A 57,671-nucleotide genomic window follows, 5' to 3' on the forward strand; every position below is an offset into this window, starting at 1 on the left:
TTTACTTCCATTTAAAGTGCCTCCTGTAAATGTAATATTAAATTGTGCGTTAATATATAAATAATATATCTTTCAATAATATTATACCCAACAGCTTGGAAATTAATCCTATATTGATTAACATTCAATATTTTCTGTATAAGTTAAATATATTAGCACTGGTCGCAATTTTAATCATTTTACGTTATAATAGTTTGATGAATTTTATTGAGGAGTTTATGTTATGGCCATAAAAAAATTAGTTCCATCTGCCCATCCTTTATTAACAACACAAGCACATAGAGTGACACAATTTGATAACTCATTGCAGCAGTTATTACAAGATATTGAAGATACTATGTATGCCAATGATGCTGCAGGTCTTTGTGCACCGCAAATTGGACAACCTTTACAAGTTGCGATGATAGATATGGAAGAGGAAGGTCTTTTACAATTAATTAATCCAACATTAATCAGTCAATCTGCGGAAACAGAAACAGATTTAGAAGGTTCAATTACGATTCCTGATACGTATGGCCGAGTAACTAGAAGTAAACTAATTGTCTTAGAAAGTTACGATATCAATGGTAATAAAGTAGAATTAACTGCACATGATGATGTAGCTCGAATGATTTTACACACTATAGATCAATTAAATGGTATACCTTTTATAGAACGTGCTGAACATATATTAACTGAAAAAGAATTGGAGGCATATTTTAATAATGACTAATATTATATTTATGGGGACGCCCGACTTTTCAACTACTATTTTAAAAATGCTAGTTGCTGAGTATAACGTTATAGCTGTAGTGACACAACCAGATCGTCCAGTAGGTCGTAAAAAGGTATTAACAGCGCCACCAGTGAAGGAAGTTGCGTTGGAATTTGACATTCCAGTATATCAACCTGAAAAATTAGCAGGATCTGAAGAATTAAAGCAATTAATACAGTTAAATGCAGATTTAATTGTTACAGCAGCATTTGGACAATTACTACCAGAGTCTTTATTACAATCTCCTAAACTAGGTGCAATAAATGTTCATGCTTCACTGCTACCTAAGTATAGAGGAGGTGCACCAATCCATCAGGCAATTATCGATGGGCAACAACAAACTGGTGTGACAATTATGTATATGGTTAAACAGTTAGATGCTGGCAACATTATTTCACAACAGGCCATTGATATTGAAGACCAAGATAACGTTGGCACGATGCACGAAAAACTTAGCTTTTTAGGTGCAGATTTATTAAAAGAGACATTACCTTCTATTATAAATGGAACCAATGATAGTATCCCTCAAAATAACGATTTGGCAACTTTTGCGTCTAATATTTCTAGAGAAGATGAACGTATTAATTGGGATCAAACTGGAAGAACAATATTTAACCATATAAGAGGTTTGTCACCTTGGCCAGTTGCTTATACAACTATGGATGATACGAATCTGAAAATTTATCAAGCTCATTTGGTCAGCGGTAAGCAAGGTGTTGCCGGAACGATTATTGAAACAACTAAAAAAGCGATTATTGTAGCAACTGCTGATGATAACGCAATTGCAATAACAGATATGCAACTTGCAGGTAAGAAACGCATGTTAGTAGCAAATTATTTAAGTGGTGTACAAGAATCACTGGTTGGGAAGAAATTAATATGACAGAAACAGTAAGAAGTCTCGCTTTTGATACGATTCAAGATATTATGAATGATGGTGCATATAGTAATATTCGCATTAATGAAGTATTATCAGCTAATGACTTAAATGCGATGGATAAAGGCTTATTCACAGAAATTGTCTATGGAACAGTCAAACGTAAATATACATTAGATTACTTTTTGAAGCCTTTTGTACAAACTAAAATAAAGGCTTGGGTTAGACAATTATTATGGATGAGTATATATCAATATGTATATTTAGATAAAGTACCTGATCATGCAATTATTAATGAAGCAGTTGAAATTGCTAAAGAACGTGGAGGATACCATAATGGCAATGTTGTAAATGGTATCTTAAGAACGATGATGCGCAGTGAGTTACCTCATTTTGAAGATATTACTGACCCTAAAAAGCGTATGGCTATAGAATATAGTATGCCAAAATGGATTATTGATCATTGGGTTACACATTATGGTTTAGAAGAAACAGAAGCAATTTTACAATCATTCATGGAACAAAATGACACAACTGTAAGAGCCAATATTACACGTGCATCTATTGAGGATATTATCGCTAAACTACAAGATGAGGGATATGAGGTTGAACAAGATCAAGACTTACCATATTGTCTACATGTTTCAGGACAACCAATTATCAATTCTCGCTCATTTAAAGATGGCTTTGTTTCTATTCAAGATAAAAGTTCAATGTTTGTTGGACATATTATAGGATTAGAGCGTCATGACTATGTTTTGGATGCTTGTAGTGCACCTGGAGGAAAAGCTTGTCATATAGCTGAATTATTAATGCCAGAAGGTCACGTTGATGCTACAGACATTCACGAGCATAAAATAGATTTGATTAATTATAATATTAAAAAATTACGCTTGAATAATATCAAAGCTTTTCAACATGATGCAACAAAACCATATCAACAAACCTATGATAAAGTTTTAGTCGATGCACCTTGTAGTGGGCTAGGGGTATTAAGACATAAACCTGAAATTAAATATACACAGAGTAAAGAACATATTGCGTCACTAGTTGATTTACAATTAGAAATATTAGAAAATGTAAAAAACAATGTCAAAATAGGTGGTACTTTAATCTATTCTACATGTACAATAGAACAATTAGAAAATGACAATGTCATTTATACATTCTTAAAAAATAATAAAAACTTTGAATTTGAACCTTTCCAACATCCTGTGACTGGAGAAATGGTTAAGACAATGCAAATAATGCCACAAGATTTTAATTCAGACGGATTCTTTATCACAAAGATAACAAGAAAGGAACAATAAGCATGATTACTACAGAAAAGAAAAAGAAAAATAAATTCCTCCCTGATTTTGACAAACAATCAATTTATTCATTAAGGTTCGATGAGATGCAACAATGGTTAGTAGAGCATGGCCAACAAAAATTTAGAGCTAAACAAATATTTGAATGGTTGTATCAAAAACGTGTTAATTCAATCGATGACATGACTAATTTATCAAAAGATTTACGTCAATTACTACAGGATAATTTTACTGTCACTACATTAACTACAGTAGTTAAACAAGAAAGTAGAGATGGAACAATTAAATTTTTATTTGAATTACAAGACGGTTATACTATTGAAACGGTATTAATGAGACATGATTACGGTAATTCTGTCTGCGTGACGACTCAAGTAGGATGTAGAATAGGTTGTACGTTTTGTGCCTCTACATTAGGTGGTTTAAAACGTAATTTAGAAGCCGGAGAGATCGTGTCACAAGTACTCACTGTACAAAAAGCTTTAGATGAGACAAATGAACGTGTATCTCAAATCGTTATTATGGGCATTGGTGAACCTTTTGAAAATTATGATGAAATGATGGATTTCCTTAAAATTGTTAATGATGATAATAGTTTGAATATTGGTGCACGTCATATAACTGTATCAACTTCAGGTATTATTCCGAGAATTTATGATTTTGCAGATGAAGATATTCAAATCAATTTTGCAGTAAGTTTACATGCAGCAAAAGATGAAGTTCGCTCACGGTTAATGCCTATTAATAGAGCATATAATGTAGAAAAATTAATTGAAGCAATAAAATATTATCAAGAGAAAACAAATCGTCGTGTAACTTTTGAATATGGCTTATTTGGTGGCGTAAATGATCAACTAGAACACGCACGTGAACTGGCACATCTAATAAAAGGTTTAAATTGTCATGTTAACTTAATTCCTGTTAACCATGTACCTGAGAGAAATTACGTTAAGACGCCAAAAGATGATATATTTAAATTTGAAAAAGAACTTAAACGACTTGGAGTTAATGCTACAATTCGTCGTGAACAAGGTTCTGATATTGACGCTGCATGTGGTCAATTAAGAGCAAAGGAACGACAAGTAGAAACGAGGTAAAGATAAATGCTAGAGGCACAATTTTTTACTGATACTGGACAACATCGAGAGAAAAATGAAGATGCTGGAGGTATTTTCTATAATCAAACACAACAACAATTATTAGTACTATGTGATGGAATGGGTGGTCACAAAGCTGGTGAAGTAGCTAGTTCATTTGTAACTTCTGAATTACAACAACGTTTTGAAAATGAAAATCTTATAGAACAACATCAAGCAGAAAATTGGTTACGTCAACAAATTAAAGATATCAATTTTCAACTATTTCACTATGCGCAAGAAAACCCAGAATATAATGGTATGGGAACGACTTGTGTCTGTGCACTTGTTTTCGATAAATCTGTAGTAGTAGCTAACGTTGGTGATTCAAGGGCATATGTTATTAATGGTAGACAAATTGATCAAATTACAAGTGATCATTCATTTGTTAATCATTTAGTACTTACTGGTCAAATTTCTAAAGAAGAAGCCTTTACGCATCCACAACGAAATATTATTACTAAAGTGATGGGTACAGATAAACGTGTAAGTCCAGATTTATTTATCAAACGATTAAACTTTTATGATTATTTGTTGCTTTGTTCTGATGGTTTAACTGATTATGTTAAAGACAATGACATACAACGTCAGTTGAAAAAAGATCAAACACTAGAAGAGCACGGTAATCATTTAATGCAATTAGCGATGGATCACCATTCGAAAGATAATATAACTTTCATAGTCGCAGCAATTGAAGGTGATAAAGTATGATAGGTAAAATAATAAACGAGCGATATAAAATTATAGATAAACTTGGTGGCGGCGGAATGAGTACGGTATATCTTGCTGAGGATACCGTCTTAGATATGAAAGTTGCCATTAAAGCTATATCTATTCCTCCAAGTGAGAAAGAAGCCACATTGAAGCGGTTTGAGCGTGAAGTACATAACTCTTCTCAACTATCACATGAAAATATCGTAAGTATGATTGATGTTGCCGAAGAAGATGATTGCTATTTTCTAGTTATGGAATATATAGAAGGACCAACATTATCGGAATATATTCATAATCATGGTCCTTTAAGTATTGATACTACCATCAATTTTACCAATCAAATTTTAAATGGAATTAAAGAAGCGCATGATATGCGTATTGTACATAGAGATATAAAACCTCAAAACATATTAATAGATAAACACAAAACGTTGAAAATATTTGATTTTGGTATTGCAAAAGCACTTAGTGAGACTTCTTTTACGCAAACAAACCATGTCTTAGGTACAGTGCAATACTTTTCTCCAGAACAGGCGAAAGGTGAATCGACTGATGAAGGAACAGATATATACTCAATAGGTATTGTGTTATATGAAATGCTAACAGGTGAACCACCATTTAATGGCGAAACAGCTGTTAGTATAGCAATTAAACATATTCAAGAATCTGTACCCAATGTAACAACAGCAGTACGACATGATGTGCCACAAGCATTAAGTAATGTCGTGTTACGAGCAACTGAAAAAGATAAAACAAATCGCTATAAAACGATTCAAGAAATGAAAGATGATTTAAGTAGTGTACTTCATGAAAATAGGGCACTAGAAGAAGTTTATGAATTAGATAAAATGAAGACTAAGGCAGTTAGTTACTCTAAAGAAGACATTGCCAATCATTTAAATAATAATCCAAAAGTTACAAAACAAACCATGCAAGTACCAATTGTTGAAGGTCCTGCACATCATCAACAATTTCAACAGTCAGAAGAAGCACTTTACACTGGACCAAAGAAGAAAAAATCTAAGAAAAAAATAATTTTATATTCATTGATTTTCGTATTATTGGTAGTCGCATTAATATCATTTGTCGGTATGGCAATGTTTGGTAATAAATATGAAGAAACACCTAATGTGTTAGGAAAGACAGTTAAAGAAGCTGAAACGATTTTCAATCAACATAAATTAAAATTAGGTAAAATTTCGCGTAGTTACAGTGATAAATACGCTGAAAATGAAATTATTAAAACTAACCCTAATGAAGGTGAACGCATTGAGCGTGGGAATAGTGTGGATGTAGTTATATCCAAAGGACCCGAACGTGTAACAATGCCAAATGTTATTGGCTTATCAAAAGACGAAGCCTTAGATAAACTTAAAGAAGTTGGTTTAAAAAATATTACAGTTGAACAAATGTATAGCCACAATGTTCCTGAAGGTAAAATTGCTGATCAAAGCGTTGCTGCTGACAATAAAGTTAAGAAAAATGATTCAGACATAAAAATTTATGAGTCACTTGGACCTAAACAAGTATATGTAGATGATTATGAAGGTAAGTCATTTTCAAAAGCAAAGAAAGATTTAGAAAATAAAGGCTTTAAAGTAGTAAGTAAAGAAGTGTATGATGATGATGTTGATAAAGGAGACGTTATTTCGCAGTCGCCTAAATCAAAATCCGTAGATGAAGGGTCAACGATTTCATTTGAAGTATCTAAAGGAGAAGAAAAAGATTCTTCATCAAAATCTGATTCTGACAATGATTCTAATAGTGATAAAGTTAAAAGTACTTCTGTATCAGTGGATGTGCCATTTAGTGGTAAGAAAAACAAATCACAAACCGTTAAAGTATATATTAGAGATAAAGATAATAATGGTACTTCAGCTAAAAGTGATTTTACTATAACAAGTGATCAAAAGATTGATATACCACTTAAAATTGAAAAAGGTAAAACTGCTGGTTATACAGTTAGAGTCGATGGTAAAATTGTAGCTGATAAAGATGTTAGCTACGATGATGCGTAAAATTAATTAAAGAACATAATTAAAATAAATTAAAACTATTTAAAACTAAGTAACGAAGTTGCTAATTTCAAGTAAAGTGACATTTTTAGTCATGCAATTTGATTTAAGATACACGAGTTACTTAGTTTTTTGTATTGCTGAGTGGTAATAATGAAACTCTCTTAATAATCATTTTAATCAATGACTTATTAAGAGAGTTTTTAAGGTTCTCTATTTATTAATTCATAATAAACTGCATAAGAGTCTCTAGCTATCAAGACAGCAGAAACTCTAACAATCGCATTGGGACCCGTCATAGAAAAATTTAAAGGATTACAGTTGGCACTATTAGTGCAACTGCATAAGAGCTAGTAAATAACTAGCTCTAAATGTGCAAGCTGGGCAAGGGACCCAACATAGAGAAACTGCGAAACAGTTTCAACAAGCAATGCAGGAACCCGTCATAGAAAAATTTTATAACTAAAATTTTTACTTTAATATGCAAGACGGGCAAGGTTGGGCAAGAGCTAGTAAAGATTAAAAATCAAAAATAAAGGATTACAATTGATATAAAAAAGGATTACAGTTTATTATTTCATAATAAACTGCATAAGAGTTTCTAGCTATCAAGATAGCAGAAACTCTAACAATTGCATTGGGACCCAACATAGAGAAACTGCTAAACAGTTTCTACAAGCAATGTAAGTTGGGCAAGAGCTAGTAAAGATTGTAAGTCTATAAGACAAGCAATTATAACTAACGGTTTAATTTGCTAGGGTATATATAACTTGAAAAGTAAGTATTAATTAATTTTAAAAAATGTGAATGATATATAAATATTCGATACTTTGATATAATAAACTAAGTTAATAAAAACGAGAGGTGTCATAGTGAAAACAGGTCGTATTGTAAAATTGATTAGTGGTGTATATCAAGTTGATGTTGAAGGTATTCGCTTTAATACTAAACCACGTGGTCTATTTAGAAAGAATAAATTTTCACCTATAGTAGGAGATATCGTTGATTTTGATGTTCAAAATGTTGATGAAGGTTATATACATCATGTCCATCCACGTAATAATGAATTAAAAAGACCACCTGTGAGTAATATAGATACACTAGTGGTGGTTATGAGTGCGGTTGAACCTAATTTTTCAACACAGTTATTAGATAGATTTCTGGTTATTGCTCACTCTTATGATTTAACTACAAGAATATTAGTAACAAAAAAAGATTTAGCTTCGCCTAAACAAGTAGAAGAAATTAATCAATTATTGGATATTTATAATAAAATTGGATATGAAACTGAATTTGTAGGTGATGGTGATGATAGAACGACATTAGTTGATCATTGGCCTCCAGGTTTGATTGTTTTAAGTGGGCAATCTGGAGTAGGTAAATCAACGTTGTTGAATCAATATATGCCTGAATTAAAGCTAGAAACTAACGACATTTCTAAATCTCTGAATCGCGGTAAACATACGACAAGACATGTAGAATTATTTGAACGTCATAATGGCTTTATCGCAGATACTCCAGGTTTTAGTGCCTTAGATTTTGATCATATCGATAAAGACGATGTGAAACATTACTTTTTAGATTTGAATTATTATGGTGAACAATGTAAGTTTAGAAATTGTAATCATATTAAAGAACCACATTGTAATGTGAAAAAAGCACTTGAAGATGGGGATATTGCACAATTTAGATATGATCATTATTTACAATTATTTAATGAAATTTCAAATAGAAAGGTAAGATATTAAATGACAAAACTATACCCTTCACTTTTATCAGCTGATTTTGCGAATTTAAAAGTTGAGCTTGATCACTTAGCGGATGCTGGCGTCGATGGTCTTCATTTTGATGTTATGGATGGTCAATTTGTACCTAATATTTCGATTGGTGTACCTATTTTAGATGCAGTGCGCCAACATTCATCATTACCAATTGATGTACATTTAATGATAGAAAACCCTGAGCAGTATATTGAATTATTTGCTGAACATGGAGCGGATTTAATTTCTGTCCATGTTGAAGCAACACCCCATATTCATAGAGCAATACAACTTATTAAACAACATAATAAAAAAGCTGGTGTAGTGATTAATCCTGGCACACCTGTATCTTTAATTAAACCTATTTTAGGGCTTGTTGATTACATCTTAGTTATGACTGTCAATCCAGGTTTTGGTGGACAGCAATTTATAACAAGCTGTGTTGATAAAATTGCTGAGTTAAGCCAATTGAAGCAACAACACGGTTTCACATATGATATTGAAGTTGACGGTGGAGTTAATTTGGAAACAGCAAAAGTATGTGTAGAGAATGGAGCGACTATGTTAGTAACAGGATCATTTTTCTTTAAGCAACAAAGTTATAAAGATGTCACTCAACAATTGAAAGGTGAATAGCTATGCATATCAATCTTTTATGCTCTGATCGATTTTTACCTAAGGACTTATTGTCGTCGAGACATGAAGATAAATGGGCTGGTGTAGATAGAGGTGCGTTAATATTATTGGAGCATGATATAACACCATTTTTTTCAGTTGGAGATTTCGATTCTGTAAATGAAGCAGAAAGAAAGTTGTTGCAAGAGCAATTGAACATTAAGCCTGTCAAAGCTGAAAAAGCAGATACTGATTTGGCTCTTGCTGTTGAAAAAGCAGTAGCATTAGGATTTAATCAAATTACGGTATATGGTGCAACAGGTGGCAGATTGGATCATTTTTTTGGTGCAGTGCAATTATTGTTGAAACAAGCGTATTATCAACATAACATTACGATTGAATTAGTTGATAGTCAAAATAAAATAAAGCTATTACCGACGGGTGAACATCATATTCAATTAATTAAGAAATATCCTTATATTTCGTTTATACCAATGTCTGATAATGTACTGTTATCATTAACTGGTTTTAAATATGATTTGCACCGACAATTATTAGATCTAGGTTCGACTTTAACTATTTCTAATGAAGTTGAACAAGATAATGCGATTATTAATGTACATCAAGGTTTGTTATTACAAATAAGAAGTACAGATTTAAATAATTAAAAGATTAATAAAGAAAAGTGGAACAGAAGGCGGTACAAATCAACGCACTTACTGTTCCACTTTTTAACTGTTACAGGAATAACTAATATAAATATTTTCTATTTTTAAAATGAATAATCGAATTTAGTAGAAAGTAAGAAAAATTTAAAGTAAGTTGAAATTGAGACTCCCGGATTAGCTAGTCAACTTGTAAAAAATGATTATAGTTTTATAATTAAGAGTTAGCCAACCAAGACTAATATAGTAATTGAAGTGCTTGGATACACAAATTATCAAGGTGTGCTATCAAATTGGACTAATATTCTTGACAGCTGAGCGTTTGTTAAAGAACGATATAAACAAAAAAAGAACTTAAAGGATAACCTTTAAGTTCTTATAAATGATTCCTCCACATAAGGATCATTTTTATGTGCAATATATTTATTAAACTCTAGTTACTTTACCAGATTTTAAAGCACGTGCAGAAACCCAAACTTTTTTAGGTTTACCGTCAACTAGAATTCTAACTTTTTGAAGGTTAGCGTTCCATCTACGTTTAGTAGAGTTTAAAGCGTGTGAACGTCTGTTACCAGTCGAAGCTTTACGACCTGTTACGAAACATTGTTTACCCATATGAGTACCTCCTTTAATAAATATAAATACACATAACTACTTATATACTTAAATAACATAGCATAATTATCTTAAAAAAACAAATAAATTTTTCGTGAAAAGTCAACTTTGGTTTATATTATGATATAATTGTAGACTGTGAAGTGATATAGTATGATATTTAAAAGTATTAATTAAATATTTTGTGTTAATGTTTATTGTTAACTTATAGACGTTTCATTATAAGTAACAGAAAAGTATAAAAGCATTTATCATAGTTTGACAAAGTTTACTTTTTATTATGCATCTTCAAATAATGTAGATATTAAAAAGATTAACGAAGTCACATGGATACAATTAACTATTAATATAAGTAATGTAAGATTCAAAAACTATGATTAGAACTAAATTTAAAAAATTGAAGAGACTATATGTTTATTTAATAGGGAAAGAATAACTTCGAAGTATAGGAGGAATATAGACGATGACATTAGAAATTTCAAATGATTACGGTAAAATCGACATATCAAATGAAGTAATAGCATCAGTAGTTGGTGGTAAAGCTGTTGAATGTTATGGTATCGTAGGTATGGCTTCAAGACAACAAGTAAGAGATGGTATTGCTGAAATTTTAGGCCATGAAAATTATGCTAAAGGCATTAAAGTTAATGAAAGTAACGGTGTAGTTGACATTGATATGTACATCATTGTAAGTTATGGTGTGAAAATATCAGAAGTTGCTAATAATGTTCAATCAACTGTGAAATATACTTTAGAAAAATCACTCAATGTATCAGTTAATTCTATTAATATATATGTACAAGGTGTACGTGTGAATAATACAGGTAAGAAAAACTAGGAGGACAACTGGAAATGATTAGCGAAGTTAATGGTAAATTATTTGCCGATATGATAATACAAGGGGCACAAAATTTATCTAATAATGCAGATTTAGTAGATTCATTAAATGTTTATCCTGTACCAGATGGAGATACAGGTACTAACATGAACCTTACAATGACTTCAGGTAGAGACGAAGTTGAAAATAATTTATCACAACACATTGGTGAATTAGGAAAGACATTTTCAAAAGGATTGTTGATGGGAGCTAGAGGTAACTCAGGTGTAATCTTATCTCAATTGTTTAGAGGTTTTTGTAAAAATATAGAAAATGAGACTGATATTAACGCACAACAATTGGCAGAAAGCTTTAATGCAGGCGTTGAAACTGCATATAAGGCAGTGATGAAACCAGTTGAAGGTACTATTCTTACAGTTGCTAAAGACGCAGCAAGTGCAGCGATGGATAAATGTCAACAAACAAATGATTGTATAGAATTAATGGAATATATCATTGTCAAAGCAGAAGAATCACTTGATAATACACCTAATTTATTGCCAGTATTAAAAGAAGTAGGCGTTGTAGATAGTGGTGGTAAAGGTCTATTATGTGTGTATGAAGGATTTTTAAAGGCGCTTAAAGGTGAAACAGTATCTGTAAAAGCTGTAACGCTAGATAAAGATGATTTAGTTCATGATGAACACGATTTTCATGGCGTTATTAATACTGAAGACATCGTTTATGGGTATTGTACAGAAATGATGGTTCGTTTTGGCAAAAATAAAAAAGAATTCAATGAACAAGAATTTAGACAAGACTTGAGCGAATATGGAGACTCATTATTAGTTATCAATGATGAAGAAATAGTTAAAGTTCATGTACATACCGAACATCCAGGTGATGTGTTTAACTATGGTCAACAATACGGTGAGTTAATTAAATTAAAAGTTGAAAATATGAGAGAACAACATCGCGAAGTTGTGCGTAAAGAAGAACGTTCTACAGAAGAAACAACGAAAACAGTAGACACAGCTATTATTACTATATCAATGGGTGATGGTATATCAGACATTTTCAAATCTATGGGTGCCACACATATTATAAGTGGTGGTCAAACGATGAATCCATCTACTGAAGATATTGTCAAAGTAATTGAACAATCACAATGTAAACGAGCAATCATTTTACCAAATAATAAAAACATTTTAATGGCTAGTGAGCAAGCTGCAAGTATTGTAGATGCTGATGCAGTCGTTGTACCAACTAAATCGATTCCTCAAGGTATTAATGCGTTATTCCAATATAATCCAGATGCCACAGTTGAGGATAATAAATTACAGATGGAACAAGCGCTTAGCTCAGTAACATCAGGGTCATTAACATATGCTGTTCGTGACACTAAAATTGACGGTGTTGAAATCAAAAAAGATGCCTATATGGGCTTGATTGAAGATAAAATTGTTAGCAGTAATAAAGATGAGTTTGTTACGTTAACAGAACTATTAAATGCAATGCTATCTGAAGAAACTGAAATTTTAACTATCATAGCTGGAGAAGATGCTAAGCAAGAACTGACAGATAAAACGATTTCTTGGATTGAAGAACACTATCCCGAAGTTGAAATTGAAGAGCATCAAGGTAATCAACCTATATATCAATATTTCTTTTCAGTTGAATAAGATTTAATGATAAAGTTTAACTAAATATAATTTACTTTAATCAAGACCTGCAATGTTGTGAGGGTCTTGATTTTTTTTATTCTTTAGTAAAGTTCTGAGCATGGGTATTCAGTAGTTTTCATGATAGAATAGAGCTATTACAAAAGCATCTTGTGAAATAAATAAGAATTAATAGGTGATCATAGTGACAAAGGTCAATTTAATAGAAAGTCCGTATTCGTTAGGACAAATTAAAGGAATAGGCCCTAAAAAGATAGAAGCTTTGCAACAACTAAATATTAACTCTGTTGAAGATTTAGTACTATATTTACCAACGAGATATGAAGACAATACAGTGATTGATTTAAATCAAGCCGATGATCAAGCGAATGTCACTGTAGAAGGACAAGTATATACTTCACCAGTTATTGCCTTTTTTGGACGAAATAAATCAAAACTTACTGTGCACTTAATGGTCAATGGTATCGCAGTTAAATGTATATTTTTTAATCAACCTTATTTAAAAAAGAAAATAGAGTTGAACCAAACAATTACCATTAAAGGTAAATGGAATAGATATAAACAAGAAATAACAGGCAATAGAGTCTTTTTTAATGCTACTACGCAAGTATCAAATGACCAAAATGAAGTACAATTAGAGCCAGTTTATCGAATCAAGGAAGGTATTAAACAAAAGCAATTAAGAGACCATATTAGACAAGCTATTCAAGATGTAACAATTCATGAATGGTTAACTGATGATTTAAGACAAAAATATAAATTAGAATCGTTGGAATTTACCTTAAACACACTACATAATCCTAAAAACAAAACAGAACTATTAAGAGCACGTAGGACGTATGCTTTTACTGAATTGTTTTTATTTGAATTACGTATGCAATGGTTAAATAGATTAGAAAAGACAACGGACGAAGCAATTGAAGTAAATTATAATATTGACTTAGTAAAAGATTTTATAGATCAGTTACCTTTTGAATTAACAGAAGCACAAAAAAATAGCGTGAACGAGATTTTTAGAGACTTAAAAGCACCTATTAGAATGCACAGATTATTACAAGGGGATGTTGGTTCTGGTAAGACGGTAGTTGCGGCGATATGTATGTATGCTTTAAAAACAGCAGGTTTTCAATCAGCATTAATGGTTCCTACTGAAATTTTAGCAGAGCAACATGCTGAAAGTTTAATACAATTATTCGGCGATAAAATGAATGTGGCATTATTGACTGGCTCTGTTAAAGGAAAAAAACGTCGTATACTTCTTGAACAATTAGAACAAGGAACCATTGATTGTTTAATAGGTACGCATGCGTTAATACAAGATGATGTAGTATTTAAGGATGTAGGCTTAGTTATTACAGATGAACAGCATCGTTTTGGTGTTAATCAACGTCAATTACTGAGAGAAAAAGGTGCCATGACAAATGTATTGTTTATGACTGCAACACCTATACCAAGAACACTTGCCATTTCGGTATTCGGTGAGATGGATGTATCGTCAATAAAACAACTTCCTAAAGGAAGAAAAGCAATTATTACGACTTGGGCTAAACATGAACAATATGATCAAGTATTAGCACAAATGACATCTGAACTAACAAAAGGTCGTCAAGCTTATGTCATATGTCCATTAATAGAAAGTTCTGAGCATTTAGAAGATGTACAAAATGTTGTTGCCTTATATGAATCTTTACAACAATATTATGGTGAGCAACGTGTAGGATTATTACACGGTAAGCTATCTTCTGAGGAAAAAGACGAAGTAATGCAAAAGTTTAGTGATCATGAAATTGATGTTCTAGTTTCAACAACAGTTGTTGAGGTTGGTGTTAATGTACCTAATGCAACATTCATGATGATTTATGATGCAGATCGCTTTGGATTATCTACGTTGCACCAATTACGTGGACGTGTTGGTAGAAGTGAGCATCAAAGTTATTGTGTATTAATTGCTTCTCCTAAGACGGAAACTGGTATTGAACGTATGACCATAATGACGCAAACAACTGATGGCTTTGAATTAAGTGAGCGGGATTTGGAAATGCGTGGTCCAGGTGATTTCTTTGGCGTTAAGCAAAGTGGATTACCCGACTTTCTAGTTGCAAATATTGTCGAAGATTATCGTATGTTAGAAGTGGCTCGAGATGAAGCTGCAGAACTTATCCAATCTGGAGCATTCTTTGATAATCAGTACCAACATTTAAGAAGTTTTGTTGAAAATCATTTGCTCTATCGAAGCTTTGATTAAAGAATTACTGGGAGTGGGACAGAAAAATTTTTTCTATAAATTTTATTTCATAATTCCATCCAGACAAGACTGACGAGGTTTTTAAAACGATGATTTATCAACAATTTAAAAGCCAAACAGTTACTGCCAAATAGTTAAATTTAAATGTAACATGCTTTTGTCACAGGTTCTTAGAAAATGTATTGAATAAAGAATTCTATGATGTAGTAAATATTGTATTTTTAATAGCTTATAGGTAACTGCTAACTTTCTTGAAATAATAATAATATAAAAAGTATAGATATTTCACAGTAAATTGTTGAGCAGTTTAAACAGAAAGTGTTATGATATGTGAGGAATGTTTAAGACTAGGTACTAAAAAATGAGGGGTGACGTTGTGAAATTAAAAAAAGATGAACGTAGACAAGCAATTAAACAACAAATAGAACGTAATCCCTTCATTACTGATAACGAATTAAGCGACAAATTTAATGTAAGTATTCAAACGATTCGCCTAGACAGAACGAATTTAAATATTCCTGAATTACGTAAAAGAATTCAATTAGTAGCTGAAGAGTATTATGAACAAATCAGTTCAATAGACAAACAAGAATTTATTGGAACATTAATTCAAGTGAAACCAAATGATACAGCACAATCTATTTTAGAAATTACACATGATTCTGTTTTCGCAAAGAATCAAATTGCTAGAGGACACGTACTGTTTGCACAAGCCAATTCTTTGTGTGTAGCATTAATTCAGTATCAAACAGTATTAACTTATGAAAGTAATATTCAATTTTTAGAAAAAGTAAAATTAAATGATACGGTTATTGCACAAGCCAAAGTAATAGATAAAACTTCAAGATTTTATATTGTTGAAGTTAATTCTTATGTTAAAGATAAATTAGTATTTAAAGGCAATTTTAAAATGTTTTATTATAAGTGAGGAATAATATAATGGTCAAAATAGCAATTGATATGATGGGTGGAGACAATGCACCTGATATTGTTTTGGAAGCAGTAAAACAAGCTGTCGAAGATTTTAAAGATTTAGAAATTATCCTTTTTGGTGATCAAGCAAAATATAATTTAAAGCATGAACGTATAGATTTTAGACATTGCAGTGAAAAAATTGAGATGGAAGATGAACCTGTTAGAGCTATTAAACGTAAAAAAGATAGTTCTATGGTTAAAATGGCCGAAGCGGTTAAATCTAAAGAAGCAGATGGATGCGTTTCAGCTGGTAATACAGGTGCATTAATGTCTGCTGGTTTATTTATTGTCGGACGTATTAAAGGTGTGGCTAGACCTGCTTTAGTTGTTACTTTACCGACCATTGATGGCAGAGGTTTCGTCTTTTTAGATGTGGGCGCTAATGCAGATGCTAAACCTGAACATTTACAACAATATGCTCAATTAGGTAACATTTACGCTCAAAAAATAAGAGGTATTAATCAACCTAAAGTATCATTATTAAATATTGGTACAGAACCAGCAAAAGGTAATGCACTAACTAAAAAAGCTTATCAATTATTGAACGAAGATCAACAATTAAATTTTGTTGGTAATATAGAAGCTAAAACATTGATGGATGGAGAAACTGATGTTGTTGTAACTGATGGTTATACCGGAAATATGGTACTTAAGAATTTAGAAGGTACTGCGAAGTCCATAGGTAAAATGTTAAAAGATACTATAATGAGTAGCACTAAAAATAAAATTGCAGGGGCAATTCTAAAGAAAGATTTAGATGCTTTTGCCAAAAAAATGGATTACTCTGAATATGGTGGCTCTGTGTTATTAGGTTTAGATGGCACAGTAGTAAAAGCACACGGTAGTTCTAATGCTAAAGCATTTTATTCTGCCATTAAACAAGCCAAAATTGCTGGCGAACAACAAATTGTACAAACAATGAAAGAAACTGTAGGTGAAACGAATGACTAAAACTGCAATTATTTTTCCAGGACAAGGTGCACAAAAAGTAGGTATGGCACAAGATTTATACAATCATAATGAAGCAGCAACACATATTTTAAATAGTGCAGCTGAACTAATGGATTTTGACATTTTAGAAACTATGTTTGTCGATTCTGAAGACAAATTAGGTCAAACTGAACATACACAACCAGCACTTTTAAGCCATAGTATAGCTTTATTCCATGCATTAGAAGGGTTAAACGCAGACTATACAATGGGACATAGTTTAGGTGAGTATTCGAGTTTAGTAGCAAGTGGAGTATTATCATTTGAAGATGCAGTTAAAATTGTTCGCAAACGTGGACAATTAATGGCCCAAGCATTTCCAAGTGGTGTTGGTAGTATGGCTGCTGTTTTAGGTTTAGATTTTGAACAAGTAGACAATATCTGTAAAGAATTATCTACAGATGACCAAGTTATCGAACCAGCAAACATTAACTGTCCAGGACAAATTGTTGTCTCAGGACACAAAGCACTGATAGACGAGTTAGTGGACAAAGGTAAATCGTTAGGTGCAAAACGTGTCATGCCTTTAGCAGTATCTGGACCATTCCATTCTTCTATGATGAAAGTGATTGAGCAGGATTTTTCTGATTATATTAATCAATTTGAATGGCATAATGCTAAGTTTCCAGTAGTACAAAATGTTAATGCACAGGGTGAAACAGATGGTGAAGTTATTAAAGCTCAAATGGTTAAACAATTATATTCACCAGTTCAGTTTATTGATTCTGTTGAATGGTTAATTGATAACGGTGTAGATCATTTTATAGAAATTGGCCCTGGAAAAGTACTATCAGGTTTAATTAAGAAAATTAATAGAGATGTCACATTAACATCAATACAAACTTTAGAAGATGTGAAAGGATGGAATCAAAATGACTAAAAGTGCATTAGTTACAGGAGCATCTAGAGGTATAGGTAAAAGTATTGCATTACAGTTAGCAGATGAAGGTTATAATGTTGCGGTCAATTATGCAGGAAGTAAAGATAAAGCAGAAGCAGTAGTTGAAGAAATCAAAGCTAAAGGTGTAGATAGCTTTGCAATTCAAGCAAATGTTGCTAATCCTGATGAAGTAAAAGCAATGATTAAAGAAGTTGTTAGTCAATTTGGCTCATTAGATGTCTTAGTAAATAATGCTGGTATAACTAGAGATAATTTATTAATGCGTATGAAAGAACAAGAGTGGGATGATGTTATTGATACTAACTTAAAAGGTGTATTCAATTGTATTCAAAAAGCAACGCCACAAATGTTAAGACAGCGTAGTGGAGCTATTATCAACTTATCAAGTGTTGTAGGTGCAGTAGGTAATCCTGGACAAGCAAATTATGTTGCAACTAAAGCTGGTGTGATTGGCTTGACTAAATCAGCAGCCCGTGAACTCGCTTCACGTGGTATTACGGTTAATGCTGTAGCTCCTGGTTTTATTGTATCTGATATGACAGATGCTTTGAGTGATGATTTGAAAGAACAAATGTTAACACAAATTCCATTATCTCGATTTGGTGAAGACACGGATATTGCAAATACTGTTGCTTTCTTAGCTTCAGATAAAGCGAAATATATCACTGGACAAACAATCCATGTTAATGGTGGTATGTTTATGGAATAAGTGACAAGCTTATGACATTGGTACAAAAAAACATTTTATACTTCTTATACTTAAGCATTTGGCAGTAACTGTCTGGGTTGTAAAATGTTAATAAATTAACGTTTTACAACCCTAGTCAGTTTTGCCGGGGTGGGATTAGGAAATGAATTTTATTGGAAATTCATTTCAGTCCCACTCCCAAGAAACACTAATCACTAAAAGTGATAAGTGTTTCTAAAATTTCTACTTGTTTTTTACAATTCAACATGTGAAAATATAATAGTCTATGTATAGGCATTTTTAAAGGAGGTGAATCGACGTGGAAAATTTCGACAAAGTAAAAGATATCATCGTTGACCGTTTAGGTGTTGATGCTGATAAAGTAACTGCAGATGCATCTTTCAAAGATGATTTAGGCGCTGACTCACTTGATATTGCTGAATTAGTAATGGAATTAGAAGACGAGTTTGGTACTGAAATTCCTGATGAAGAAGCTGAAAAAATCAACACTGTTGGTGATGCTGTTAACTTTATTAACAGTCTTGAAAAATAATAAATTAAACATCTGGGTCGATAGATTTGTCGGCTCAGTTTTTTTCTTTAATTATAGTTAAAGATGACGTAAAATTAATAATAATTAAAGATGATAAAATAAAGGAGTTTTGATGATGTCGAAACAAAAGAAAGACGATATTATACATCATTTTAGACTGAATTTTGAAGCTAAGATGACAGCGTTAGGATTTTCATATAATAATATTGAATTATATCAACAAGCTTTTTCTCATTCTAGTTTTATTAACGATTTTAATATGAACCGTTTAGATCATAATGAGCGATTAGAGTTTCTTGGAGATGCGGTATTAGAATTGACGGTTTCACGCTATTTATTTGATAAACACCCAGATTTACCAGAGGGTAACTTAACAAAAATGCGTGCGACAATAGTTTGTGAACCTTCACTTGTAATATTTGCAAATAAAATCGGCTTAAATGAAATAATTTTACTCGGTAAAGGCGAAGAAAAGACTGGTGGTCGAACAAGACCATCGTTAATTTCAGATGCTTTCGAAGCTTTTATTGGTGCTCTATATCTAGATCAAGGCTTAGATATCGTCTGGCAATTTGCTGAAAAAGTGATATTTCCACATGTTGAACATGATGAATTATTAGGTGTGGTAGATTTTAAGACACAATTCCAAGAATTGGTTCATCAACAGAATAAAGGTGATGTAACGTATAAGTTAATCAATGAAGAAGGCCCAGCTCATCATCGGCTATTCACATCTGAAGTGATATTAGAAGGACACGCTGTTGCTAGTGGTAAAGGAAAAACAAAAAAAGAATCTGAACAAAAAGCGGCTGAGCAAGCATATAAACAATTAAAGAATTTGCATTAAGTTAGAGGTAAACGTAAGTTAAAATTATAAAAAAATGGGGATTGGGACAGGAATAAAATTATTAACCTATTACTTCCTAATTCTGACTTAGTAAGATTGACTAGGATTGAAAGTTGTTGATTCATTGACATCATATAATTCAAGCAGTTATTACTAAATTTTTAAAAATCAAGAGATAAAGCTTTTTAGTTTTAAGTTCTGTCATGATGAGAAATAAGATAGAGCTTTTGAATAGTGAAATAGTGATAAGGAGTTAAGAATGGTTTACTTAAAATCAATTGACGCCATTGGATTTAAATCATTTGCAGATCAAACAAATGTGCAATTTGATAAAGGTGTAACAGCAATTGTTGGTCCAAATGGTAGTGGCAAGAGTAATATTACAGATGCAATAAAGTGGGTACTAGGTGAACAATCTGCTAAATCTCTACGTGGCTCAAAAATGGAAGATATTATTTTTTCTGGAGCTGAGCATCGTAAAGCACAAAATTACGCTGAAGTTCAATTAAGACTAGATAATCAAGATAACAAACTTAATGTAGATGCTTCAGAAGTAGTTGTAACAAGAAGATTGTATCGTAGTGGTGAAAGTGAATATTACTTAAATAATGATCGTGCTAGACTTAAAGATATTACTGATCTGTTTTTAGATTCAGGTTTAGGCAAAGAAGCATACAGCATTATTTCTCAAGGTCGTGTGGATGAAATTTTAAATGCTAAACCTGTCGATCGTCGTCAAATTATTGAAGAATCAGCAGGAGTATTAAAATATAAAAAAAGAAAAGCTGAATCATTAAATAAATTAGCTCAAACAGAAGATAATTTAACTCGTGTAGAAGATATTTTATATGATCTAGAAGGACGAGTAGAACCCTTAAAAGAAGAAGCAGCTATTGCTAAAGAGTATAAAACATTATCTGAACAAATGACACACAGTGATATTGTTGTTACGGTTAATGACATAACGAGTTATCATAATGATAACCAACAATTAGATGAGCGTTTGAATGACTTGAAAAGTAAAGAAGCTAGCAAAGAAGCTGAAAAAAGTGAACTATCACAACATATTCAGCAATTTAAAGGACAACGGCAACAAATTGATAATGATATTGAGACGCTTAATTATCAACTTGTTAAAGCAACCGAAGCATTTGAAAAATATTCAGGTCAATTAAATGTTCTTGAAGAGCGTAAAAAAAATCAATCAGAAACAAATGCAAGATATGAAGAAGAGCAACTAAATTTAAATGAACAATTAACTACTATAGAAGAAGAACGTCTAGAATGTTCAACGGCATTACAGGCATTACAAGATAAACAAAAAGCACTTAATAGTGAAATTAAAGTATTAGAAGAGCAACTGTATGTTTCAGATGAAGCACACGATGAAAAATTAGAACAAATTAAGAATGATTACTATACATTAATGTCACAACAATCTGATGTTAATAATGATATTCGTTTTTTAAAACATACTATAGAAGAAAATGAAGCTAAAAAGTCACGCTTAGATTCAAGATTAGTTGAAGTATATGAACAGCTTAAATCTATTCAACAACAAATCACATCAGTTGATAAGGAATATCAACAAGCGAAAAAAGCTATGGTACAAACTGATAAAGAAATTAAGTCGCTTGAGCAAAGTTTGTCGAAAACAAAGCAATCACAAAATGAATATGAAGAAAAGTTATATCAAGCTTATCGTTATACTGAAAAAATGAAAACGAGAATTGATAGTTTAGCTGCTCAAGAAGAAGATTATACATATTTCTTTAATGGCGTTAAACATATATTAAAGGCTAAGAATAAAGAATTGTCTGGCATACACGGAGCAGTAGCTGAAATTATAGAAGTTCCTTCAAAATTAACACAAGCAATTGAAACCGCGTTAGGTGCATCCTTACAACATGTCATAGTTGACACTGAAAAGGATGGGCGTAATGCCATTAAATTCTTGAAAGATAAAGGACTAGGAAGAGCGACATTTTTACCATTGAATGTCATACAAAGTCGAACGATAGCCTCTGATATTAGAGCGATTGCTCAACAAGCAATTGGTTTTATCAGTGTAGCTTCTGAAGCAGTGACAGTAACATCAACTTATCAACAAATCATTGGCAACTTATTAGGCAATACGATTATAGTTGATAATTTAAAAAATGCTAATGACTTAGCAAGAGCAATTAAATATCGTACACGCATTGTTACTTTAGAAGGTGACATTGTTAATCCAGGTGGTTCAATGACTGGTGGTGGTGCTAGAAAGACTAAGAGCATCCTGTCTCAAAAAGATGAATTAACAACGATGCGTAAGCAGTTACAAGACTATTTACGTCAAACTGAAACGTTTGAACAACAGTTTAAAGAAATAAAAGAACAAAGTGATGAATTAAGTGAACAATATTTTGATAAAAGTCAAACTTATAATGTACTTAAAGAGCAAGCTCATCAATATGAATTAGATTTAGACCGCTTGAAAACTCAAGAAACTCAGATTAAAAATGAGCATGAAGAATTTGAATTTGAGAAAAATGATGGCTATGCAAGTGAAAAAAGTAAGCAAACGTTAACTGACAAAGAACAACAACTTGCAAATATTCAGCAGCAGTTAAAATATCTTGAAGAAGAAATAGAGCGTTATACACAATTATCAAAAGAAGGTAAAGAGAATACGACTCAAACGCAGCAACAACTACATCAAAAGCAATCTGATTTGGCAGTAATTAAAGAGCGTATTAAATCTCAAAAAGAATCAATAGGGCGTTTAAATAATCAACAACAAGCAACTGAACAACAACTAGCTGAAGTGAAAGAGAAGATTGCTTTCTTTAACTCAGATGAAGTAATGGGTGAACAAGCATTTAATAATATTCAACAACAAATTACTAATGCGGAAGAAGAAAGACAGCAATTATCCTTAAAATTAGATGAATTAAAACAACATAGAATAGATATCAACCAGCAAGTTGAACAATTAGAAGATAAGTTACAAGAGTGTCATCAAGATATACTATCTATCGAAAATCATTATCAAGATGTTAAATCACAACAATCTAGATTAGATGTTCTAATTAGTCATGCTATCAATCATTTAAATGACGATTATAATTTAACTTTTGAAAAAGCAAAAGCCGACTATCACAGTGATGAAGATATTGAAAGTTTACGAAAAAAAGTTAAATTGACTAAAATGTCAATTGAAGAATTGGGTCCAGTTAATTTAAATGCAATTCAACAATATGATGAACTAAATGAACGATACACATTTTTAAATGAGCAAAGAATGGATTTACGACAAGCTAAAGAAACATTAGAACAAATTATTAATGAAATGGATCAAGAAGTTATCGGAAGATTTAAAGAAACATTTCATGCCATTGAAGGACATTTTACTACTGTGTTTAAACAATTATTTGGTGGCGGAGATGCTAAACTAACATTAACAGATGATAATTATTTAACTGCTGGTGTAGATATTAATGTACAACCGCCAGGCAAAAAATTACAACATTTATCTCTGTTAAGCGGTGGTGAACGTGCTTTAACAGCCATTGCATTATTATTTGCAATTTTAAAAGTGAGATCAGCGCCGTTTGTCATTTTAGACGAGGTTGAAGCGGCGTTAGATGAAGCAAATGTCATTCGTTATGCTAGATATTTAAATGATTTGTCAGAACAGACCCAATTTATCGTTATTACACATCGTAAAGGTACGATGGAATTTTCAGATCGACTATACGGTGTAACAATGCAAGAATCAGGGGTAACTAAATTAGTAAGTGTTAATTTAAATACTATAGACGATGTACTCAAGGAGGAACAGTAATGAGCTTTTTTAAACGTTTAAAGGATAAATTTGCTACAACAAAAAAAGATGAAGAACAATTACAAAGTAATTTACCTGAAACTGAGGACCAACAACCATCATCAGAACAGCAACAATCTAATGAAGCAGAAGTTGAAGTTCCAAAGAAAAAACCACGTAAATTGAGTGAAGCTGATTTTGATGATGACGGCTTAATATCTATTGAAGATTTTGAAGAGATCGAAGCCCAAAAAATGGGTGCTAAGTTTAAAGCTGGTTTAGAGAAATCTAGACAAAACTTCCAAGAACAATTAAATAATTTAATTGCGAGATATCGTAAAGTTGATGAAGACTTCTTCGAGGCACTAGAAGAGATGTTAATTACTGCCGATGTCGGTTTTAATACGGTAATGACATTAACAGAAGAACTACGCAGTGAAGCACAACGTCGTAATATTCAAGATACTGAGGATTTACGTGAGGTTATAGTAGAAAAAATTGTTGAAATTTATCATCAAGAAGACGATAAATCCGAAGTAATGAACTTAGAAGATGGACGATTAAACGTCATCCTTATGGTAGGAGTTAATGGTGTTGGTAAGACTACAACAATTGGCAAACTTGCTTATCGTTACAAGATGGAAGGTAAGAAAGTGATGTTAGCTGCTGGTGATACTTTTAGAGCTGGAGCAATCGAACAACTAAAAGTATGGGGAGAACGTGTTGGCGTTGAGGTAGTAAGCCAAAGTGAAGGTTCAGATCCAGCGGCTGTTATGTACGATGCTATTAATGCAGCTAAAAATAAAGGTGTAGATATTTTAATTTGTGATACAGCTGGGCGATTACAAAACAAAACCAATTTAATGCAAGAATTAGAAAAAGTTAAGCGTGTTATTGGTAGAGCTGTGCCAGAAGCACCTCATGAAGTATTACTTTGTTTAGATGCAACTACTGGTCAAAATGCATTATCACAAGCACGTAATTTTAAAGATGTTACAAATGTATCTGGCATTGTTTTAACAAAATTAGATGGAACTGCTAAGGGTGGTATTGTATTAGCTATTAGAAATGAATTGCATATACCAGTTAAATATGTTGGTTTAGGTGAACAACTTGATGACCTACAACCATTTAATCCTGAAAGTTATGTTTATGGTTTATTTGCAGACATGATTGAACAAAATGAAGAAATTGATAGTGTTGCCGGTAATACTGAGCAATTAGAGGATAATGATCATGAGTCAAAATGATTTAGTAAAAACATTACGCATGAATTATTTGTTTGATTTTTACCAATCATTGTTAACAAATAAACAACGTAACTATTTAGAGTTATTTTATCTTGAAGATTATTCTCTAAGTGAAATCGCTGATACTTTTGATGTGAGTAGGCAAGCAGTTTATGATAATATAAGAAGAACTGGCGATTTAGTTGAAGATTATGAAGCTAAATTGGCATTATATCAAAAGTTTGAACAACGACAAGAAATATATAAAGAAATGAAACGTCATTTAAATGATACGAAAAAAATAGCACAATATATTCAACAATTAGAAGAATTAGAATAGAGAGATAGGGGGCATATTTTATGGCATTTGAAGGCTTATCAGAGCGTTTACAAGCAACTATGCAGAAAATGCGTGGTAAAGGTAAGTTAACTGAAGCAGATATCAAAACAATGATGCGTGAAGTTAGATTAGCATTATTAGAAGCCGACGTTAACTTCAAAGTTGTGAAAGAATTTATTAAAACCGTTTCAGAGCGTGCCTTAGGCTCAGATGTAATGCAGTCATTAACACCTGGCCAACAAGTCGTAAAAATTGTACAGGACGAGTTGACTCAATTAATGGGTGGAGAAAATACATCCATCACAATGGCTAACAAACCACCAACTGTAGTAATGATGGTTGGTTTACAAGGTGCAGGTAAAACAACTACTGCCGGTAAATTAGCATTATTAATGCGCAAAAAATATAACAAAAAACCGATGCTAGTTGCGGCGGATATTTATCGTCCTGCAGCTATTGATCAACTTCAAACTGTAGGTAAACAAATTGATATTCCTGTATATAGTGAAGGAGATCAAGTTAAACCTCAACAAATTGTTACTAACGCTTTACAACATGCTAAAGAAGAACATTTAGATTTTGTTATTATTGATACAGCTGGGCGTTTGCATATCGATGAAGCGTTAATGAATGAATTACAAGAAGTGAAAGAAATTGCGCAACCAAACGAAATTATGTTAGTTGTTGACTCAATGACAGGTCAAGATGCAGTCAATGTTGCAGAATCATTTGATAACCAGTTAGATATAACGGGTGTAACATTAACTAAACTTGATGGTGATACACGTGGTGGTGCAGCATTATCAATTCGTTCTGTAACGCAAAAACCAATCAAATTTGTTGGTATGAGTGAAAAATTAGATGGCTTAGAATTATTCCATCCCGAACGTATGGCATCTCGTATTTTAGGTATGGGTGATGTCTTAAGTTTAATTGAAAAAGCACAGCAAGATGTTGACCAAGAAAAAGCTAAAGATTTAGAGAAAAAAATGCGTGAATCATCATTTACATTAGATGACTTTTTAGAGCAATTAGATCAAGTTAAAAATTTAGGTCCATTAGATGATATTATGAAAATGATTCCTGGCATGAATAAAATGAAAGGCTTGGATAAATTAAATATGAACGACAAACAAATCGATCATATTAAAGCTATTATTCAATCTATGACTAAAGAAGAACGAAATAATCCAGACACGTTAAATGTATCTCGCAAGAAAAGGATTGCTAAAGGTTCTGGACGATCATTACAAGAAGTAAACCGTCTAATGAAACAATTCAATGATATGAAGAAAATGATGAAACAATTTACTGGTGGCGGTAAAGGTAAAAAAGGTAAGCGTAATCAAATGCAAAATATGCTAAAAGGCATGAATTTGCCGTTTTAATTAGTGGTTTTGCTAAAAGTTACAATGTGCAAGTTAGGACTTAAATATTTGGTAAAGAAAAAACTCTTTACAAATTTGCTAGCACCTGTTAATATTATTTCTTGTAGAATATAAATAATAAAACAGATTTAAAGGAGATTTTATAAATGGCAGTTAAAATTCGTTTAACACGTTTAGGTTCAAAAAGAAATCCATTCTATCGTATCGTAGTTGCAGATGCACGTTCACCACGTGACGGTCGTATCATCGAACAAATCGGTACTTATAACCCAGCGAGCGTTAATGCTCCTGAAATTAAAGTTGATGAAGAGTTAGCTTTAAAATGGTTAAAAGATGGTGCGAAACCAACTGATACAGTTCACAATATCTTATCTAAAGAAGGTATTATGAAAAAATTCGACGAACAAAAGAAAGCTAAATAATTAGCTTAATCACTAGTCGAAATAATAATTTAAAACTTATCATTGAACACAATATATTGATGTAAACCAGACATGAATATATAAATGTTATCATAAGTGAAGGGTACCAGTATGGTGCCCTTTTTATTTGATTAAAAGTATTTTTATTTTATTAATAAAAAATGAATACTTTAAAACGAAAATTAATTTGAAGCCGAGACTCCTGAGACAGCACCCTAGGAAGGGACCCAACACAGAAAAACTGGTTGTCTGAAATAGGTTTACAGTTTATTAATTCATAATAAACTGCATAAGATTTTCTAGCTATCAAGATAGCAGAAACTCTAACATGCAATGCAGGGACCCAACATAGAAAAACTGGTTATCCAGTTTTTTCAAGCAATGCAAGTTGGGCAAGGGACCCGTCATAGAAAAATTTTAAAAATAAAATTTTTACTATAATGTGCAAGACGGGGTGAGAGGCTAAAAAATAATTATGTTATCAGTCCAATTTGGGAGAGAACCATTAAAAGTAAGTATATTGTCTTTAAAAAGTATGTAAAAAATTGTAATTGTTAAAAACAGATTTAATAAAATAAATGCTGATAAAATTTGGATGAATTTTAAGTCACTTTCAAAATTGACAACTGAAGTCAATCATGAGATTGTAAAATAAAAATATAATACTTTTTTATTCAATGCGACGTAGGATGTTATGTTTATTCTGAGATAGAATGTAATTTTGAAAAATTGTTGGAGGGTAAAATATATGAAAGTTGAAGTTGGTCAAATAGTAAATACACATGGAATTAAAGGTGAATTGAAAGTTAAATCCAATTCAGACTTTACAGATATTCGCTTTCAGCCCGGTGAAACTTTAACGATATCACATAACAATCAAGATATTGATTATGTGATAAAATCGCATCGTATCCATAAAGGGTTACATATGTTGACTTTTGAAGGTATCACTAATATTAATGATATTGAACATCTTAAAGGAGACGTTATTTATCAAGAACGAGACCATGATGATATTGAATTAGGGGAACATGAATTTTATTATTCAGATATTATTGGATGTACCGTTTTTGATGATCAAGAGACACCTATTGGTCGTGTTATCGATATTTTTGAAACAGGTGCTAATGACGTTTGGGTAGTTGAAGGAGCAAAAGAATATTTAATTCCTTATATTGCTGATGTTGTCAAAGATATTGATATTGATAATAAAAAAATCATTATTACTCCAATGGAAGGACTACTGGACTAATGAAAATTGATTATTTAACACTTTTTCCAGAAATGTTTGATGGTGTGCTGAATCATTCAATACTAAAAAGGGCTCAAGAAAGAGAATTGTTACAAGTCAATACGGTTAATTTTAGAGATTATTCAATTAATAAACATAATCAAGTAGATGACTATCCTTATGGTGGAGGTCAAGGTATGGTACTTAAACCAGAACCAGTATTTAATGCTATGGAAGATTTAGCAGTTAGTGACAATACACGTGTCATTTTAATGTGTCCACAAGGTGAACCGTTTACGCAACGTAAAGCAGAAGAATTAAGTCATGCCGAGCATATCGTATTCATTTGTGGTCACTATGAAGGTTATGACGAGCGCATAAGAACGAATTTAGTAACTGATGAAATTTCTATCGGAGATTATGTCTTAACTGGTGGAGAATTGCCTGCGATGACAATGACTGATGCAATTGTAAGGCTTATTCCTGGTGTGCTAGGGAACGAACAATCTCATCAAGATGATTCATTTTCAGATGGCTTGTTAGAATTTCCACAATACACTAGACCACGCGAATTTAAGGGATTAACAGTACCAGATGTTTTATTATCAGGAAATCATGCTCATATTGAACAATGGAGACATGAGCAAAAATTAATTCGTACTTATCATAAAAGACCTGATTTACTTGAAAGTTATCCGTTAACTAAACCAGACAAAGATTTTTTAGAAAAATATAAAATAGAATTGAAAAAAGAATAGTGTTATGCTAACATTATTTAAGTGTGAAAACACGAAAAATCACTATGCTCCGCTGCTATATATTTGTCGAGGCAAGAACATAGGGTGAAGAGGAGAATTTATAATGACAAACCATAAGTTAATTGAAGCAGTAACAAAATCACAATTACGTACGGATTTACCAAACTTCCGTCCAGGTGACACTTTACGTGTACACGTACGTATCATCGAAGGTACTCGTGAACGTATCCAAGTATTCGAAGGTGTTGTAATCAAACGTCGTGGTGGCGGAGTTTCTGAAACGTTTACAGTTCGTAAAATTTCATCAGGTGTTGGTGTGGAACGTACATTCCCATTACACACTCCAAAAATTGAAAAAATCGAAGTTAAACGTCGTGGTAAAGTACGTCGTGCTAAATTATATTACCTACGTAGTTTACGTGGTAAAGCTGCTAGAATTCAAGAAATTCGTTAATCAGCGATTATCCGAAACTATTATTGAGTTTGATATGACTCAAATCAAAAAGCCATCTAGGTCACTTTTAACAAGTGATTTAGATGGCTTTTTTGGTGTTTTAATTTATAGTGTGTCTCATTCCCATAAGTGATTAATATTTGATTAACTTATTAATCACTTTTCTAGGCCAGTTGGTTTATGCAGTGGAACTTTGAAATTGGTATGCTAAATAATTTAATTATCTTTACGTTGTAACAACTTTGGTACGAATAATGTCGCTACAAAGCTTAAAAAGATTCCAACTAAACTAATAAAAATTAATAGTTTAATATGAGGTGATTGATAACTTAAATTAATATGTGTCGCTCCTTTTGATACTTTTATTCCTGTCATGATGCCATTGACAGCTTCAACTTTTAACTTGTGACCATGTTCGTCTTGTGCTCTCATCCCTTTTGCATAAGTCATAGGTAAGACAATGTAACCTTCATCCTTTTGATTTTTTGTAATCGTAAAGCTGTGATGATTTTTAGTTACCTTTACAGGTGTAGTATGTTTAGTTGCCTCTTTTAAAGTATGATAATCTTCTCCATAAATTCCTTTTAAATTTAAGCGATATTGTCCTTTTGGTAATGAAATGTGAATATTGCTATCTGATTTAATACGCATAGTAACAGGTGTAACGAATCGACGGTATTGATATGTTAAAAGGTTACGATTTTGAACATAGTGATTTACTTTGACATTGTAAGCTTTATCAGGAGACAATAATTCGATATCCATTTCTACGTATAAGTCCTGATAGCGTTGTGATAATGCTTTTGGTAACGTGATAGTCAAACCACCATTATCTTTAATCACTTGTAAATGATGTTTAGATTGCCAATGTGCATTTTTTGTATTAGTGTGAGCTTTCGATAATAGATTCGTATTTGCTTTGAAATGTCTATTGCTTGTTGTTTTATCAGATAATACAACACCTTGTAGCATAGCTTGTTCTTTATCAAGAGGTGATTTTAACTCACTGTTATTAAAAATGTTATTCGTAATATGTGCACTTGGATAATTAATTGTATTTTTTGAATGAACCCATGTTGTATCATTATCAGCAATAGTTTGGTTTATTTTAAAGCCATATGGTATTGTTTTGTCATGTTGCTTACGTAGTCGATCTTGTACATTCCATAAAGCCATTAGATTAGCTCGATCACCTAATAATCTATACGTACTATTTTTATCAGTAGGCATATTGATTTGTAGTTGATTATCGTAATAATTCAATATTTTACCATCGAAAATACTTGAATATAAGGAAATGCCATTATAGTGATAAATGAAAGGTGAGTTAAGTGCATAATTAGACATGTAATCAATTCTATTAAGCGTGTCATCATTGGTATTATTGATATTGCTTATCGTTTTATCTAATATAGGACTTCGATATTTACTTGAATTAACAGTATCTTTACTTTGTAAATAAGGATCGATAGCTCTTACTTTATTTTCTTGTAAAATCAACATTTGTTGACCTAATATCAGTAACACAAGTGATGTATATAATATAGCTTTCAATTTAGAATGATGATATTGAATTAATAATGCAATCACCACCATGACAATAATAGCTACTAACAAAGATTTAGGTTTAGTGTGAAAAATAACATAATAGGCTAACCAAAATAAGGCTGTAGGTATAGCAATCATTAAATAGCGTTTTAATTTTAGTTCGCTTATATATTGTATAAATAATCCAATAAGTATACTACTTGATAAAGCTAATGCATAGACCCATCGTCTTTGAGGCATAGAAAAACCATTAAAGGCACTATCGAAATATTGAGAAGATGAACCTAAAATTAATATCCATGTAATAATCGCAAACAAACGATAGAAATAATGATGATAAAGTTTAAATGATAATAATGCAACGATTGTAATAATTGAAATTGTAATATAAAAACCGTCTGAAAATAGTAAAAAACGACTTTCTATTGGTGTTAATAACGGTATCTCTAAATTGGGATTTTGCTTACGATCATTGTGTAAAAAAGCAGAAATACCAGTGTATAAGCCGAAGCTACTGGATAATATACTTAAAACAGTAGCAATAACTAATATGTAAAACTTTTGCCAACGTGACACAATGTCATTTTTATATTGAAATATGAGGCGATAAATAAAATAAAAACCGAGTATAATACCTTGATAATAACTAAAGTAAAAACTGCTAAATAGCGTTATAGTAATACTGATAATAAATATGCCAATTTTTCGTTGTTGATAAAAACGCTCGAAACCTAAAATAGTTAAGGGTAATAAATATAAAATGTTACCGTAAAATGACCAAGTAAAATTAAAATAAATGATTACTGTCGACATACCATACAAGATTAATGCCACTATGATACTTAGTGGTTTCAATTTTAAATATTTAAATAAATAATACGAACACATAAACGTTAAAATAGTTCTAACCATTGCCATAATAAGTTGATTATTTAGCCAGAAGCTAATATCAGATGGATTAATATGTTTAAATAATCCAAACACCCATATTGCAAAGAAATTTAACCACATCAAAGGTGACAATGAATAATAATATGATAAGCCATTAACATAATCTCCGCCTAATCCAAATGAAGGATCATAAAAACTACTTAACGATGTAAAATGCTCATAAAGATACATTTGAAAAGGCATCATTTGTCGAAAGCCATCACCAGAACCACTAAACACAAGGTCGTGAACAAAATAACCGTAAAGGTATGGAGCAAATAAAATGATCGTCATACCAATACTAAGTAAAACAACTAGCACAAAATGCCAGATTTTATTAGAAATTAAATTTTTAATCACAACATATCCTCATCTTTCTCTATAATAAATTGGTTATTAACTATATAACTACCTAACTTTGAAATTGATTTAATCTTTATTATTTTATCATTAAAATATAGTGATAGATATTAAAAGTATAGCTATATAAAATTAAGTTACATACGCCAAATAGTCAAAGTGAATAATACAAAAAAGAACATGCGTGGTTAAGTTAGTTATTAAATGTAAAATTATAAAAAGTTAACTTAAAATGTTAATTTTAAAGTGACATAGCTAAGGAGTAAGTCATAAAACTGACTTAAAAATACAATAATTTTAAAAATTAATCGTCCTTTAAGCATTTTTAAAGTAAATGTTACTATAAATATAGTTGAATGTAGAAAAGTGTTCTATAATAGATAAGTTGACAAGATCTAAAGAAAGCAAGGTGAATCATATGGTAATTCAATGGTATCCAGGACATATGGCGAAAGCAAAAAGAGAAGTAAGTGAACAATTAAAAAAAGTAGATGTTGTATTTGAATTAGTAGATGCACGCATCCCTTATAGTTCTAGAAATCCAATGATAGATGATGTTATTAAGCAAAAACCTCGCGTCGTTATTTTAAATAAAAAAGACATGTCTAATTTAAAAGAAATGGAAAAATGGGAAAATTTCTTTGTTGAAAAAGGCTATTATCCAGTAGCCGTTGATGCTAAACATGGTAAGAATTTAAAACAAGTTGAAGCAGCAGCTATCAAAGCAACAAAAGAAAAATTTGAGCGAGAAAAAGCAAAAGGATTAAAGCCTAGAGCAATTAGAGCAATGATTGTTGGAATACCTAATGTTGGTAAATCTACTTTAATTAATAAATTAGCTAATCGCAGTATTGCTCAAACAGGTAACAAACCAGGTGTAACAAAACAGCAACAGTGGATTAAAGTTGGTAAGTCGTTACAACTACTAGACACACCTGGAATATTATGGCCTAAATTTGAAGATGAAGAAGTAGGAAAAAAATTAAGTCTAACAGGCGCAATTAAAGATAGTATTGTACATTTAGATGAAGTAGCAATTTATGGACTTAATTTCTTGATTGCGCATGATTTAGAGAGATTGCAACAACATTATAAAATTGATGTAAATGCGGATGCTGAAGTTTTAGAATGGTTCGATGCAATTGGACGTAAACGAGGATTATTGAGAAAAGGTAATGAAGTAGATTATGAAGCAGTTATTGAATTATTAATTAATGATATGAGAAATGCCAAAATTGGTACTTACTGTTTTGATATAGTACAAGAAATGTCTGAGGAATTATCGCATGACTCAAACAATTAAAGACTTGACAGCAATCATTAATGATATTAATTCATTAGAAGAATTAGCAACTCATACCGTTAATGCTGATGGACGAAAAGGTGTCCAGTTAGCAATTAGTAGACGTCGTAAGCAACTTTTAGCTAAAGAACAATTACAACAAAAATATATAACTATGTCGAAGTACGAACAAAGTATTTTAAACCAGCAACCAAATGCATTAATTTGTGGCATTGATGAAGTAGGACGCGGACCATTAGCAGGTCCTGTAGTTGCATGTGCGACGATATTAAATTCTGGACATCATTATTTAGGACTAGATGATTCTAAAAAAATGACTGCAGCTAAGCGTGAACAACTTAATGAAGCATTAAAATCAAATGTTAGAGACTATGCTTTTGGGATTGCTACAGCGCAAGAGATTGATGAATTGAATATTTATCAAGCGACAAAAGTGGCAATGCAACGTGCAATTGATAATTTGACAGTTAAACCCACACATTTATTAATAGATGCTATGGAATTAAACAATAACATTCCTCAACAAGCTATTATAAAAGGAGATGCTAAAAGTGTCTCGATTGCTGCAGCAAGTGTAATGGCGAAAGTATATCGAGATCACTATATGACAGATTTAGCACAACAATATCCTGATTACGGTTTTGATAAAAATGCTGGCTATGGTACTAAACAACATCTTACTGCGATAGATACAGTAGGTATTATGGCTGAGCATAGGAAAAGTTTTGAACCAATTAAATCAATAGTCTCTAATGAAAAAGTAGAATAATATTGTATTTGTATTTTTTGTAACTTCAAAATAGTTGTTTTATTAAATAATTTGTAAAAATAGCATGAAAATATACCTTTTAAGTTTACAATAGCGCTTACATTTTTTATAATTGTAAGGGAACTTAACCTAAGAAACAGGAGGATGGAAGATGAATATCCACGAGTATCAAGGTAAAGAAATATTTCGTTCTATGGGCGTACCAGTACCAGAAGGACGAGTAGCATTTACTGCTGAAGAAGCGGTGGAGAAAGCGAAAGAATTAAATTCAGATGTATATGTAGTTAAGGCACAAATACATGCTGGTGGTAGAGGTAAAGCAGGCGGTGTTAAGATTGCTAAGTCTTTATCAGAAGTTGAAACATATGCAAATGAATTGTTAGGTAAAACTTTGGTGACACACCAGACAGGTCCGGAAGGTAAAGAAGTTAAACGTTTATATATCGAAGAAGGATGCGATATTCAAAAAGAATATTATGTTGGCTTTGTTATTGATCGTGCAACTGATCAAGTTACTTTGATGGCATCTGAAGAAGGGGGTACTGAGATCGAGGAAGTTGCAGCAAAAACACCTGAAAAGATTTTCAAAGAATCAATCGATCCAGTAGTTGGTTTATCACCATATCAAGCGCGTAGAATTGCGTTTAATATTAATATTCCAAAAGAATCTGTCAATAAAGCAGCTAAATTTTTAATAGCACTTTATAACGTCTTTATCGAAAAAGATTGTTCTATTGTTGAAATTAATCCATTAGTTACTACTGGTGACGGTGAAGTATTGGCATTAGATGCTAAAATTAATTTTGATGATAATGCTTTATTTAGACATAAAGATGTTGTTGAAATGAGAGATTTAGAAGAGGAAGATCCAAAAGAAATCGAAGCATCAAAACATGATTTATCATATATTGCTTTAGACGGAGACATTGGTTGTATGGTAAATGGTGCAGGTTTAGCTATGGCAACTATGGATACTATTAATCACTTCGGTGGCAACCCAGCTAACTTCTTAGACGCAGGTGGTAGTGCTACAAGAGAAAAAGTTACTGAAGCATTTAAAATCATCTTAGGTGATGAAAATGTTAAAGGTATTTTTGTTAACATTTTCGGCGGTATTATGAAATGTGATGTTATTGCGGAAGGTATCGTTGAAGCAGTTAAAGAAGTAGACTTAACATTACCACTTGTAGTTCGTTTAGAAGGTACTAACGTTGAACTTGGTAAACAAATCTTAAAAGATTCAGGTTTAGCAATTGAACCAGCAGCTACAATGGCTGAAGGCGCACAAAAAATTGTTAAGCTTGTAAAAGAAGCGTAAGGAAAGGATGGGAGCACTAAGATGAGTGTATTTATAGATAAGAATACTAAAGTAATGGTACAAGGTATTACAGGGTCTACTGCCCTTTTCCATACAAAACAAATGCTTGACTATGGAACTCAAATTGTTGCTGGTGTAACACCAGGTAAAGGCGGTCAAGTAGTTGAAGGCGTTCCAGTTTTCAATACAGTTGAAGAAGCTAAAAACGAAACTGGAGCAACAGTTTCTGTTATTTATGTTCCTGCACCATTTGCAGCCGATTCAATTTTAGAAGCAGCTGATGCAGATTTAGATATGGTAATTTGTATTACTGAACATATTCCTGTATTGGATATGGTTAAAGTTAAACGTTATTTAGAAGGTAGAAAAACACGTTTAGTTGGACCAAACTGTCCAGGTGTTATCACTGCTGATGAATGTAAAATTGGTATTATGCCAGGATATATTCATAAAAAAGGACACGTAGGTGTAGTGTCTCGTTCAGGTACATTGACTTATGAAGCAGTGCATCAGCTAACTGAAGAAGGCATTGGTCAAACTACTGCAGTAGGTATCGGTGGAGACCCAGTTAATGGAACTAACTTTATTGACGTATTAAAAGCATTTAATGAAGATGATGACACTAAAGCTGTTGTAATGATTGGTGAAATCGGTGGTACTGCAGAAGAAGAAGCTGCTGAATGGATTAAAGCAAATATGACTAAACCTGTAGTTGGATTTATTGGTGGTCAAACTGCTCCTCCAGGAAAACGTATGGGACATGCGGGTGCTATCATTTCTGGTGGTAAAGGTACAGCAGAAGAGAAGATTAAAACACTGAATAGTTGTGGTGTAAAAACTGCTGCAACACCTTCGGAAATTGGTACTACTTTAATTGAAGCTGCCAAAGAAGCAGGTATATACGAAGAATTATTAACAATTAATAAATAAAATTTAAAAAATTATTCATAGCCCAAACTGTGTTTTTAATAATGCAGTATTGGGCTATTTGTCGTTAAAAAATATTGTTATATCGTCTAAAGTTAAATATAAAGGTCCACTATTTTCAGGGCCGATTAATAAAATGTAAACTAAAATCATTAAAAAAATAGTAAATGCTGCGTCGAAATAGGGTTCTAACATAGAGCAATCCTGAGCAAAGAATTTTTTCTATAATTTTGAAGATACATTATAAAACTAATAAAACTATGAGTCTAATTTGATGATAGAGGACCAATATAAAATTCTAAGTCTCGATAATATTATTTTATAATAGAAGAAATAATTTTATAACTACTAACATAAAATTGACGTAGTAATGCTCCTTAAAATATTATTACAATTTTAATTGCAGATGTTACTTAAATGATAAATACATAAACCTGTTTTAAAGTTATAATAATTAAAAGGAGCTGTTTTAATGAAAGATTTAGAACAAAGTCTGCTGAAATTAGTATGGCAACAATTTTCTACTACTCAAATTCACCATTTACTTCGACAATTCCCCACATTTTTAACTGCAGATCATTATGAACAATGTTATATGCTAGAACAATTTAAATATATATCAACTAAAAGCAATTTACAGTTTAAATTTCAAATGTACAAAAAGACCTCAATAGATGAAATTATGACATATTTTCAACAATTGAATATCAATTACCTCTCCGTGTTTAATGATGCCTATCCTCATTTTTTAAAACAAATTTATGATTTTCCATTTGTACTTTTTTATCAAGGACAACTTCAAATATTGCAACACTATAATACATTGGCAATTATAGGTTCCAGACAAGCTAGTTCGTATACGAAAAATGTTTTAAATCACTTTTTTCCAGAATTCGCTAATCATCAACTAACTATTGTTTCTGGCTTAGCAATCGGTGCTGATAGTTTTGCGCACCAATTTGCGCTTAAGTATCATATGTCAACAGTAGCAGTTTTAGCGTTTGGCCATGAACATCATTACCCCAAAGAAACTTTGTTATTAAGACAACAAATTGCTGAACAAGGTATTGTAATAAGTGAATACATGCCCAAAAGTTCAATTGCAAAATATAGGTTTCCAGAACGTAATCGTCTAATTAGTGGATTATCAAAAGGTATTTTTATTACAGAAGCGAAAGAGCGTAGTGGAAGTCACATCACTATAGATTGTGCGCTTGAACAAAATAGAAATGTTTATGTTTTACCTGGTTCTATTTTTAATCCTTTAACTAAAGGCAATTTATTAAGGATTCAAGAAGGAGCGAAAGTAGTTATAGACGCACAAGACATCATTGAAGATTATCTATAATTTTGATGAGCTAAAGAACATTGTTTAGGAGTGGGACAGAAGTAAATTTTATATAAAATTTATTTCGTAGATACCCGTCCTGCACATTTAAAGCTACTTAGATTTTAATCTTTAGTAGCTTTTGCCCAACCTGCATTGTTTGTAGAAACTGTAAGTACAGTTTCTCTGTGTTGGGTCCCTATGCAATTGTTGCGTTAGCAACCAATTGTAATCCCTATATTTCTCTATGACGGGTCCCTTGCCCAACTTGCATTGTCTGAAAAAACTGACTAACCAGTTTTTTTGTGTTGGGTCCCTTCCACCCCGGCAAGACTGACTAGGTTTTTAAAATGGTGATTTATCAACGCTTTGAAAACCAGACAGTTACTGCCAAATGCTTAAATTTAAGTGTAAAATACATTTTGTCCCAGGCTCTATTTTACAATTAATTTATAAATTAAATACACATAAATAAAACGGAAGAAATTCCAATTTAAAATATTAAAACGTTGACAAATACAAAATTAACCGTTTATCATTTATCTTTAGTAATTAGATTAGCAAGGGGGAAATCACTTTGGCAGATAATTTAGTCATTGTTGAATCGCCTGCAAAAGCTAAAACCATTGAAAAATATTTAGGTAAAAAATATAAAGTTATAGCTTCAATGGGACATGTGAGAGACTTACCTAGAAGTCAAATGGGTGTCGACACTGAAGATAACTATGAACCAAAATATATAACAATACGTGGCAAAGGTCCTGTCGTTAAAGAATTAAAGAAACATGCAAAGAAAGCTAAAAAAGTTTTCTTAGCTAGTGACCCCGACCGCGAAGGTGAAGCAATTGCTTGGCATTTATCGAAAATATTAGAATTAGAAGATTCAAAAGAAAATCGTGTAGTATTTAATGAAATAACAAAAGATGCAGTTAAAGAAAGCTTTAAACACCCAAGAGAAATTGAAATGGACTTAGTTGATGCACAACAAGCACGTCGTATTTTAGATAGATTAGTAGGTTACAATATTTCACCAGTACTTTGGAAAAAAGTGAAAAAAGGCTTATCTGCAGGACGTGTTCAATCAGTTGCATTAAGATTGGTTATAGATAGAGAAAATGAAATAAGAAATTTCAAACCAGAAGAATATTGGACAATTGAAGGAGAATTTAGATATAAAAAGTCTAAGTTCACAGCTAAATTTCTTCATTATAAAAATAAACCATTTAAACTAAATACTAAAAAAGATGTTGACAAGATTACAACGGTACTCGATGGAGATCAATTTGAAATCACAAATGTTAATAAAAAAGAAAAAACACGTAATCCTGCCAATCCATTTACAACATCAACATTACAACAAGAAGCAGCGCGTAAATTAAACTTTAAAGCTAGAAAAACGATGATGGTAGCACAACAATTATATGAAGGTATAGACTTAAAAAAACAGGGGACTGTTGGTTTGATTACGTATATGCGTACAGATTCAACTAGAATTTCTGATACCGCAAAAGCTGAAGCAAAGGATTATATCATTGATAAATATGGTAATGAATATGTTTCTAAACGTAAAGCTAGTGGTAAACAAGGTGATCAAGATGCCCACGAAGCAATAAGACCTTCTAGTACATTGCGTACACCTGATGATATGAAATCATTTCTTACTAGAGATCAATATCGTCTGTACAAACTGATTTGGGAAAGATTTGTCGCAAGTCAAATGGCACCAGCTATATTAGATACAGTTGCTCTTGATGTGACACAAGGCGATATTAAGTTCAGAGCAAATGGACAAACAATCAAATTTAAAGGCTTTATGACTTTATATGTGGAAGCTAAAGATGATAAAGATAGCGATAAAGAAAATAAATTACCTAATTTAGAACAAGGTGATCAAGTTACAGCTACAAATATAGAACCGGCACAACACTTTACTCAACCACCTCCACGATATACAGAGGCACGTTTAGTAAAAACATTAGAAGAATTGAAAATTGGTAGACCATCAACTTATGCACCTACAATTGATACGATTCAAAAGAGAAATTATGTCAAATTAGATAATAAACGTTTTGTACCAACAGAACTTGGTGAAATCGTCCATGAACAAGTTAAAGAATATTTTCCAGAAATTATTGATGTAGAGTTTACGGTTAACATGGAAACTTTGCTTGATAAAATTGCTGACGGTGATACAAATTGGCGTAAAGTCATCGGAGGATTTTATAGTAGTTTCAAACAAGATGTTGAACGTGCTGAAGAAGAAATGGAAAAGATTGAAATTAAAGATGAGCCTGCTGGTGAAGATTGTGAAATCTGTGGTTCACCAATGGTAATCAAAATGGGTCGTTATGGTAAATTTATGGCTTGTTCAAATTTCCCGGATTGCCGTAATACTAAAGCGATTGTTAAATCAATCGGAGTAACTTGTCCAAAATGTAAAGAGGGAGAAGTTGTCGAAAGAAAATCTAAAAAGAATCGTATTTTTTATGGTTGTTCTAAATATCCAGAATGTGACTTTATATCATGGGATAAACCAATTGGAAGAGACTGTCCAAAATGTGATCACTATTTAGTTGAAAATAAAAAAGGTAAAACAACACAAGTTGTTTGTTCAAATTGTGATTATAAAGAAGAAGCACAAAAATAATCATTTTATGAGCTTTAAATTTAATAAATCATTAACTAAGAGATTGAAACTGTGTTAAAGTTTCAATCTCTATTATTGTGCGCCCGGCATGGGTAATTACTAGACGGTGAAAGTCCGTTACAGGCTTGGTAGTAGGAACTGTTAGCGAAAGACAAGGGTGTCCATTGTGAAATGGAATCTGAAGGAAGTCGGACGCAAACACTCGCACTGACGAACAGAAATATCATACAAGGCTATGTGGAATGGATGAATCTGCAATACAAGATAAAGTCCGATACTACCCGAGTTCTATATAGTAAATGATGCAGTGGAATGAGTGGAAAGTGGTTACTCTTACCCGGGGAGGTCTCATCAGCGATAAAAAAAATCGTAGTAATAACGAATGATGAGAAGTCAGCAGAGGTCATAGTAGGTAGAAATACTGAAGGACTGAACAATATTCATACAAAGTAAAGAATGGAGGTTAGAGATTTACAACGTACAGAATACAATTAATGATTGGCAACTCATAGAAAGATAAGTAGTGGAACGAAAAAGGATATATGAGTGCGTACAGTAAATCTTAGGTGAAATGAAAGAAATGTATCGTGAGTCTCCATCTATGATGGAGCTTGTTGTAAGAGAGAATAATATACAAAAAGCAATTAAGAAAGTGAAGAAAAACAACGGTGCACCTGGCATCGATGGCATGCGAGTAAGTGAATTAACATCACATTTCGCAAAATACTTTCCACAAATTAAACAAAAACTGCTTGATGGCACGTATAAGCCACAAGCAGTAAGAAAGGTTGAAATACCTAAATCAAATGGGAAAAAGCGCGTGCTTGGAATCCCTGTCGCAAGAGACAGAGTTATCCAACAAGCCATTAAACAAGTCATTGAACCTAGTATCGACCGTACTTTCTCAAAACACAGTCATGGCTTTAGACCGAATCGTAGTACAGGAACTGCACTTAAAGAATGTGCAACATACTATGAAGAAGGTTACTTAGTTGCAGTTGATTGTGATTTAAAACAGTGCTTTGATATGTTGAACCATGATAAATTAATGTATCTATTTGAACGACATGTTCAAGATAAAGCCATTTCTAAATTTATTCGTAGAAGCCTACAGGTTGGTGCAATCGACCTCAATGGTAATTATCGAAGTAGAGAAATAGGTGCACCGCAAGGTGGTGTTATTTCCCCGTTACTTTGTAATATTTATCTTCACGAATTAGATAATGAATTGGAGAAACGTGGTCATCGCTTTGTTCGTTATGCAGATGACTTCGTCATCTTTGTACGTACAAAACGAGCGGGTCAACGTGTCATGGAAAGTGTGACAAAGTTTATCGAAAAAGACCTTAAACTTATTGTAAATAGTGAAAAGAGCAAGGTAGGTTCTATCACACGTTTAAAGTTCTTGAGTTGTCTAATGACCAAAGTAAATGGCACTTATCGTTTCAGACCGACTATGGAAGCAAGAAGAAATTTAAAACGCACCTTAAGACGTCTAACGAAACGAAATAGACCAGGTACCTTTAAAGAGATTATATCAGAAATTAATCAAGTAACACGAGGGTGGATAAATTACTTTGGTAAAGGATTTATTACAGGTTTTGTAACGAAGTTACAATCATGGTTAAACCGACGCATTAGACAACTAATCCTCAAAAGATGGAAAAGAATAAAAACCAAATATAAGATGTTACGTAAGTATGGACTTGACCATAAGAGTGCAATGAAAATTGCCAATTCAAGAAAGAAATACTGGCGCTTATCATCAACGCATGAAGTTCATCGTGCACTTACAACAAAACGTCTCTACAAGTGGGGGTTAGAACCATTAACCCAACTCGCAGAGACGGCTTACGCAAGATATTGAACCGCCGAGTACGGAACCGTACGCTCGGTGGTGTGAGAGGACGGATAATCAAATAATGGTTATCCTCCTACTCGATTTTGGGATTTATGTCCCAGGGTTTTTAAGTTTATTTAAATATATTGCTAATATTTTTAACTTGTTGTTCATCAAGAGGGTGTTTAGATAATTCAATAGCGTCATTAATGATGCTACTTAAAGAAGATTTAGTTGACACAGTATCCACATATTTATCACGTTCTTGTGAACCTTGGATAATATTAACAGTTCCATCGCTAAAATAAATAACACCAGTACTTTGTATTTTGAAGTTTAGTTGTTGTTCTAATTGATCTTTTAATAATTTAGCATTATTAGCGGCTAATTGGTATGGATCATAATCATAGAAATCGTAAACTACTCGGTTGGGTTGTACAGTTTCAGTAAATGTATAAACAGCACTGTTAGGAGAGTTAAATTGATTATGATATGCTTCACTAATATAGTGGCCCGCAATTTTTTCAACATCATTGGAATTTGTATCAGTTGCATGTTCATCTGGAACATCAAAATGGTAAAATGTTTTTTCACCCCAACTTTTCACATCGACATTAATTAAGCCTATATCAGATATGATAATAAAATCAAATGATCTCGCAAAATCGAATAATGTGTGTTTGATAGCAAGGTTACTCGTTTCAACGATTTCGTAATATTTTAATTTACCATCTTCGATATATTGGTCTAAAATATGACGTAAGTCGCGTTTAGCATTTTTATATGCATGATGGCCAACATCTTGGTTTGAACTTAACATTTGATTACGTAATTCTTCATTCTCGTTACTCAAAGTCTTGTTTTTCTTAATTAATTGTTTTCTGGCATATTCTTCTGTTTCAATTTTGCTGTTATTATAACGTTGATTTAAGATAATAATGATTATTAAAGCAACTATGATAACAAGCAGTACGACATATAGCGACATTTGCCTTCACCAGTCCTTTTGTTCGCAGTTTTAAAAAGATAATGAACAATTTTATCGATGTTGTTGATTAAATTATTTTACAAATACCAACAATATCTATTAATCTGATTATGATAATAATTGTTATATTTAAATTATAAACGCATGGTATTTGATGTTCAATGATTATGACGTGAAATCTTCGTGACAGCATATGATTTATTAAATTTTTTGTTTATAATGAAGAAAAAGTGTCACTTTTTGAATTATATTGTTTATTGAAATAGTACTACCTAAAAGGTATAATTAAATTTGTGAAAGCGCTTGCTTAGGAGGTGTTTATAAATGGAAGATAATAGAGCAACAGAACAACTAGTAAACAAATTAATCACAACATCATCGCAATTGTTTATGTTCCATGGTGAAGTAGCGATGCAACTTTTCTTGAATGACGAATTTGAATTGCCTTCTATAGTAGAGATATGTGTGGAACGCAAGCGTTTAAGTGACATCATTAAAGTAATATCCTCAGATTATAAATTAATATACATAGATAAAATGAATCAGCCTATTTCAACAGATGAAATTGCATTATCTAAAATAACTCAAGTAGATGTTGTATTTAATGAAAATGTCATTATGCATATATATATTTATGATGTTATTAAAAATGATTGGATTTTTAGATTAAATTCAGATATTCGTCTACCTAAGAAAACCATTTATTTTCATAGTTTGAAATGGAATATTGATTATTTAAAACCTGAAATAGTATTAATGTATGATTTGATGCAACAACAAAAATATCTTCATTTTTCAAATTATAAGAAAGTTATTGATGCGTTAAGTTATTATCAATTTTTCACTTTGAAATTTGTAGTAGGTGAGCAACGTATTAAAGATGCCATTCAAAAAACATTAAATAACTAATTAAAATGAAAAATATTATTAAAATCCCCTTATAAGGTGTGTATTAATATAATATAACGATGTTATATTAAGTGTTCTCACTTTATAAGGGGATGTTTTTATGAATTCTAAATAAATTTATACAAAGATTTAGAATAGTAGTTATAACTCATTTATGCAGGGTCACATAAATTTTTTAATTCTATACCGTGATAGCAAAATTCATATGTTGATAGCACAGCTTTTTCAGCATCATCAACTGAAATCCCGAACATCATTGATATTTCTGAAGCGCCTTGGTTAATCATTTTTAAGTTGATGCCGGATTCTGCAAGGGCGTGTGTAATTTTATTAGCTGTACCAACAACTTGGTTCATACCTTCACCGACAATCATTAGTATAGCCAAATCATTTTCGATACTTAATTCATCTACATCACATTGTTTTCTAATTTCATTCAATACTTTTCTTTCTTTGTTTTTAATTTGTTTTGAACGCATGACAATACTGATAGAGTCTATCCCTGAAGGCATATGATCGAAAGAAATATTATTGTCTTCTAAGACACCAAGAATTTTCCTAGTGAAACCAACTTGTCTATTCATTAAATACTTTTTAATGTTGATAACTGTGAAATCTTTATCGCAGCTAATACCACTAATGATGTTTTTGGAATTAACTTGTCTATCGTGAACAATATAAGTCCCTTTATCTTGAGGACGATTTGTATTTTTGATTACTACTGGAATGCGATCCTTATATAACGGTTGTAAAGCTTCATCATGAAACACACTAAAACCAGCATATGATAATTCTCGCATTTCTCGATACGTAATTTCATCGATTAATTCTGGATTTTTAATGATATTCGGGTTCGCTTTATAAATTCCAGAGACATCTGTAAAATTTTCATATAGCTTAGCCTTGACACCACTTGAAATAATGGCACCAGTTATATCTGAGCCACCCCTTGGGAAGGTAACAATGTAATCTTTTTCTGAAACACCAAAAAAACCTGGAATAATTAATTTTTCTTTATAGTCTTTTAATGTGCTAATTTTGTCATAAGATGAATTTAAAATTTGAGCTTGCTGTGGAATATCTGTAACGATAATTCCAGCTTCTTTAGGTGATAAATATTTTGTCGGAATACCTTGACTATTATTATATTGTGCAATTAATTGAGCATTAAAATCTTCACCACAAGATAGCAAAGCATCTAATAGTCTTTCAGGTTGCTCTTTTAAAGTAGCAATATATTGTTCTAATGTATTATCGATAATCGATAATAAATCTTTAGACATATGTAGTTCTTTAATAATATCATCGTACCTTTGAATGATTTCTCTTTTCTTATCAATATAATCTAAGTTGTTGATTACCTTTTCATATAGTCTAATTAAGAGATCAGTAGTTTTAACATCGTTATCATATCTTTTTCCGGGTGCTGAAACAATAATAATTTGTCTTTCAGGATCTGAGTTAACGATGTTTAATACCTTTTTAATTTGACTAGCATTAGATACTGAACTTCCGCCAAATTTTGAAACTTTCATAGTGCATGCCAACCTTTCTAAAAAATCAGAAAATTTTATTCAGTTTTGTAAGTAAGAATGATATTATATATTTATATTTTAAATATTGCGAACTTTACAAAAATAAAGAATAATTCTATACTATACTATCATCTAGTATTTTTCAATAATACAATTGTTTTTCTCAAAAGCACAAATGGAGGTACATATTTATGAAACAATTAAATATTGCATTATTAGGATTAGGTACAGTAGGGTCTGGTGTTGTTAAAATCATCGAAGAAAATAGGCAACAAATCCAAGATACTTTAAATAAAGATATTCATATTAAACATATTTTAGTTCGTAATAAATCTAAGAAACGACCGTTAAATATTAGTCAATATCATTTGACTGAAGATGTTAATGATATTTTAAATGATGAGTCAATCGATATTATTGTTGAAGTAATGGGCGGCATAGAACCAACTGTTGATTGGTTGAGAACTGCACTGAAAAATAAAAAGCATGTGATTACTGCTAATAAAGATTTGTTAGCAATTCATTTAAAATTACTGGAAGATTTGGCAGAACAAAATGGCGTTGCCTTGAAATTTGAAGCAAGTGTTGCAGGTGGAATTCCAATTGTAAATGCTATTAACAACGGACTAAATGCCAATAATATTTCAAAATTTATGGGGATTTTGAATGGTACTTCGAATTTCATTTTGTCTAAGATGACTAATGAACAAACGACATTTGAAGATGCTTTGGATGAAGCACAAAGACTTGGTTTTGCAGAAGCTGATCCTACTGATGATGTTGAAGGGGTAGACGCAGCACGTAAAGTAGTGATCACGTCATATTTATCATTTAACCAAGTTATTAAATTGCACGACGTTAAACGAAGAGGGATTAGTCAAGTTGCATTAAAAGATATCAATGCAGCTGATCAATTAGGATATAAGATTAAACTTATTGGTAAAGGTACTTACGAAAACGGAAAAGTTAATGCGTCGGTTGAACCTACACTCATCGATAAGAGACATCAGTTAGCAGCAGTAGAAAATGAATATAATGCCATTTATGTTGTTGGTGATGCAGTAGGCGATACAATGTTTTATGGTAAAGGCGCAGGAAGTTTAGCGACTGGTAGCGCTGTTGTTAGTGATTTACTAAATGTAGCACTTTTCTTTGAATCTAATTTACATACACTACCTCCTCATTTTGAGCTTAAGACTGATGAAACTAGAGAAATGATGGATGCTGATAATGAGGTGAATATAAAAGATAGAAGTAGTTATTATATTGTTATAAATAATGATAATAAGTCAATTGACAAGTTTGAAAAAGAATTAAAATCAATATTGCCATTGCATAAGTCATTATCAACTGTACATTATGATGAAGGGACAGTTGCAACAATTATTGTAGGTTTAGATGAGTCACCTGAACAATTATTACAACAAAATGGTTATGAAATTGAAAAAATTTATCCAGTAGAAGGAGTTTAATACAATATGAAAAGATGGCAAGGATTAGTAGAAGAATTTAAAGAACAATTACCAGTAGATCAAAATACACCTAAACTAACTTTAAATGAAGGTAATACACCATTAATATACTGTCACAATTTATCACAAATGTTAGGTATAGAACTTTATGTTAAATATGAAGGTGCAAATCCAACGGGTTCTTTTAAAGATAGAGGAATGGTAATGGCAGTGACAAAGGCTAAGGAACAAGGTAAAAAGATTGTCATCTGTGCATCAACAGGAAATACGTCAGCATCAGCTGCTGCATATGCTGCGAGAGCTGGTTTGAAAGCGATTGTTGTTATACCAGAAGGAAAAATCGCTTTAGGCAAACTATCTCAAGCTGTAATGTATGGTGCTGAAATTGTCTCAATTGAAGGTAATTTTGATGAAGCATTAGAAATAGTTAAAGAAATCGCTAAGAACGGTGATATTGAATTGGTAAATTCTGTTAATCCATATCGTATTGAAGGGCAAAAAACAAGCTCTTTTGAAATTATAGAACAACTAGATGGACAAGCACCAGATATTTTAGCGATTCCAGTTGGTAACGCAGGTAATATCACTGCATATTGGAAAGGCTTTAAAGAGTATCATGAAGCTAAAAATACGCAGTTACCACAAATGTTTGGGTTCCAAGCAGAAGGTGCTTCACCAATTGTTCAAAATAGAATATTTAAAAATCCAGAAACGATAGCCACAGCTATTAGAATTGGAAATCCTGCAAGTTGGAAGAAAGCTACAACTGCATTAGAAGAGTCTAATGGATTAATTGATAGTGTTACTGATGAAGAAATTTTAGAAGCTTATCAATTAATGACTACTAAAGAGGGCGTGTTTAGTGAGCCAGCAAGTAATGCGTCTATTGCAGGTTTGATCAAATTACATCGTAACGGAAAATTACCTAAAGGTAAGAAAGTAGTGGCAGTATTGACAGGTAATGGCTTAAAAGATCCAGATACTGCTATATCTCTATTGGATAATCCAATCCAAGCTTTACCAAATGATAAAGATAGTATTATTAACTATATTAAAGGAGCATTATAATATGTCTGACATACTAGAGTTAACTATACCAGCATCTACTGCAAATTTAGGTGTTGGTTTTGATTCAATAGGTATGGCTTTAGATAAATTTCTTTTTTTATCCGTACAAAAAAGCAATAGTGCTGACTGGACATATGATTTTTTAGATGAAGCATCAAAAGATTTGCCAGCTGACGAAACCAATTTTATATATCAAGTAGCGCAGCAAGTAGCACAAAAATATAATGTTACTTTACCGGCACTTCATATAACAATGAGAAGTGAGATTCCTTTGGCTAGGGGACTTGGCTCATCCGCTTCGGCATTAGTAGGGGCAATTTATATTGCTAATTATTTTGCTAATATTCAATTATCTAAATATGAAATATTACAGTTAGCGACTGAAATTGAAGGACATCCAGATAATGTAGCTCCAACTATTTATGGGGGATTAATATCAGGATATTATAATGATATAACTAAGAAGACATCAGTCGCACATATCGATATTCCAGATATCGATATAGTGGTAACAACTCCATTTTATGAGTTAAGAACAGTAGAGTCTAGAAAAGCTTTACCCAGTCATTTAAGTCACAATGAAGCGGTTAAAAGCAGTGCTATAAGTAATACTATGATTTGTGCCTTAGCACAACATAACTATGACTTAGCAGGGGAACTAATGCAACAAGATGGCTTTCATGAACCATATAGACAACCATTAATTAAAGAATTTGCAGATATAAAGAAAATTGCACAAGAATTTCAAGCATATGCCACGGTCATAAGTGGAGCAGGGCCATCCGTTTTAACTTTTAGTAGAAAAGAAAAGAGCGGTGCATTAGTTCGACATTTGAATAATAACTTTAGTACTTGTCATTCTGAGTTAGTTGATATTAATAAAACTGGTGTTTTAGAACGAATTATATACGAATAACCTTAATATATTGTAATATAGTATGTAATAGATATAGAGAGGAGCTATAGAATCAATGGCAAATTATAAATTAATTGCATTAGATATGGATGACACGTTATTAACATCTGATAATGTAATCTCACAGTCAACGCTGCAATATTTAAAGGATATTCAAGATCGTGGATATTACGTAGTTTTAGCATCAGGTAGACCCACAGAAGGAATGATACCTGCAGCGAAAGAATTAGCCTTACCTGAACATAATAGTTACATTATTAGTTATAATGGTGGAAGAACAATAAACATGGCTAATGAAAAGGTTGAACATAGTCAAAGTATATCTAAAGAAGATTTTGATGAGATTGTAGATTATTGTCGAGAAAGACAATTCTTCATTTTAACGTATCAAGATGGTCACATTATCTATGAAGGTGAACATGAGTATATGAATATTGAGTCAGAATTAACTGGCTTACCGATGAAAAAAGTACAAGATTTAAAAGAATATATTCGAGGCGAAGTACCAAAAGTAATGGGTGTTGATTATGTTGCAAATATAACAGAGGCTAGAATTGACCTAAATGGTATTTTTAATGACAACGTAGATGCAACGATTAGTAAACCATTCTTTTTAGAATTTATGGCAAGAAACGTATCTAAAGGTAATGCTGTTATCGCGTTATGCGACAAATTAAATATTACAATTGATCAAGTTATAGCATTTGGTGATAGCATGAATGATAAATCTTTATTTGACGTGGCTGGTTTAGCAGTTGCAATGGGTAACGCTGCAGATGAGTTGAAAAAATACGCTGATAAAGAAACACTTGATAACGATTCAGACGGAATCCCTGTTGCTTTGAAAGAGATTTTAGCAATTAAATAATATTTTTACATTAAAAAAGAACGCTTCAAAGATTTTTCGAAGCGTTCTTTTTTGCGACAGTATTATTTAGATGGTTAATTTCGTTACTACTTAATAGTAAAAGCTATTTTGCAGTTTGTGTCCACTCATGTTTCCCTCTGAAACGCTTGACATGTGCATAGATTTGATCAGCTGCATAGTCTAAATTAGTATAGACAGTAATGCTAAAAGCTGATTGTTCTTGTTCAAATTCTTCTTCTTGAAATACTTCTTTAAGATGAGTGAAAAGGTTTGTCATTTGTTCATGATTTAACCCTGGATACTCCCTTAACGTTCTTTTTAATAATTGGCCTTGTTTTTCTTCTAATGCTTGAACTACAATGACAAATCTTTCTTCTTGTTTGATGACATCATCAAATAAATTTGTTTGCCCAATCATTGTTTTCACCCCTGAAACCATTTTCTTACTTTTATTATACACAATATACAAAATAACTAAAATAAAGAATATTATAAATCAAAACAAAATAATTAATTCTTTTGATGTAAATCCATTTTAAATTATGCCAATAAAAAACCCTAAAAAAGGTTCTCTATTTCCTACGATTAGTCAAGTACTTATAAATAAAAAAAGAATAATTATGTATCAGTCCAATTTGGGAGAGAACCTAAAAAACTGGCAAAGATGGACTTTACCAGTGTTGTTTCGTTATTTTTGATTGTCATAATCATGAGGTGTTAAATCAATCGTCTCTAATTTCACAAATTTTGTCTTATGAATGAGTTTATGCACAAAATAGATAATTGCTAATATTATAAGTGGTATGAAGTTTCTAAATACGCTTATCCAATCACCATGGAGCATACTTTCAAAAGAACTACCCACTAATAAGAATATTAACGTTACAATTACTATAATTGGACCTAATGGATAAAATGGTGCTTTATATGGTAAAACATCATTTGGATTTTGACCTTGTTTTTTAATTGCTTGACGTAAACGAATTTGTGACCAAATACTTGAACCCCATACAACTATAACCATTGATCCAATAATATTTAGAAGATTGAAAACAGCATTAGCATTAAAGTTTGCGTATATAATAACTAATACAATAACGATGTAAGTTGTTAAAATTGCTCTTAAAGGCAACTTAGTCGTTTTGTTTAATTTACTTAAAAATTTTGGTGCTTTTTTATCATCACTTAATGAGAATAACATTCTACTAGTTGTATATATTCCTGAATTTGCAGCAGAGAGTAAGGAAGTTAAGATAACAGCATTGATAACTGATGCTGCAAAGGCAATACCAACTCTATCAAAGACAATTGTAAATGGACTTTGACTAACTGATTCGTTCTTATTTAATAATAACGGGTCTGTATATGGAATAATAGCAGCTATAACAGCAATTGATAGGACGTAAAATAATAATATTCTCCAAAATACAGATTTAATTGCTCTAGGCATAGATTTTTTAGGGTCATTCGATTCACCAGCTGTAACAGCCACAACTTCAGTTCCTCCTACAGAGAAACCAGCGACTAATAACACTCCTAAGAAACCTGATACACCACCAACAAATGGTGCTTCACCGTGTGTATAATTTTCGAAACCATATGTATGGCCTCCTAAAATACCAAATATCATTAAAATACCTAAAACAATAAAGGCAATAATAGTGATAACTTTAATTAATGATAACCAAAATTCTGTTTCGCCAAATGATTTAACAGAGAAAATATTTAATAAAAGTAATAAAGTAATAAATATTAAACTCCATGTAATGGGATTGAAAAACTTAAAAGCATCCCAAAAATATAATACATTTGATGCAACAATAACATCTACACTTGTTACGAGCGTCCACAATGCCCAATAAAGCCAACCCATAGTAAAGCCTAGTGAAGAATCAACAAATCTTGTTGAATATGAGCTGAATGATCCTGATACTGGATAAAATGTTGCTAATTCACCAATAGATGACATTAAAAAATATAGCATGATTCCTATAATAAGGTAGGCTAATATTGCACCACCAGGTCCAGCTTGTGAAATTATATTACCTGTAGCCACAAATAGACCAGTTCCAATTGCGCCACCAATAGCTATCATTGAAATATGTCTAGAGTTAAGACTACGATTCATTTTATTATCTTCCATATCTTCTCTCCCATCAATTTTTAAATATACCAACTATTTTAATCTTTTTAGATACACTATTCAATGATTTTTTAACACTTTAAAGTGAAAATGTTTAAATTTTCTGATTTTTGACATTTTTTTAATGATGTTTAGTTGTTATTAAAAAGGGGATAAATTATAATAGATATTACATTGTAATAATTATAAAATAGCGGAGGTAATTACATATGTCTAAACAAGATAAAAAATTAACTGGAGTATTTGGACACCCTGTTTCTGATAGAGAGAATAGTATGACGGCTGGACCAAGAGGTCCATTACTAATGCAAGATATTTATTTTTTAGAGCAAATGTCACAGTTTGATAGAGAAGTCATACCAGAAAGAAGAATGCATGCTAAAGGATCAGGTGCATTCGGTACATTTACTGTAACTAAAGATATTACACAATATACTAATGCAAAGATTTTTTCTGAAGTCGGTAAACAAACTGAAATGTTTGCACGTTTTTCTACTGTTGCTGGTGAAAGAGGCGCAGCTGATGCTGAAAGGGATATTCGTGGATTTGCTCTTAAATTCTACACAGAAGAAGGTAACTGGGACTTAGTAGGAAATAACACACCAGTTTTCTTCTTTAGAGACCCTAAATTATTTGTAAGTTTAAACCGTGCAGTTAAACGTGATCCACAAACAAATATGCGTAGTGCACAAAATAATTGGGATTTTTGGACTGGTTTACCAGAAGCTTTACACCAAGTCACTATATTAATGTCTGACAGAGGTATTCCGAAAGATTTAAGACACATGCATGGTTTTGGATCACACACATATTCAATGTATAATGATGAAGGAGAACGAGTATGGGTTAAATTCCATTTCAGAACACAACAAGGTATTGAAAATTTAACAGATGAAGAAGCTGCAGAAGTCATTTCTAAGGATTTAGATTCATCACAACGCGACTTATTTAATGCTATAGACCAAGGTAACTATCCTAAATGGACTATGTATATTCAAGTGATGACTGAAGAACAAGCTAAGAATCATAAAGATAATCCGTTTGACTTAACAAAAGTTTGGTACCATGATGAATATCCATTAATAGAAGTTGGTGAATTTGAATTAAATCGTAATCCAGATAATTATTTCATGGATGTTGAACAAGCTGCTTTTGCACCGACAAATATTATTCCTGGTATTGATTTTTCACCTGATAAAATGCTTCAAGGACGCTTATTCTCATATGGAGATGCACAACGTTATCGTTTAGGTGTCAACCACTGGCAAATACCTGTTAACCAACCTAAAGGAGTAGGTGTTGAAAATTTATGCCCATTTAGTAGAGATGGTCAAATGAGAGTTATTGATAACAATCAAGGTGGCGGACCACATTACTATCCAAATGATAAAGGTGTTTATGGTTCTCAACCAGAATATAAAAAACCTGCTTTCCCTACAGATGGAGATGGTTATGAATATAATCAACGTCAAGATGATGACAACTATTTTGAACAACCAGGTAAATTGTTTAGATTACAATCTGACGAAGCAAAAGAAAGAATGTTCCAAAATACGGCTAATGCCATGGAAGGCGTTACTGAAGATGTTAAACGACGTCACATTCGTCATTGTTATAAAGCAGATCCAGATTATGGTAAAGGTGTAGCTAAGGCACTGGGAATTGATATTAATACGATTGACTTAGAAACGACTGCAGACGAAACATACGAAAATTTTAATAACTAAGATTTTTGATATTATTATATTGCATGCAGATAAAACTTGTGATATTATTATAAATCGTAAAGATTCCTATACAAGAGAGGGTGTTTAACGTGCGCGTAAACGTAACATTAGCATGCACAGAATGCGGAGATCGTAACTATATCACAACAAAAAATAAACGTAACAATCCTGAGCGTATTGAAATGAAAAAATATTGCCCAAGATTAAACAAATATACGTTACATCGTGAAACTAAATAATTCTTACTATTCAAATACGACGATTTGATAATGAACAGGCTGTTCCAGTTGGAACGCCTGTTTTTTTATATTTTGGTGAAAATGGTCATTGTGTTAATAAATTTTATTAATGTAAGTTATTTCTGTTGAAAATATAAAAGAATATGGTATTATATAAAACGTAATAATTACGATTTATAAAAAAAAGAGGTATTTATATATGGCTAAAAAGTCTAAAATTGCTAAAGAAAGAAAAAGAGAAGCATTAGTTAATCAATATTATGAGTTAAGACAAGAATTGAAAGCTAAAGGTGATTATGAAGCTTTAAGAAAATTACCGAGAGATTCTTCACCAACTCGATTAACAAGAAGATGTAAAGTAACTGGTAGACCTAGAGGTGTGTTACGTAAGTTCGAAATGTCTAGAATTGCATTTAGAGAACATGCCCATAAAGGACAAATTCCAGGAGTAAAAAAATCAAGTTGGTAATTTCTAAATATCGTACTTTAGTCCATTTACATTATGAATAAAACCAGTTAAAGTATATAAGGATAGTATAAACTGAATGTTTTGAACGTTTGATTTAAAAACATTCGGTTTTTATTGTGCGCCCGGCATGGGTAATTACTAGACGGTGAAAGTCCGTTACAGGCTTGGTAGTAGGAACTGTTAGCGAAAGACAAGGGTGTCCATTGTGAAATGGAATCTGAAGGAAGTCGGACGCAAACACTCGCACTGACGAACAGAAATATCATACAAGGCTATGTGGAATGGATGAATCTGCAATACAAGATAAAGTCCGATACTACCCGAGTTCTATATAGTAAATGATGCAGTGGAATGAGTGGAAAGTGGTTACTCTTACCCGGGGAGGTCTCATCAGCGATAAAAAAAATCGTAGTAATAACGAATGATGAGAAGTCAGCAGAGGTCATAGTAGGTAGAAATACTGAAGGACTGAACAATATTCATACAAAGTAAAGAATGGAGGTTAGAGATTTACAACGTACAGAATACAATTAATGATTGGCAACTCATAGAAAGATAAGTAGTGGAACGAAAAAGGATATATGAGTGCGTACAGTAAATCTTAGGTGAAATGAAAGAAATGTATCGTGAGTCTCCATCTATGATGGAGCTTGTTGTAAGAGAGAATAATATACAAAAAGCAATTAAGAAAGTGAAGAAAAACAACGGTGCACCTGGCATCGATGGCATGCGAGTAAGTGAATTAACATCACATTTCGCAAAATACTTTCCACAAATTAAACAAAAACTGCTTGATGGCACGTATAAGCCACAAGCAGTAAGAAAGGTTGAAATACCTAAATCAAATGGGAAAAAGCGCGTGCTTGGAATCCCTGTCGCAAGAGACAGAGTTATCCAACAAGCCATTAAACAAGTCATTGAACCTAGTATCGACCGTACTTTCTCAAAACACAGTCATGGCTTTAGACCGAATCGTAGTACAGGAACTGCACTTAAAGAATGTGCAACATACTATGAAGAAGGTTACTTAGTTGCAGTTGATTGTGATTTAAAACAGTGCTTTGATATGTTGAACCATGATAAATTAATGTATCTATTTGAACGACATGTTCAAGATAAAGCCATTTCTAAATTTATTCGTAGAAGCCTACAGGTTGGTGCAATCGACCTCAATGGTAATTATCGAAGTAGAGAAATAGGTGCACCGCAAGGTGGTGTTATTTCCCCGTTACTTTGTAATATTTATCTTCACGAATTAGATAATGAATTGGAGAAACGTGGTCATCGCTTTGTTCGTTATGCAGATGACTTCGTCATCTTTGTACGTACAAAACGAGCGGGTCAACGTGTCATGGAAAGTGTGACAAAGTTTATCGAAAAAGACCTTAAACTTATTGTAAATAGTGAAAAGAGCAAGGTAGGTTCTATCACACGTTTAAAGTTCTTGAGTTGTCTAATGACCAAAGTAAATGGGACTTATCGTTTCAGACCGACTATGGAAGCAAGAAGAAATTTAAAACGCACCTTAAGACGTCTAACGAAACGAAATAGACCAGGTACCTTTAAAGAGATTATATCAGAAATTAATCAAGTAACACGAGGGTGGATAAATTACTTTGGTAAAGGATTTATTACAGGTTTTGTAACGAAGTTACAATCATGGTTAAACCGACGCATTAGACAACTAATCCTCAAAAGATGGAAAAGAATAAAAACCAAATATAAGATGTTACGTAAGTATGGACTTGACCATAAGAGTGCAATGAAAATTGCCAATTCAAGAAAGAAATACTGGCGCTTATCATCAACGCATGAAGTTCATCGTGCACTTACAACAAAACGTCTCTACAAGTGGGGGTTAGAACCATTAACCCAACTCGCAGAGACGGCTTACGCAAGATATTGAACCGCCGAGTACGGAACCGTACGCTCGGTGGTGTGAGAGGACGGATAATCAAATAATGGTTATCCTCCTACTCGATTTGTATCCATATTTTGAAAACTGTCAAAAGGGGCTAATTAAAATGAAAATATTTGATTATGAAGACATTCAATTAATACCTAATAAATGTATTGTTAAAAGTCGTTCAGAGTGTGATACATCAGTTAAGTTTGGACCAAAGACGTTTAAACTACCTGTTGTTCCAGCTAATATGCAAACAGTGATGAACGAAGAATTAGCACAATGGTTTGCTGAAAATGATTATTTCTATATCATGCATCGTTTTGATGAACAAGCAAGAATCCCTTTTATTAAAAAAATGCAACAAAATAATTTATTTGCTTCAATTTCTGTTGGTGTCAAAGAAACAGAGTTTAACTTTATTGAAAAATTAGCGGCTGATAACTTGATTCCAGAGTATATTACAATAGATATTGCACATGGCCATTCAGATTCTGTAATTAATATGATTAAGCATATTAAAATACATTTACCTGATAGTTTTGTAATTGCTGGTAATGTTGGTACGCCAGAAGGTGTTAGGGAATTAGAAAATGCAGGTGCAGATGCAACAAAAGTTGGTATAGGTCCCGGAAGAGTTTGCATAACTAAAATTAAAACTGGCTTTGGAACTGGTGGT

The 57,671-nt window shown here is 32.1% G+C and carries 50 protein-coding genes (2 of these 50 cut by a window edge); 43 read left to right on the forward strand and 7 right to left on the reverse strand.

What is annotated here, in order from left to right:
* A protein-coding gene (locus tag J3R86_RS04975; protein WP_002462588.1) for a TM2 domain-containing protein crosses the window boundary here: on the reverse strand, window positions 1-11 show its 5' portion. It extends 193 nt beyond the left edge of the window; the window shows 11 of its 204 coding nt (coding positions 1-11); the start codon lies at window positions 9-11; its stop codon lies beyond the left edge, outside the window.
* 212 nt (window positions 12-223) lie between these two features.
* Between J3R86_RS04975 and J3R86_RS04980 the strand changes: the two genes are divergently transcribed.
* The 9 genes from J3R86_RS04980 to J3R86_RS05020 all read left to right on the forward strand — a co-directional run bounded on the left by J3R86_RS04980 (window position 224) and on the right by J3R86_RS05020 (window position 9,849).
* On the forward strand, window positions 224-712 hold the full coding sequence (locus J3R86_RS04980) for a peptide deformylase (RefSeq protein ID WP_207518314.1): 489 nt from the start codon (window positions 224-226) through the stop codon (window positions 710-712).
* Window positions 705-1,637, forward strand: a complete 933-nt coding sequence (fmt, locus tag J3R86_RS04985; protein WP_207518315.1) for a methionyl-tRNA formyltransferase — start codon at window positions 705-707, stop codon at window positions 1,635-1,637. Before J3R86_RS04980 ends, fmt begins: the two co-directional genes overlap by 8 nt.
* Entirely contained in the window at window positions 1,634-2,941 is a 1,308-nt protein-coding gene (gene rsmB / locus J3R86_RS04990) for a 16S rRNA (cytosine(967)-C(5))-methyltransferase RsmB (RefSeq protein ID WP_207518316.1), read from the forward strand. The genes fmt and rsmB overlap by 4 nt, the downstream gene beginning before the upstream one ends.
* Before the next feature lie 2 nt (window positions 2,942-2,943).
* Window positions 2,944-4,038 carry a dual-specificity RNA methyltransferase RlmN gene (gene rlmN / locus J3R86_RS04995; protein WP_207518317.1) on the forward strand — a complete coding sequence of 365 codons (1,095 nt, stop codon included), beginning with the start codon at window positions 2,944-2,946 and terminating at the stop codon, window positions 4,036-4,038.
* Between the two features lie 6 nt (window positions 4,039-4,044).
* Complete coding sequence (locus J3R86_RS05000) at window positions 4,045-4,788, forward strand: Stp1/IreP family PP2C-type Ser/Thr phosphatase (RefSeq protein WP_207518318.1); 744 nt, start codon at window positions 4,045-4,047, stop codon at window positions 4,786-4,788.
* Window positions 4,785-6,809, forward strand: coding sequence for a Stk1 family PASTA domain-containing Ser/Thr kinase (gene pknB, locus J3R86_RS05005; RefSeq protein WP_207518319.1), 2,025 nt, complete (start codon window positions 4,785-4,787; stop codon window positions 6,807-6,809). Before J3R86_RS05000 ends, pknB begins: the two co-directional genes overlap by 4 nt.
* An 869-nt stretch (window positions 6,810-7,678) precedes the next feature.
* Complete coding sequence (rsgA, locus tag J3R86_RS05010; protein WP_207518320.1) at window positions 7,679-8,554, forward strand: ribosome small subunit-dependent GTPase A; 876 nt, start codon at window positions 7,679-7,681, stop codon at window positions 8,552-8,554.
* Entirely contained in the window at window positions 8,555-9,202 is a 648-nt protein-coding gene (gene rpe, locus J3R86_RS05015) for a ribulose-phosphate 3-epimerase (RefSeq protein ID WP_207518321.1), read from the forward strand.
* A 2-nt stretch (window positions 9,203-9,204) separates the two neighbouring features.
* Window positions 9,205-9,849 carry a thiamine diphosphokinase gene (locus tag J3R86_RS05020; protein ID WP_207518322.1) on the forward strand — a complete coding sequence of 215 codons (645 nt, stop codon included), beginning with the start codon at window positions 9,205-9,207 and terminating at the stop codon, window positions 9,847-9,849.
* A 423-nt stretch (window positions 9,850-10,272) separates the two neighbouring features.
* On the opposite strand, the gene rpmB is transcribed toward J3R86_RS05020, so the two are convergent.
* Window positions 10,273-10,461 carry a 50S ribosomal protein L28 gene (gene rpmB, locus J3R86_RS05025; RefSeq protein WP_000517908.1) on the reverse strand — a complete coding sequence of 63 codons (189 nt, stop codon included), beginning with the start codon at window positions 10,459-10,461 and terminating at the stop codon, window positions 10,273-10,275.
* 463 nt (window positions 10,462-10,924) lie between these two features.
* On the opposite strand from rpmB, the gene J3R86_RS05030 reads away from it, so the two are divergent.
* From J3R86_RS05030 to rplS, 17 genes are all read left to right on the forward strand, one after another.
* The gene (locus J3R86_RS05030) at window positions 10,925-11,299 is read left to right on the forward strand and encodes an Asp23/Gls24 family envelope stress response protein (RefSeq protein ID WP_207518323.1); all 375 of its coding nucleotides are present in this window, start codon (window positions 10,925-10,927) and stop codon (window positions 11,297-11,299) included.
* A gap of 14 nt (window positions 11,300-11,313) precedes the next feature.
* On the forward strand, window positions 11,314-12,960 hold the full coding sequence (fakA, locus tag J3R86_RS05035; protein WP_207518324.1) for a fatty acid kinase catalytic subunit FakA: 1,647 nt from the start codon (window positions 11,314-11,316) through the stop codon (window positions 12,958-12,960).
* A gap of 184 nt (window positions 12,961-13,144) precedes the next feature.
* Window positions 13,145-15,205: an ATP-dependent DNA helicase RecG gene (gene recG, locus J3R86_RS05040; RefSeq protein ID WP_207518325.1), complete on the forward strand. Its 2,061-nt coding sequence runs from the start codon at window positions 13,145-13,147 to the stop codon at window positions 15,203-15,205.
* A gap of 361 nt (window positions 15,206-15,566) precedes the next feature.
* Window positions 15,567-16,133, forward strand: coding sequence for a transcription factor FapR (fapR, locus tag J3R86_RS05045; protein WP_207518326.1), 567 nt, complete (start codon window positions 15,567-15,569; stop codon window positions 16,131-16,133).
* 11 nt (window positions 16,134-16,144) lie between these two features.
* Window positions 16,145-17,131 carry a phosphate acyltransferase PlsX gene (plsX, locus tag J3R86_RS05050; RefSeq protein WP_207518327.1) on the forward strand — a complete coding sequence of 329 codons (987 nt, stop codon included), beginning with the start codon at window positions 16,145-16,147 and terminating at the stop codon, window positions 17,129-17,131.
* A complete protein-coding gene (gene fabD, locus J3R86_RS05055; protein WP_207518328.1) occupies window positions 17,124-18,050 on the forward strand; it encodes an ACP S-malonyltransferase in 927 nt (308 codons plus the stop codon). Before plsX ends, fabD begins: the two co-directional genes overlap by 8 nt.
* Complete coding sequence (gene fabG / locus J3R86_RS05060; RefSeq protein WP_207518329.1) at window positions 18,043-18,780, forward strand: 3-oxoacyl-[acyl-carrier-protein] reductase; 738 nt, start codon at window positions 18,043-18,045, stop codon at window positions 18,778-18,780. The genes fabD and fabG overlap by 8 nt, the downstream gene beginning before the upstream one ends.
* A 298-nt stretch (window positions 18,781-19,078) precedes the next feature.
* Window positions 19,079-19,312, forward strand: a complete 234-nt coding sequence (locus tag J3R86_RS05065; protein WP_002462381.1) for an acyl carrier protein — start codon at window positions 19,079-19,081, stop codon at window positions 19,310-19,312.
* Between the two features lie 115 nt (window positions 19,313-19,427).
* Window positions 19,428-20,159 (forward strand): ribonuclease III, encoded by a 732-nt coding sequence (rnc, locus tag J3R86_RS05070; RefSeq protein ID WP_207518330.1) that lies wholly within the window; start codon window positions 19,428-19,430, stop codon window positions 20,157-20,159.
* 259 nt (window positions 20,160-20,418) lie between these two features.
* Window positions 20,419-23,985, forward strand: a complete 3,567-nt coding sequence (gene smc, locus J3R86_RS05075; RefSeq protein ID WP_207518332.1) for a chromosome segregation protein SMC — start codon at window positions 20,419-20,421, stop codon at window positions 23,983-23,985.
* Window positions 23,985-25,214 carry a signal recognition particle-docking protein FtsY gene (gene ftsY / locus J3R86_RS05080; RefSeq protein ID WP_207518333.1) on the forward strand — a complete coding sequence of 410 codons (1,230 nt, stop codon included), beginning with the start codon at window positions 23,985-23,987 and terminating at the stop codon, window positions 25,212-25,214. Before smc ends, ftsY begins: the two co-directional genes overlap by 1 nt.
* A complete protein-coding gene (locus J3R86_RS05085) occupies window positions 25,201-25,533 on the forward strand; it encodes a putative DNA-binding protein (RefSeq protein ID WP_207518335.1) in 333 nt (110 codons plus the stop codon). Before ftsY ends, J3R86_RS05085 begins: the two co-directional genes overlap by 14 nt.
* 20 nt (window positions 25,534-25,553) lie before the next feature.
* Window positions 25,554-26,921, forward strand: coding sequence for a signal recognition particle protein (ffh, locus tag J3R86_RS05090; protein ID WP_207518336.1), 1,368 nt, complete (start codon window positions 25,554-25,556; stop codon window positions 26,919-26,921).
* 146 nt (window positions 26,922-27,067) lie between these two features.
* Window positions 27,068-27,343 carry a 30S ribosomal protein S16 gene (gene rpsP, locus J3R86_RS05095; protein WP_207518337.1) on the forward strand — a complete coding sequence of 92 codons (276 nt, stop codon included), beginning with the start codon at window positions 27,068-27,070 and terminating at the stop codon, window positions 27,341-27,343.
* 748 nt (window positions 27,344-28,091) lie between these two features.
* Window positions 28,092-28,595 carry a ribosome maturation factor RimM gene (gene rimM / locus J3R86_RS05100; RefSeq protein WP_207518339.1) on the forward strand — a complete coding sequence of 168 codons (504 nt, stop codon included), beginning with the start codon at window positions 28,092-28,094 and terminating at the stop codon, window positions 28,593-28,595.
* Window positions 28,595-29,332 carry a tRNA (guanosine(37)-N1)-methyltransferase TrmD gene (gene trmD / locus J3R86_RS05105; RefSeq protein ID WP_207518341.1) on the forward strand — a complete coding sequence of 246 codons (738 nt, stop codon included), beginning with the start codon at window positions 28,595-28,597 and terminating at the stop codon, window positions 29,330-29,332. Before rimM ends, trmD begins: the two co-directional genes overlap by 1 nt.
* A 103-nt stretch (window positions 29,333-29,435) precedes the next feature.
* Window positions 29,436-29,786 carry a 50S ribosomal protein L19 gene (gene rplS / locus J3R86_RS05110; RefSeq protein WP_002465082.1) on the forward strand — a complete coding sequence of 117 codons (351 nt, stop codon included), beginning with the start codon at window positions 29,436-29,438 and terminating at the stop codon, window positions 29,784-29,786.
* A gap of 216 nt (window positions 29,787-30,002) precedes the next feature.
* Here rplS and J3R86_RS05115 read toward each other — a convergent pair whose 3' ends face one another.
* The gene (locus J3R86_RS05115; protein WP_207518342.1) at window positions 30,003-32,624 is read right to left on the reverse strand and encodes a YfhO family protein; all 2,622 of its coding nucleotides are present in this window, start codon (window positions 32,622-32,624) and stop codon (window positions 30,003-30,005) included.
* 418 nt (window positions 32,625-33,042) lie between these two features.
* Here J3R86_RS05115 and ylqF point away from each other — a divergent pair, with 418 nt between their 5' ends.
* The 7 genes from ylqF to ltrA (J3R86_RS05150) all read left to right on the forward strand — a co-directional run bounded on the left by ylqF (window position 33,043) and on the right by ltrA (J3R86_RS05150) (window position 42,782).
* Entirely contained in the window at window positions 33,043-33,927 is an 885-nt protein-coding gene (ylqF, locus tag J3R86_RS05120; protein ID WP_207518343.1) for a ribosome biogenesis GTPase YlqF, read from the forward strand.
* Window positions 33,911-34,696 (forward strand): ribonuclease HII, encoded by a 786-nt coding sequence (locus tag J3R86_RS05125; RefSeq protein WP_207518345.1) that lies wholly within the window; start codon window positions 33,911-33,913, stop codon window positions 34,694-34,696. Before ylqF ends, J3R86_RS05125 begins: the two co-directional genes overlap by 17 nt.
* Before the next feature lie 151 nt (window positions 34,697-34,847).
* Entirely contained in the window at window positions 34,848-36,014 is a 1,167-nt protein-coding gene (sucC, locus tag J3R86_RS05130; RefSeq protein WP_207518346.1) for an ADP-forming succinate--CoA ligase subunit beta, read from the forward strand.
* Window positions 36,015-36,035: 21 nt separating this feature from the next.
* Window positions 36,036-36,944, forward strand: a complete 909-nt coding sequence (gene sucD, locus J3R86_RS05135) for a succinate--CoA ligase subunit alpha (protein ID WP_002465077.1) — start codon at window positions 36,036-36,038, stop codon at window positions 36,942-36,944.
* A gap of 469 nt (window positions 36,945-37,413) precedes the next feature.
* On the forward strand, window positions 37,414-38,289 hold the full coding sequence (gene dprA / locus J3R86_RS05140; RefSeq protein WP_207518348.1) for a DNA-processing protein DprA: 876 nt from the start codon (window positions 37,414-37,416) through the stop codon (window positions 38,287-38,289).
* A gap of 550 nt (window positions 38,290-38,839) precedes the next feature.
* Complete coding sequence (gene topA / locus J3R86_RS05145; protein ID WP_207518518.1) at window positions 38,840-40,915, forward strand: type I DNA topoisomerase; 2,076 nt, start codon at window positions 38,840-38,842, stop codon at window positions 40,913-40,915.
* A gap of 580 nt (window positions 40,916-41,495) precedes the next feature.
* On the forward strand, window positions 41,496-42,782 hold the full coding sequence (ltrA, locus tag J3R86_RS05150) for a group II intron reverse transcriptase/maturase (RefSeq protein WP_207518488.1): 1,287 nt from the start codon (window positions 41,496-41,498) through the stop codon (window positions 42,780-42,782).
* 106 nt (window positions 42,783-42,888) lie between these two features.
* Here the strand turns inward: ltrA (J3R86_RS05150) and J3R86_RS05155 are convergent, their stop codons facing one another.
* Window positions 42,889-43,743 (reverse strand): hypothetical protein, encoded by an 855-nt coding sequence (locus tag J3R86_RS05155; RefSeq protein WP_207518349.1) that lies wholly within the window; start codon window positions 43,741-43,743, stop codon window positions 42,889-42,891.
* Between the two features lie 324 nt (window positions 43,744-44,067).
* On the opposite strand from J3R86_RS05155, the gene J3R86_RS05160 reads away from it, so the two are divergent.
* A complete protein-coding gene (locus tag J3R86_RS05160) occupies window positions 44,068-44,652 on the forward strand; it encodes a hypothetical protein (RefSeq protein ID WP_207518350.1) in 585 nt (194 codons plus the stop codon).
* 152 nt (window positions 44,653-44,804) lie between these two features.
* Here J3R86_RS05160 and J3R86_RS05165 read toward each other — a convergent pair whose 3' ends face one another.
* Window positions 44,805-46,187 carry an aspartate kinase gene (locus J3R86_RS05165; RefSeq protein WP_207518351.1) on the reverse strand — a complete coding sequence of 461 codons (1,383 nt, stop codon included), beginning with the start codon at window positions 46,185-46,187 and terminating at the stop codon, window positions 44,805-44,807.
* 191 nt (window positions 46,188-46,378) lie between these two features.
* Between J3R86_RS05165 and J3R86_RS05170 the strand changes: the two genes are divergently transcribed.
* The 4 genes from J3R86_RS05170 to J3R86_RS05185 are packed head-to-tail and all read left to right on the forward strand — an operon-like array spanning window position 46,379 to window position 50,511.
* Window positions 46,379-47,659, forward strand: a complete 1,281-nt coding sequence (locus J3R86_RS05170) for a homoserine dehydrogenase (RefSeq protein WP_207518353.1) — start codon at window positions 46,379-46,381, stop codon at window positions 47,657-47,659.
* 6 nt (window positions 47,660-47,665) lie between these two features.
* On the forward strand, window positions 47,666-48,727 hold the full coding sequence (thrC, locus tag J3R86_RS05175; RefSeq protein WP_207518354.1) for a threonine synthase: 1,062 nt from the start codon (window positions 47,666-47,668) through the stop codon (window positions 48,725-48,727).
* A 1-nt stretch (window position 48,728) separates the two neighbouring features.
* The gene (gene thrB / locus J3R86_RS05180) at window positions 48,729-49,643 is read left to right on the forward strand and encodes a homoserine kinase (RefSeq protein WP_207518356.1); all 915 of its coding nucleotides are present in this window, start codon (window positions 48,729-48,731) and stop codon (window positions 49,641-49,643) included.
* Window positions 49,644-49,698: 55 nt separating this feature from the next.
* Window positions 49,699-50,511, forward strand: a complete 813-nt coding sequence (locus tag J3R86_RS05185; RefSeq protein ID WP_207518357.1) for a Cof-type HAD-IIB family hydrolase — start codon at window positions 49,699-49,701, stop codon at window positions 50,509-50,511.
* Window positions 50,512-50,614: 103 nt separating this feature from the next.
* Here J3R86_RS05185 and J3R86_RS05190 read toward each other — a convergent pair whose 3' ends face one another.
* Window positions 50,615-50,929: a hypothetical protein gene (locus J3R86_RS05190; protein WP_207518359.1), complete on the reverse strand. Its 315-nt coding sequence runs from the start codon at window positions 50,927-50,929 to the stop codon at window positions 50,615-50,617.
* 270 nt (window positions 50,930-51,199) lie between these two features.
* Window positions 51,200-52,654, reverse strand: coding sequence for an amino acid permease (locus tag J3R86_RS05195; protein WP_207518360.1), 1,455 nt, complete (start codon window positions 52,652-52,654; stop codon window positions 51,200-51,202).
* A 209-nt stretch (window positions 52,655-52,863) separates the two neighbouring features.
* On the opposite strand from J3R86_RS05195, the gene J3R86_RS05200 reads away from it, so the two are divergent.
* The 5 genes from J3R86_RS05200 to guaC form a co-directional block, all read left to right on the forward strand.
* On the forward strand, window positions 52,864-54,381 hold the full coding sequence (locus tag J3R86_RS05200) for a catalase (RefSeq protein WP_207518362.1): 1,518 nt from the start codon (window positions 52,864-52,866) through the stop codon (window positions 54,379-54,381).
* An 89-nt stretch (window positions 54,382-54,470) separates the two neighbouring features.
* A complete protein-coding gene (gene rpmG / locus J3R86_RS05205) occupies window positions 54,471-54,620 on the forward strand; it encodes a 50S ribosomal protein L33 (RefSeq protein ID WP_001265708.1) in 150 nt (49 codons plus the stop codon).
* A 199-nt stretch (window positions 54,621-54,819) separates the two neighbouring features.
* The gene (gene rpsN / locus J3R86_RS05210) at window positions 54,820-55,089 is read left to right on the forward strand and encodes a 30S ribosomal protein S14 (RefSeq protein ID WP_207518363.1); all 270 of its coding nucleotides are present in this window, start codon (window positions 54,820-54,822) and stop codon (window positions 55,087-55,089) included.
* A 619-nt stretch (window positions 55,090-55,708) separates the two neighbouring features.
* A complete protein-coding gene (gene ltrA / locus J3R86_RS05215) occupies window positions 55,709-56,995 on the forward strand; it encodes a group II intron reverse transcriptase/maturase (RefSeq protein ID WP_207518488.1) in 1,287 nt (428 codons plus the stop codon).
* Window positions 56,996-57,113: 118 nt separating this feature from the next.
* A protein-coding gene (gene guaC, locus J3R86_RS05220) for a GMP reductase (RefSeq protein ID WP_207518364.1) crosses the window boundary here: on the forward strand, window positions 57,114-57,671 show its 5' portion. The gene runs 420 nt beyond the window's last position; the window shows 558 of its 978 coding nt (coding positions 1-558); its start codon is at window positions 57,114-57,116; the stop codon falls past the right edge of the window.

Source organism: Staphylococcus simiae, from assembly GCF_017357005.1.
Taxonomy (GTDB): Bacteria; Bacillota; Bacilli; order Staphylococcales; family Staphylococcaceae; genus Staphylococcus; species Staphylococcus simiae_A.

Bases quoted from the DNA above. Each gene is read 5' to 3' on its own strand.
- J3R86_RS05160 (WP_207518350.1), top strand. From the start codon at position 44,068: ATGGAAGATAATAGAGCAACAGAACAACTAGTAAACAAATTAATCACA.
- J3R86_RS04980 (WP_207518314.1), top strand. From the start codon at position 224: ATGGCCATAAAAAAATTAGTTCCATCTGCCCATCCTTTATTAACAACA.
- ffh (WP_207518336.1), top strand. From the start codon at position 25,554: ATGGCATTTGAAGGCTTATCAGAGCGTTTACAAGCAACTATGCAGAAA.
- rsmB (WP_207518316.1), top strand. From the start codon at position 1,634: ATGACAGAAACAGTAAGAAGTCTCGCTTTTGATACGATTCAAGATATT.
- ltrA (WP_207518488.1), top strand. From the start codon at position 55,709: ATGTATCGTGAGTCTCCATCTATGATGGAGCTTGTTGTAAGAGAGAAT.
- ylqF (WP_207518343.1), top strand. From the start codon at position 33,043: ATGGTAATTCAATGGTATCCAGGACATATGGCGAAAGCAAAAAGAGAA.
- rlmN (WP_207518317.1), top strand. From the start codon at position 2,944: ATGATTACTACAGAAAAGAAAAAGAAAAATAAATTCCTCCCTGATTTT.
- fapR (WP_207518326.1), top strand. From the start codon at position 15,567: ATGAGGGGTGACGTTGTGAAATTAAAAAAAGATGAACGTAGACAAGCA.
- rplS (WP_002465082.1), top strand. From the start codon at position 29,436: ATGACAAACCATAAGTTAATTGAAGCAGTAACAAAATCACAATTACGT.
- fmt (WP_207518315.1), top strand. From the start codon at position 705: ATGACTAATATTATATTTATGGGGACGCCCGACTTTTCAACTACTATT.
- fabG (WP_207518329.1), top strand. From the start codon at position 18,043: ATGACTAAAAGTGCATTAGTTACAGGAGCATCTAGAGGTATAGGTAAA.
- J3R86_RS05170 (WP_207518353.1), top strand. From the start codon at position 46,379: ATGAAACAATTAAATATTGCATTATTAGGATTAGGTACAGTAGGGTCT.
- rimM (WP_207518339.1), top strand. From the start codon at position 28,092: ATGAAAGTTGAAGTTGGTCAAATAGTAAATACACATGGAATTAAAGGT.
- rpe (WP_207518321.1), top strand. From the start codon at position 8,555: ATGACAAAACTATACCCTTCACTTTTATCAGCTGATTTTGCGAATTTA.
- J3R86_RS05030 (WP_207518323.1), top strand. From the start codon at position 10,925: ATGACATTAGAAATTTCAAATGATTACGGTAAAATCGACATATCAAAT.
- fakA (WP_207518324.1), top strand. From the start codon at position 11,314: ATGATTAGCGAAGTTAATGGTAAATTATTTGCCGATATGATAATACAA.
- J3R86_RS05185 (WP_207518357.1), top strand. From the start codon at position 49,699: ATGGCAAATTATAAATTAATTGCATTAGATATGGATGACACGTTATTA.
- rnc (WP_207518330.1), top strand. From the start codon at position 19,428: ATGTCGAAACAAAAGAAAGACGATATTATACATCATTTTAGACTGAAT.
- fabD (WP_207518328.1), top strand. From the start codon at position 17,124: ATGACTAAAACTGCAATTATTTTTCCAGGACAAGGTGCACAAAAAGTA.
- J3R86_RS05000 (WP_207518318.1), top strand. From the start codon at position 4,045: ATGCTAGAGGCACAATTTTTTACTGATACTGGACAACATCGAGAGAAA.
- J3R86_RS05200 (WP_207518362.1), top strand. From the start codon at position 52,864: ATGTCTAAACAAGATAAAAAATTAACTGGAGTATTTGGACACCCTGTT.
- thrC (WP_207518354.1), top strand. From the start codon at position 47,666: ATGAAAAGATGGCAAGGATTAGTAGAAGAATTTAAAGAACAATTACCA.
- J3R86_RS05155 (WP_207518349.1), bottom strand. From the start codon at position 43,743: ATGTCGCTATATGTCGTACTGCTTGTTATCATAGTTGCTTTAATAATC.
- ltrA (WP_207518488.1), top strand. From the start codon at position 41,496: ATGTATCGTGAGTCTCCATCTATGATGGAGCTTGTTGTAAGAGAGAAT.
- trmD (WP_207518341.1), top strand. From the start codon at position 28,595: ATGAAAATTGATTATTTAACACTTTTTCCAGAAATGTTTGATGGTGTG.
- J3R86_RS05165 (WP_207518351.1), bottom strand. From the start codon at position 46,187: ATGAAAGTTTCAAAATTTGGCGGAAGTTCAGTATCTAATGCTAGTCAA.
- sucC (WP_207518346.1), top strand. From the start codon at position 34,848: ATGAATATCCACGAGTATCAAGGTAAAGAAATATTTCGTTCTATGGGC.
- dprA (WP_207518348.1), top strand. From the start codon at position 37,414: ATGAAAGATTTAGAACAAAGTCTGCTGAAATTAGTATGGCAACAATTT.
- smc (WP_207518332.1), top strand. From the start codon at position 20,419: ATGGTTTACTTAAAATCAATTGACGCCATTGGATTTAAATCATTTGCA.
- rpsP (WP_207518337.1), top strand. From the start codon at position 27,068: ATGGCAGTTAAAATTCGTTTAACACGTTTAGGTTCAAAAAGAAATCCA.
- pknB (WP_207518319.1), top strand. From the start codon at position 4,785: ATGATAGGTAAAATAATAAACGAGCGATATAAAATTATAGATAAACTT.
- ftsY (WP_207518333.1), top strand. From the start codon at position 23,985: ATGAGCTTTTTTAAACGTTTAAAGGATAAATTTGCTACAACAAAAAAA.
- J3R86_RS05020 (WP_207518322.1), top strand. From the start codon at position 9,205: ATGCATATCAATCTTTTATGCTCTGATCGATTTTTACCTAAGGACTTA.
- rpsN (WP_207518363.1), top strand. From the start codon at position 54,820: ATGGCTAAAAAGTCTAAAATTGCTAAAGAAAGAAAAAGAGAAGCATTA.
- J3R86_RS05085 (WP_207518335.1), top strand. From the start codon at position 25,201: ATGAGTCAAAATGATTTAGTAAAAACATTACGCATGAATTATTTGTTT.
- sucD (WP_002465077.1), top strand. From the start codon at position 36,036: ATGAGTGTATTTATAGATAAGAATACTAAAGTAATGGTACAAGGTATT.
- J3R86_RS05195 (WP_207518360.1), bottom strand. From the start codon at position 52,654: ATGGAAGATAATAAAATGAATCGTAGTCTTAACTCTAGACATATTTCA.
- J3R86_RS05190 (WP_207518359.1), bottom strand. From the start codon at position 50,929: ATGATTGGGCAAACAAATTTATTTGATGATGTCATCAAACAAGAAGAA.
- thrB (WP_207518356.1), top strand. From the start codon at position 48,729: ATGTCTGACATACTAGAGTTAACTATACCAGCATCTACTGCAAATTTA.
- rpmB (WP_000517908.1), bottom strand. From the start codon at position 10,461: ATGGGTAAACAATGTTTCGTAACAGGTCGTAAAGCTTCGACTGGTAAC.
- plsX (WP_207518327.1), top strand. From the start codon at position 16,145: ATGGTCAAAATAGCAATTGATATGATGGGTGGAGACAATGCACCTGAT.
- J3R86_RS05125 (WP_207518345.1), top strand. From the start codon at position 33,911: ATGACTCAAACAATTAAAGACTTGACAGCAATCATTAATGATATTAAT.